The 57671-nt window shown below is 50.5% G+C and carries 53 protein-coding genes and 2 pseudogenes (1 of these 55 cut by a window edge); 28 read left to right on the top strand and 27 right to left on the bottom strand.

The features are described from left to right. Together AC0VZ8_RS02270 and AC0VZ8_RS02265 are read left to right on the top strand one after the other, a co-directional pair. Window positions 1–804 carry the 3' portion of an ABC transporter ATP-binding protein gene (locus AC0VZ8_RS02270; RefSeq protein WP_475485923.1) on the top strand. The gene continues 210 nt to the left of window position 1, outside the view, so only the last 804 of its 1014 coding nucleotides appear in the window; the start codon falls outside the window, past its left edge; it ends in the stop codon at window positions 802–804. After that, window positions 801–1805, top strand: a pseudogene (locus AC0VZ8_RS02265) (ABC transporter ATP-binding protein). Before AC0VZ8_RS02270 ends, AC0VZ8_RS02265 begins: the two are co-directional and overlap by 4 nt. A gap of 128 nt (window positions 1806–1933) precedes the next feature. Here the strand turns inward: AC0VZ8_RS02265 and AC0VZ8_RS02260 are convergent. From AC0VZ8_RS02260 to AC0VZ8_RS02245, 4 genes are all read right to left on the bottom strand, one after another. Next, window positions 1934–3253 (bottom strand): FtsW/RodA/SpoVE family cell cycle protein, encoded by a 1320-nt coding sequence (locus AC0VZ8_RS02260; RefSeq protein WP_475485922.1) that lies wholly within the window; start codon window positions 3251–3253, stop codon window positions 1934–1936. 319 nt (window positions 3254–3572) lie between these two features. After that, window positions 3573–4895: an FtsW/RodA/SpoVE family cell cycle protein gene (locus tag AC0VZ8_RS02255; protein ID WP_475485921.1), complete on the bottom strand. Its 1323-nt coding sequence runs from the start codon at window positions 4893–4895 to the stop codon at window positions 3573–3575. 1 nt (window position 4896) lies between these two features. Beyond that, window positions 4897–5226, bottom strand: coding sequence for a PadR family transcriptional regulator (locus tag AC0VZ8_RS02250; protein WP_475485920.1), 330 nt, complete (start codon window positions 5224–5226; stop codon window positions 4897–4899). Between the two features lie 466 nt (window positions 5227–5692). Continuing rightward, window positions 5693–6229 (bottom strand): NAD(P)H-dependent oxidoreductase, encoded by a 537-nt coding sequence (locus AC0VZ8_RS02245; protein ID WP_475485919.1) that lies wholly within the window; start codon window positions 6227–6229, stop codon window positions 5693–5695. A gap of 162 nt (window positions 6230–6391) precedes the next feature. Between AC0VZ8_RS02245 and AC0VZ8_RS02240 the strand changes: the two genes are divergently transcribed. From AC0VZ8_RS02240 to AC0VZ8_RS02210, 7 genes are all read left to right on the top strand, one after another. Then, entirely contained in the window at window positions 6392–7093 is a 702-nt protein-coding gene (locus AC0VZ8_RS02240; protein ID WP_260066709.1) for a dihydroorotate dehydrogenase electron transfer subunit, read from the top strand. Continuing rightward, window positions 7074–8006: a dihydroorotate dehydrogenase gene (locus AC0VZ8_RS02235; protein ID WP_475485918.1), complete on the top strand. Its 933-nt coding sequence runs from the start codon at window positions 7074–7076 to the stop codon at window positions 8004–8006. Before AC0VZ8_RS02240 ends, AC0VZ8_RS02235 begins: the two co-directional genes overlap by 20 nt. A gap of 159 nt (window positions 8007–8165) precedes the next feature. After that, a complete protein-coding gene (locus AC0VZ8_RS02230; protein WP_475485917.1) occupies window positions 8166–9074 on the top strand; it encodes an FMN-binding protein in 909 nt (302 codons plus the stop codon). Between the two features lie 49 nt (window positions 9075–9123). Then, window positions 9124–10998, top strand: coding sequence for an FAD-dependent oxidoreductase (locus AC0VZ8_RS02225; RefSeq protein ID WP_475485916.1), 1875 nt, complete (start codon window positions 9124–9126; stop codon window positions 10996–10998). 125 nt (window positions 10999–11123) lie between these two features. Further along, window positions 11124–11561: a hypothetical protein gene (locus AC0VZ8_RS02220; protein ID WP_475485915.1), complete on the top strand. Its 438-nt coding sequence runs from the start codon at window positions 11124–11126 to the stop codon at window positions 11559–11561. A 32-nt stretch (window positions 11562–11593) separates the two neighbouring features. Continuing rightward, on the top strand, window positions 11594–12598 hold the full coding sequence (locus AC0VZ8_RS02215; protein ID WP_475485914.1) for a polyprenyl synthetase family protein: 1005 nt from the start codon (window positions 11594–11596) through the stop codon (window positions 12596–12598). A 91-nt stretch (window positions 12599–12689) separates the two neighbouring features. After that, complete coding sequence (locus AC0VZ8_RS02210) at window positions 12690–13871, top strand: PCYCGC motif-containing (lipo)protein (RefSeq protein ID WP_475485913.1); 1182 nt, start codon at window positions 12690–12692, stop codon at window positions 13869–13871. A gap of 213 nt (window positions 13872–14084) precedes the next feature. Here AC0VZ8_RS02210 and AC0VZ8_RS02205 read toward each other — a convergent pair whose 3' ends face one another. Continuing rightward, window positions 14085–14354, bottom strand: coding sequence for a hypothetical protein (locus AC0VZ8_RS02205; RefSeq protein WP_475485912.1), 270 nt, complete (start codon window positions 14352–14354; stop codon window positions 14085–14087). 383 nt (window positions 14355–14737) lie between these two features. On the opposite strand from AC0VZ8_RS02205, the gene AC0VZ8_RS02200 reads away from it, so the two are divergent. Beyond that, window positions 14738–15913: an epoxide hydrolase family protein gene (locus AC0VZ8_RS02200; protein WP_475485911.1), complete on the top strand. Its 1176-nt coding sequence runs from the start codon at window positions 14738–14740 to the stop codon at window positions 15911–15913. 50 nt (window positions 15914–15963) lie between these two features. Further along, window positions 15964–17064, top strand: coding sequence for a winged helix DNA-binding domain-containing protein (locus AC0VZ8_RS02195; RefSeq protein WP_475485910.1), 1101 nt, complete (start codon window positions 15964–15966; stop codon window positions 17062–17064). Window positions 17065–17173: 109 nt separating this feature from the next. Here AC0VZ8_RS02195 and AC0VZ8_RS02190 read toward each other — a convergent pair whose 3' ends face one another. From AC0VZ8_RS02190 to AC0VZ8_RS02170, 5 genes are read right to left on the bottom strand one after another with little or no spacing between them, the layout of a single operon-like run. After that, complete coding sequence (locus AC0VZ8_RS02190; protein ID WP_475485909.1) at window positions 17174–17965, bottom strand: energy-coupling factor transporter transmembrane component T family protein; 792 nt, start codon at window positions 17963–17965, stop codon at window positions 17174–17176. Between the two features lie 36 nt (window positions 17966–18001). Further along, the gene (locus AC0VZ8_RS02185) at window positions 18002–18859 is read right to left on the bottom strand and encodes an ATP-binding cassette domain-containing protein (protein ID WP_475485908.1); all 858 of its coding nucleotides are present in this window, start codon (window positions 18857–18859) and stop codon (window positions 18002–18004) included. After that, window positions 18808–19680, bottom strand: a complete 873-nt coding sequence (locus AC0VZ8_RS02180) for an energy-coupling factor transporter ATPase (RefSeq protein ID WP_475485907.1) — start codon at window positions 19678–19680, stop codon at window positions 18808–18810. Before AC0VZ8_RS02180 ends, AC0VZ8_RS02185 begins: the two co-directional genes overlap by 52 nt. 16 nt (window positions 19681–19696) lie before the next feature. Next, on the bottom strand, window positions 19697–20242 hold the full coding sequence (locus AC0VZ8_RS02175; RefSeq protein WP_071219165.1) for a Gx transporter family protein: 546 nt from the start codon (window positions 20240–20242) through the stop codon (window positions 19697–19699). Continuing rightward, window positions 20226–20606, bottom strand: a complete 381-nt coding sequence (locus AC0VZ8_RS02170; RefSeq protein ID WP_475485906.1) for a NusG domain II-containing protein — start codon at window positions 20604–20606, stop codon at window positions 20226–20228. The genes AC0VZ8_RS02175 and AC0VZ8_RS02170 overlap by 17 nt, the downstream gene beginning before the upstream one ends. 159 nt (window positions 20607–20765) lie before the next feature. On the opposite strand from AC0VZ8_RS02170, the gene AC0VZ8_RS02165 reads away from it, so the two are divergent. Further along, window positions 20766–21830, top strand: a complete 1065-nt coding sequence (locus tag AC0VZ8_RS02165) for an FAD:protein FMN transferase (protein ID WP_475485905.1) — start codon at window positions 20766–20768, stop codon at window positions 21828–21830. 22 nt (window positions 21831–21852) lie between these two features. Beyond that, window positions 21853–22602, top strand: coding sequence for a Crp/Fnr family transcriptional regulator (locus tag AC0VZ8_RS02160; protein WP_475485904.1), 750 nt, complete (start codon window positions 21853–21855; stop codon window positions 22600–22602). Window positions 22603–22715: 113 nt separating this feature from the next. On the opposite strand, the gene AC0VZ8_RS02155 is transcribed toward AC0VZ8_RS02160, so the two are convergent. Beyond that, complete coding sequence (locus AC0VZ8_RS02155; protein WP_475485903.1) at window positions 22716–23189, bottom strand: hypothetical protein; 474 nt, start codon at window positions 23187–23189, stop codon at window positions 22716–22718. Between AC0VZ8_RS02155 and AC0VZ8_RS02150 the strand changes: the two genes are divergently transcribed. The 4 genes from AC0VZ8_RS02150 to AC0VZ8_RS02135 all read left to right on the top strand — a co-directional run bounded on the left by AC0VZ8_RS02150 (window position 23188) and on the right by AC0VZ8_RS02135 (window position 29110). Next, entirely contained in the window at window positions 23188–25992 is a 2805-nt protein-coding gene (locus AC0VZ8_RS02150) for a glycoside hydrolase family 3 protein (protein WP_475485902.1), read from the top strand. The two genes, AC0VZ8_RS02155 and AC0VZ8_RS02150, sit on opposite strands and share 2 nt — an antisense overlap. Before the next feature lie 288 nt (window positions 25993–26280). After that, entirely contained in the window at window positions 26281–26814 is a 534-nt protein-coding gene (locus AC0VZ8_RS02145) for an RNA polymerase sigma factor (protein WP_071219171.1), read from the top strand. Next, window positions 26801–28450 (top strand): DUF4179 domain-containing protein, encoded by a 1650-nt coding sequence (locus AC0VZ8_RS02140; protein WP_475485901.1) that lies wholly within the window; start codon window positions 26801–26803, stop codon window positions 28448–28450. The genes AC0VZ8_RS02145 and AC0VZ8_RS02140 overlap by 14 nt, the downstream gene beginning before the upstream one ends. A 213-nt stretch (window positions 28451–28663) precedes the next feature. Next, window positions 28664–29110: a carboxymuconolactone decarboxylase family protein gene (locus AC0VZ8_RS02135; protein WP_475485900.1), complete on the top strand. Its 447-nt coding sequence runs from the start codon at window positions 28664–28666 to the stop codon at window positions 29108–29110. Here AC0VZ8_RS02135 and AC0VZ8_RS02130 read toward each other — a convergent pair. Further along, on the bottom strand, window positions 29079–29978 hold the full coding sequence (locus tag AC0VZ8_RS02130; protein WP_475485899.1) for a sigma-70 family RNA polymerase sigma factor: 900 nt from the start codon (window positions 29976–29978) through the stop codon (window positions 29079–29081). The genes AC0VZ8_RS02135 and AC0VZ8_RS02130 overlap by 32 nt on opposite strands. A gap of 392 nt (window positions 29979–30370) precedes the next feature. On the opposite strand from AC0VZ8_RS02130, the gene AC0VZ8_RS02125 reads away from it, so the two are divergent. From AC0VZ8_RS02125 to AC0VZ8_RS02115, 3 genes are read left to right on the top strand one after another with little or no spacing between them, the layout of a single operon-like run. Further along, window positions 30371–31246 (top strand): GGDEF domain-containing protein, encoded by an 876-nt coding sequence (locus AC0VZ8_RS02125; protein WP_475485898.1) that lies wholly within the window; start codon window positions 30371–30373, stop codon window positions 31244–31246. A gap of 44 nt (window positions 31247–31290) precedes the next feature. Next, window positions 31291–31434: a hypothetical protein gene (locus AC0VZ8_RS02120; RefSeq protein WP_201259361.1), complete on the top strand. Its 144-nt coding sequence runs from the start codon at window positions 31291–31293 to the stop codon at window positions 31432–31434. Continuing rightward, the gene (locus tag AC0VZ8_RS02115) at window positions 31427–32722 is read left to right on the top strand and encodes a glycosyltransferase family 2 protein (RefSeq protein ID WP_475485897.1); all 1296 of its coding nucleotides are present in this window, start codon (window positions 31427–31429) and stop codon (window positions 32720–32722) included. The genes AC0VZ8_RS02120 and AC0VZ8_RS02115 overlap by 8 nt, the downstream gene beginning before the upstream one ends. A gap of 119 nt (window positions 32723–32841) precedes the next feature. On the opposite strand, the gene AC0VZ8_RS02110 is transcribed toward AC0VZ8_RS02115, so the two are convergent. After that, window positions 32842–33069 carry a DUF896 domain-containing protein gene (locus AC0VZ8_RS02110; protein ID WP_427492560.1) on the bottom strand — a complete coding sequence of 76 codons (228 nt, stop codon included), beginning with the start codon at window positions 33067–33069 and terminating at the stop codon, window positions 32842–32844. Between the two features lie 330 nt (window positions 33070–33399). On the opposite strand from AC0VZ8_RS02110, the gene AC0VZ8_RS02105 reads away from it, so the two are divergent. Beyond that, a complete protein-coding gene (locus tag AC0VZ8_RS02105) occupies window positions 33400–34755 on the top strand; it encodes a sodium-dependent transporter (RefSeq protein ID WP_475485896.1) in 1356 nt (451 codons plus the stop codon). A 152-nt stretch (window positions 34756–34907) separates the two neighbouring features. Beyond that, on the top strand, window positions 34908–36155 hold the full coding sequence (locus AC0VZ8_RS02100) for a glycosyltransferase family 2 protein (protein ID WP_475485895.1): 1248 nt from the start codon (window positions 34908–34910) through the stop codon (window positions 36153–36155). Between the two features lie 205 nt (window positions 36156–36360). Here AC0VZ8_RS02100 and AC0VZ8_RS02095 read toward each other — a convergent pair whose 3' ends face one another. The 6 genes from AC0VZ8_RS02095 to AC0VZ8_RS02070 form a co-directional block, all read right to left on the bottom strand. Next, window positions 36361–37524 (bottom strand): GntR family transcriptional regulator, encoded by a 1164-nt coding sequence (locus AC0VZ8_RS02095; protein ID WP_475485894.1) that lies wholly within the window; start codon window positions 37522–37524, stop codon window positions 36361–36363. Window positions 37525–37753: 229 nt separating this feature from the next. Continuing rightward, entirely contained in the window at window positions 37754–38641 is an 888-nt protein-coding gene (locus AC0VZ8_RS02090; RefSeq protein WP_475485893.1) for a carbohydrate ABC transporter permease, read from the bottom strand. 10 nt (window positions 38642–38651) lie between these two features. Beyond that, window positions 38652–39602 carry an ABC transporter permease gene (locus tag AC0VZ8_RS02085; protein ID WP_475485892.1) on the bottom strand — a complete coding sequence of 317 codons (951 nt, stop codon included), beginning with the start codon at window positions 39600–39602 and terminating at the stop codon, window positions 38652–38654. A gap of 105 nt (window positions 39603–39707) precedes the next feature. Then, window positions 39708–41345 (bottom strand): extracellular solute-binding protein, encoded by a 1638-nt coding sequence (locus AC0VZ8_RS02080; RefSeq protein WP_475485891.1) that lies wholly within the window; start codon window positions 41343–41345, stop codon window positions 39708–39710. A 204-nt stretch (window positions 41346–41549) separates the two neighbouring features. Continuing rightward, entirely contained in the window at window positions 41550–43199 is a 1650-nt protein-coding gene (locus AC0VZ8_RS02075) for a sensor histidine kinase (RefSeq protein WP_475485890.1), read from the bottom strand. Beyond that, on the bottom strand, window positions 43168–43920 hold the full coding sequence (locus tag AC0VZ8_RS02070) for a response regulator transcription factor (protein ID WP_194540549.1): 753 nt from the start codon (window positions 43918–43920) through the stop codon (window positions 43168–43170). The genes AC0VZ8_RS02075 and AC0VZ8_RS02070 overlap by 32 nt, the downstream gene beginning before the upstream one ends. A gap of 173 nt (window positions 43921–44093) precedes the next feature. Between AC0VZ8_RS02070 and AC0VZ8_RS02065 the strand changes: the two are divergent. Further along, window positions 44094–44528: pseudogene (locus tag AC0VZ8_RS02065) on the top strand (spore photoproduct lyase family protein); the annotation flags it as partial. 102 nt (window positions 44529–44630) lie between these two features. Here the strand turns inward: AC0VZ8_RS02065 and AC0VZ8_RS02060 are convergent. Then, on the bottom strand, window positions 44631–46649 hold the full coding sequence (locus AC0VZ8_RS02060; RefSeq protein ID WP_475485889.1) for a bifunctional diguanylate cyclase/phosphodiesterase: 2019 nt from the start codon (window positions 46647–46649) through the stop codon (window positions 44631–44633). Between the two features lie 436 nt (window positions 46650–47085). Between AC0VZ8_RS02060 and AC0VZ8_RS02055 the strand changes: the two genes are divergently transcribed. After that, window positions 47086–48236, top strand: a protein-coding gene (locus AC0VZ8_RS02055; protein WP_475485888.1) for an IS3 family transposase whose coding sequence is annotated in 2 segments (ribosomal slippage) — window positions 47086–47347 and window positions 47347–48236 — 1152 coding nt in all. Because the reading frame shifts where the segments join, the coding sequence is not laid out codon by codon here. Between the two features lie 72 nt (window positions 48237–48308). Here AC0VZ8_RS02055 and AC0VZ8_RS02050 read toward each other — a convergent pair. Then, window positions 48309–48647, bottom strand: a complete 339-nt coding sequence (locus tag AC0VZ8_RS02050; RefSeq protein WP_216532872.1) for a winged helix-turn-helix transcriptional regulator — start codon at window positions 48645–48647, stop codon at window positions 48309–48311. 179 nt (window positions 48648–48826) lie between these two features. On the opposite strand from AC0VZ8_RS02050, the gene AC0VZ8_RS02045 reads away from it, so the two are divergent. Together AC0VZ8_RS02045 and AC0VZ8_RS02040 are read left to right on the top strand one after the other, a co-directional pair. Continuing rightward, a complete protein-coding gene (locus tag AC0VZ8_RS02045; protein WP_475485887.1) occupies window positions 48827–49831 on the top strand; it encodes a Rossmann-fold NAD(P)-binding domain-containing protein in 1005 nt (334 codons plus the stop codon). Next, window positions 49828–50421, top strand: a complete 594-nt coding sequence (locus AC0VZ8_RS02040) for an NAD(P)H oxidoreductase (protein ID WP_475485886.1) — start codon at window positions 49828–49830, stop codon at window positions 50419–50421. The genes AC0VZ8_RS02045 and AC0VZ8_RS02040 overlap by 4 nt, the downstream gene beginning before the upstream one ends. Window positions 50422–50590: 169 nt before the next feature. Here AC0VZ8_RS02040 and AC0VZ8_RS02035 read toward each other — a convergent pair whose 3' ends face one another. Together AC0VZ8_RS02035 and AC0VZ8_RS02030 are read right to left on the bottom strand one after the other, a co-directional pair. After that, window positions 50591–50725, bottom strand: coding sequence for a hypothetical protein (locus AC0VZ8_RS02035; RefSeq protein WP_260066772.1), 135 nt, complete (start codon window positions 50723–50725; stop codon window positions 50591–50593). A gap of 113 nt (window positions 50726–50838) precedes the next feature. Further along, a complete protein-coding gene (locus AC0VZ8_RS02030; RefSeq protein WP_475485885.1) occupies window positions 50839–51786 on the bottom strand; it encodes a phosphotransferase enzyme family protein in 948 nt (315 codons plus the stop codon). Between the two features lie 175 nt (window positions 51787–51961). On the opposite strand from AC0VZ8_RS02030, the gene AC0VZ8_RS02025 reads away from it, so the two are divergent. Together AC0VZ8_RS02025 and AC0VZ8_RS02020 are read left to right on the top strand one after the other, a co-directional pair. After that, window positions 51962–52225 (top strand): AbrB/MazE/SpoVT family DNA-binding domain-containing protein, encoded by a 264-nt coding sequence (locus AC0VZ8_RS02025; RefSeq protein WP_098741518.1) that lies wholly within the window; start codon window positions 51962–51964, stop codon window positions 52223–52225. Beyond that, window positions 52222–52617, top strand: a complete 396-nt coding sequence (locus tag AC0VZ8_RS02020; protein WP_475485884.1) for a type II toxin-antitoxin system death-on-curing family toxin — start codon at window positions 52222–52224, stop codon at window positions 52615–52617. The genes AC0VZ8_RS02025 and AC0VZ8_RS02020 overlap by 4 nt, the downstream gene beginning before the upstream one ends. 136 nt (window positions 52618–52753) lie before the next feature. On the opposite strand, the gene AC0VZ8_RS02015 is transcribed toward AC0VZ8_RS02020, so the two are convergent. The 4 genes from AC0VZ8_RS02015 to AC0VZ8_RS02000 form a co-directional block, all read right to left on the bottom strand. Continuing rightward, entirely contained in the window at window positions 52754–53893 is a 1140-nt protein-coding gene (locus tag AC0VZ8_RS02015) for a toxic anion resistance protein (protein WP_071219191.1), read from the bottom strand. Between the two features lie 52 nt (window positions 53894–53945). Then, window positions 53946–55634 carry a vWA domain-containing protein gene (locus tag AC0VZ8_RS02010; RefSeq protein ID WP_475485883.1) on the bottom strand — a complete coding sequence of 563 codons (1689 nt, stop codon included), beginning with the start codon at window positions 55632–55634 and terminating at the stop codon, window positions 53946–53948. A gap of 15 nt (window positions 55635–55649) precedes the next feature. Then, on the bottom strand, window positions 55650–56393 hold the full coding sequence (locus tag AC0VZ8_RS02005) for a hypothetical protein (RefSeq protein WP_260066780.1): 744 nt from the start codon (window positions 56391–56393) through the stop codon (window positions 55650–55652). Window positions 56394–56812: 419 nt separating this feature from the next. Then, window positions 56813–57655, bottom strand: a complete 843-nt coding sequence (locus AC0VZ8_RS02000) for a MurR/RpiR family transcriptional regulator (protein ID WP_071219194.1) — start codon at window positions 57653–57655, stop codon at window positions 56813–56815. Window positions 57656–57671 lie beyond the last annotated feature (16 nt).

Here is a 57671-nt window from a genome sequence, read left to right as displayed (position 1 = left end):
GGCCAAATTCTATATAACGGTGTGAATCTGCTCGAACAATCCGAGCGGCAGATGCGCAAAATAAGGGGCAATCAGATCTCGATGATCTTCCAGGAGCCGATGACATCGCTCAACCCGGTCTTCACCGTCGGTGATCAGATCGCGGAGGCCTACCAGATCCATGAGAATCTGAGCAAGAAACAAGCGATGGACAAAGCCGTTGAGATGTTGAAACTGGTCGGCATTCCCTCTCCGGAAAAAAGAGTCCGGCAATACCCCTTCCAGTTATCCGGCGGTATGCGCCAACGTGTCATGATTGCCATGGCGCTGGCATGCAATCCAGATCTGCTTATTGCAGACGAGCCGACCACGGCGCTTGACGTGACCATTCAGGCTCAAATTCTGGAGCTGATGAAGGAGCTGCAGCGGAAGCTGCAGATGTCGATTATTTTTATCACGCATGATCTGGGCATCGTCGCGGAAACCTGCGATGAAGTAGCCGTCATGTACTGCGGAAAAGTCGTGGAATATACCGATGTACGGACCCTCTTCAAACATCCGAAGCACCCCTACACCATTGGCCTGATGAACTCACTGCCACGGCATGATATCGATAAGGAAACGCTGGAGCCGATTAAAGGCTCGGTTCCAAGTCCCTATGACCCACAGGAAGGCTGCCGCTTTGCCCCCCGCTGTCCCCATGCAGCCAAGCTGTGCTATGACAAACTGCCGGAGCTTCAGGCGCTGGAGGATAACCAGCAGGTCAGGTGTTGGAAATATACCGATCAATGGGAGCCGGAAAGCGAGGTGAACGTTCTGCCATGAGCAAAGAGCTGTTAACGGTAAAAAATCTTAAGCAGTACTTTCCGATCAAGGGCGGCATCCTGGGCCGTACCGTCAACGTCGTAAAAGCCGTTGATGATATTTCGTTCTCCGTACGTGAGGGGGAAACTGTCAGTATCGTGGGCGAATCCGGCTGCGGCAAATCAACCACGGGCCGGGCTATCCTGAGACTGGACGAACCGACCTCCGGCGAGGTGCTGTTCGAAGGAACCGATCTGCTCTCCCTGAATAAAGCCCAGATGAATTGAAGGCGTAAAGACTTGCAAATGATTTTTCAGGACCCCTATGCTTCGCTGAATCCCAGGAAAACAGCGCTGCAAGTGCTGGAAGAAGCGATGGACATTCAGAATGTTGTTCCAAAGAAGGACCGGCGGGGACGGGCCATCGAGCTTCTCGAAACGGTCGGCCTGGCCGCCTATCAAGCCAATCGGTACCCGCATGAATTCAGCGGCGGACAACGGCAGCGAATTGGGATCGCCCGCGCCTTATCCGTGAATCCCAAGCTGATCATCAGCGATGAAGCGGTCTCTGCGCTTGACGTGTCCATCCAGGCACAGGTGCTCAATCTGATGAAGTCGCTGCAAACCGAATTCAAGCTGACCTATCTGTTTATCTCTCATGATCTCGGGGTCGTCCGGCATATTTCAGACCGGATTATTGTGATGTATCTAGGGAAAATCGTGGAAATCGCGGATAAGCACTCCCTCTTCCGGCGCCCGCAGCATCCTTACACCCGCGCCCTGCTGTCAGCCATCCCGACGCTGGATCCCGAGCGCAAGAAGGAACGCATCATTCTCAAGGGGGATGTTCCGTCCCCGATCAACCCGCCTTCCGGCTGCCGGTTTCATACCCGCTGCATGTATGCCACGGATCGCTGCCGATCCGAGGCGCCATTGCTTCGAGAAGTCGATGAGCGCGGAGGCCATCAGGCGGCCTGCCATTATATCCAAGAGATCGCAGCCGGTGCGCTGGAAAAGGTGTAGCTTATACGCCCCGAACGGATAACGGCACCTCTCTATAAAAGAGAAAAAAGCGAGAGCCAAGATCTCGCTTTTTCTTTTGCAAAAGTTTAGCCTGCTAACGGAAATCGAAGGATGATCTCCAACCTCCACTAAACCACTTTCATCGTGGCAGCTTCTCCCACCTCGCTTGGGATCATGTTTTTACGTCTGTAAATGGAGAGGAGCAGGCCGACGGCCGCCATGTCCAGGATTTGGTTCATCCCGCTGTAAGAAAAGAAGGGTGGATCCAATGTAACCCTTGGAAGAATGCCGAGCCCCATGAGGAGCGGCCATAGCAGTCGAAATCCAAAGACAACGATGAGTAATACAGCGATATGCTTCGCATAAGAATCCTTGTGAACCGTAGAAATATTCCATAGTCTAGCGAGGAACAGCAGAATCAGTACGCCAACCACACCCCCGAACAACCAGCCGAAGCAATAGATGAGGTATGGAAATACGTTATCATATAGGACATATGGAATCTTCGGTGTGGCTTGACCAAAACCTTGTCCAAACCAACCCGCTGCTTGGATAGCATCTGCGTTATTCCCCATATACCACATTTCTTTGGCTGAAGGGTTCATAAATTCCCTCCACCGTAACAGTAAATGATCTGTCCGGGTGCAGAGGAAAATAACTAATCCTGCAAATGGCAGCGCGGCGATCATAACGAATTGTTTCATGCTTATACTTGTTCTCCATGTCAAAATTAGGAACCCGATTACATAGATATACGTGTAGATAATAGAGCTGCTCATGCTATACAAAACTACAGGGAATACTCCTCGATAGAGAATGTTCAATACCGTCTCCCACCGTCCCCACTGACTAACAGGCTTCATCCCTGCCAAAGCGAGCAGAAGCGGTATCAAGGAGAACGTGATGATATTGACTCCAATGGGACCTATGCTGAGATAGTCAGCGCTCATATCGTGCAGTTCTCCATATACCAATGAAATGACCATTAGAATAACAATAAGGAAAAACACAGGGGCCGAGTATTTTTTCAGCTTCCGATAATCCAGAAAATAAAAAACTATCAGCAATAAAACTCCGATTCCGAAGTAAAACAACTTCCTCTCGACTAGGCTAACGGAATACCTTTCATCCGCGTAATAAACACTCAACATACCAACCAGTCCAATGATTAAGAACAGGGCCAGCATAACGAGCAGCTTCCAATCCAACTGTGGCCGATGAGCTAAATGCAGGCTTTTGCCGATATCCCCCGGATCCCCCATTTGTTTCACCGCTTCCTGTACAGCGAACTCTTCCGGGTGCCCCTCCAGCATCAACAGTTCGGCCCGATCCTCAATATGACCCAACAGTTCCTCTCGAATCTCGGGATGCATTTGCCTCGTGCGCACTTGCTTGCACACATGGTCCAAAAATTGCCGGACAACCATGTTTTCCTCCATTTGCCGCATGTTATTCCTCCTTGACCAGAATGTAAATTATCGTCTGAACTCCATAAGTTTGATGGCATAGCCTTGAATATAGATAGGGGGTATTAGTTAAAAAGTGAAAATTTTTACAGTCTAATATGATAAAAAAAGATAACTCTCCTCAAGATGGATGCGGTGCTCAATCATACCTCGGATGAACATCCGTGATGTATTGAATCCATTCCTCCCGAGCTAATCGGAAGAGAGTTATCTGGTCATCTATGTGTGTTAAAAACAGCAGGTGTTGTACCGATAAGTCTGTCCCATTAAAATATAGGCTGCCTAGATATAGACCATTCAACTAAGCTACCTTCATGGGAGCCGTTTCTCCCACCTCGCTTGGGATCATGTTTTTGCGTCTGTAAATGGAGAGGAGCAGGCCGACGATGGAAAAATCCAGCATGTTGTTGACGCCGCCATACGAGATAAAAGGGAAATCCAGGCTCACAATGGGTACCACTCCCAGTCCCATCAGGATCGGCATAAGCAGGCGCAGCCCCATGACCACAAAGACACCGGTCACGATATTTTTCCCGTAGGAATCATGAAGTACATTGGATATGCTCCACATTCTGGCGAGGAACAAGAGCACGACCATTCCGACTACAATGCCAAACAACCAGCCGAAGCAATAAATCAGATAGGGGTATATGGAGTCGCTATACACGTACGGGATCCCCGGATTCGGCGCAGCAAAGCCTTGCCCGAACCAGCCGGCAGAAGAAACGGCATCCGCGATGACCCGCATGAAATAACCGCCGTCTCCCTCACGGTCTGCAAGGCCCTCCAGTCTCCACATGAGGTATACTCTTTTTGTAAACAAGATATAGGCTAACCCAATGAACGGCAGCAGCGTTAGCACCGCAAATTGTTTAATGTTCCTTTTTGTCGTCCAGATCAGTACCAGGAATCCTAGCAAATAGATGAACATATATACCATCGATCCACTCATGCTGTATAGTACGATCGGCAGCGCACCTCGATACAAGATGTGAAATCCAGTCTCCCATGGCCCCCACTGACTAGCAGGCTTCATGCCTGCCAAGGCTATAAGGAGAAAAAAAACAGATGCTACACCGAGCATGGGGACTGCTATTGGACCGAAATCCAAGAAAATCGTTAGTCCATTGACGTTAACACCCCGAATCAACGTAAGTGCCATCAGGCATAGCGTGATAAAAAACAAAACCCCGGAGTATTTCTTAAGCTTTCTGTAGTCCAAGAAATAAAAACCGATAAGAAGGACCAAGCCGATTCCGAAGAACCAAGCTTTCCTTTCAAAAAAGTCAGACACGAATTCCGTACCTGAATAATCCACACTCAATGCCCCGAACAACCCAATTATCGAAAGCAAAGCCAGCAAGACAAGCAGCTTCCACTCCATCTGGGGCCGGTGTGCCAGATGCAGGCTTTTGCCGATATCCCCCGGATCCCCCATTTGCTTCACCGCTTCCTGCACCGCAGGCTCCTCCGCATTGCCCTCCAGCATCAGAAGCTCCGTCCGCTCCTCGATATGGCCGAGCAGCTCTTCGCGAATTTCCGGATGCATGGCTCTTGCGCGTACCTGCTTGCACACCCGGTCCAGGAATTCTTGGACAACCTTGTATTGTTCAACCGGTCGCACGCTAGCTTCCCTCCCCGATGACCGTATCCACCGCCGTGCGGAATTTGATCCATTCCTTGGTCTTCTCACGGAGCTGCTCCCTGCCTCGCTCGGTAATCCGGTAATATTTCCGTTTGCGCCCATCATGCTGGCTCCAGGAGGAATCCAGCCAACCTTCCGCCTCCAGCGTGTGCAGAATCGGGTATAACGTACCTTCCTTCATCAGGAACACCCCGTCCGAACTTTGCTCGATCTCCTTGATCAGCTCGTACCCGTACATTTCCCGCTTGTTCAATACGGTAAGCAATAAAATGACGGTGCTGCCTTTCAGCAGCTCTTTGTTAATGCCCATTCCCCTATCACTCCAATACCTAGATAATCTATGTATCGTAAATCTATGTATATGAGTATAAAATACGCATCTCCACAATGCAATGAATATTTTCCAATTATCGGGCGATTCGTCGGATCTGCCTTCTAATCACAAATCGTGACGCTCGTCGCACCTACCTTCCAATCAACAAATCGTGACGCTCGTTGCATCTACCTTTCTACAAGAACAGCCAGCAGTCCCAGAAGAATCTCCCCTGATCGCTCGGGATATGCCAGAATGTACATAAATTTTTCAGTACCACCAAAAAGCCCGGCAGCTTCTGCCGACAGGCTATTCATCAGCTATTCAGTTCTTCACTTTTCAACGGGCTACCGCCTCCACATTCACTATTTGGAGTTAGGAGCTTACAACCTGTCGTTTTGCCCACCCGCCAACCATAAATCGAACCAACATTGATAGGGAGCTCGCGCCTTAATAGCTACCTTTACCTGGTTCTAACCGCTCCTGTAACGTACCTGGCAAAATCCTCCGCATGACGCCGCAGCTTTTCATCCGTCAGTTGCATGGCATTATGAACGGTAAATACCGGCAAGTAAATCGCGCCCACCAGGCTCGCCGTCACTTCATAGGGCCGGGTTAGCTCTTCTACCGTGTAGCGGTTGTATCCTTCGCTGCCATAGGCTTCCGCGGCTCCGCCGGTCGTAACGGCTATGCCCCACTCTTTTCCATGGAGCTTGCCCCCGCCGGGACCATACGCCCATCCTAAGGTCAGCACCTCGTCGAACCAATGCTTCAGAAGGGGCGGAGAGCTGTACCACCAAAAAGGGAATTGAAACACGAGGCGGTCATGCTGGAGCAGCAATTGATGTTCGGCCTCGATATCGATGTGTCCATCCGGATACCGATGATATAGGTCATGCACCGTCACCTCATGATGATGTCTCACCGTTTCGATTAGTTCGCGATTAATCCTTGATCCCTCATACAGACCCGGATGTGCAACGATTACCAGTGTTCTCATGTATGGTCCCACCTTTTTTTGTCTCGTATATGTATACAAAAGGTATCAAGCCCAGATAGCGCCCGAATATGAGAAAAGTCACAGGTAGCGTTATCGGTCTGTGATACTGTAGCAAGGAACATAGCGGGCGGAAAAAGTACGCCAAGGGAGGAGAATGAGGACGTGGCCCTTGTTATTCAAAATGTCAGACTGGCCCATCGCATCTATCGACTTACCGTTCAAGGCAGCTATTCGGCACGAATGGGACAGTTCTTCATGCTTCGCTGCTGGGATGCCTATCCCGTGCTGTCACGACCGATCAGCATCCATAATCTGACGGAGGACTCCGTTTCCTTCTTATATCGCGTGCATGGAACTGGCACATGGCTGCTGTCAGCGCTTCAAGCGGGTGACAAGATTCAGCTGGAGGGGCCCTTCGGGCAAGGATTCCCCGAACCCCAAGGCCGGACGGCACTGGTAGGAGGCGGCATTGGAGCAGCCCCGCTGCTGCTGGCAGCGAAGGAAATTCCTGAATCCAGCGTCTATCTGGGATATACCGGGGTGCCCTTCGCGGTCAACGGATTTCACGAAATCAGCCGCAATGTCACCGTCAAATCCGGCGGCACCATTGTAGATGCCGTGGACCCGAGCCGCTATGACACGATATTCGCATGCGGACCGGTTGCCATGATGTACAGTCTGGCCCAAAAAGCGGAAGGTACCAATGCCAAACTCTACGTCTCCATCGAGAAGCGAATGGGCTGCGGCATCGGGGCTTGCAACAGCTGCACGTTAACCTCCGCTGGCTCAAGCCGCAAGGTATGCACCGATGGCCCCGTATTTCCGGCGAAGGAGGTGAACTGGAATGATCTCCATCGATTGTGAACTGGCGGGCGTACCGCTGGCGAACCCGATTTTGGCGGCATCGGGTACGTTCGGATTCGGCAAACCGTATTCGGATCTGTATCCGCTTCGCAAGCTTGGAGGTATAATCTCCAAGGGATTGACCCTGACTCCACGATTCGGGAATTCAGGAACACGGCTTTATGAAACGCCATCCGGCATCATGAACAGCATTGGCCTTGAGAATCCGGGCATCCACGCTTTTCTGGAGCATGAATTATCCGAGATGACCTCGCACGGGACGGCAGTCATCGTCAATCTTGGCGGCGGCACCATACGGGAATACACGGAGGGCGCCGAGCTGCTCACCGAAGCCAGCCTCAAGTTACGGTCATCCGGCAAACGAGCCGTCGACATGATTGAGCTCAACATCTCCTGCCCCAACATCAAGGAAGGCGGGCTGGCCTTCGGCGTTGAGAATGAGCAGGCTCAAGAGGTGGTTCGCGCAGTCCGGAAAGCGACCACGCTGCCGCTGTTCGTCAAGCTCTCTCCCGGTGCAAGGGATTTGAAGGAAATGGCACGCATGTGTGAAACCGAAGGCGCTGATGGTCTTTCGCTCATCAATACGATCCAAGCGATGGCGATTGATATTCGGGAACGTCGCAGCGTTTTTGACAGAGCCTACGCCGGATTGTCGGGACCGGCAATTAAGCCGATAGCGCTCCGCATGGTCCATCAGGTGGCACGGTCGGTATCCATCCCGGTTGTTGGAATCGGCGGAATCAGCAGCGCCGAGGACATCCTCGAATTCATCATGGCAGGTGCGGCAGCCGTACAGATCGGAACCTACAACTTCATCAACCTGCGCGCAGGCGATACCCTGGCCGAAGAACTGATGGAATTGATGGAAAGCGAAGGCATCCATTCGCTGGATGACATTCGAGGCATTATCTGACCCATGGTGCTTCATGTGCAATCGACGGGAATCAACTCGAACATGAAGCACCGACACTGTTTGTGATTTTTTTCACCGATAACTATTCCTTTTAAGAATAAAATGAACTCAAGAACAATATTTGTGAAGAAATTCACAAAATTATAGGAGGAAACCAGAATGAAAAGGACACTCTCTCTATCCCTCTCTGTCATGTTGATGTTTGCGCTGCTCGTAGGCTGCGGAGGCAACGGAGACAAAGAGCCTGTCACTACGGACAAACCGGCAGAAAGCCAAAACACGGATACCACAACTAATGCGGAACAGCCTGCACAAGAAGGAAACCTGCAGGACGGCTTATATTACGCTGAAGGCGAGTTTGCCGAAGACTCCGGCTGGAAGGAACTTGTTGCCATTAAGGTCGAAGGCGGCAAGATCGTCAGCGCCAACTGGAACGGACTTCATAAGGACGGCGGCTTGGACAAAAAGACATTTTCCGAAAAAGGCTTCTACGGCATGAAGGAAAAAGGCGGCGCTCAAGCGGAATGGCATGAGCAGGCAGCCAAAATGGAGGAATACCTCGTGGCTCAGCAGTCGGTTGAAGGCTTGACCTTAAACGACGAAGGCCGCACGGATGCCGTATCCGGGGTATCGATCCATGTCAACGGATTTACACAACTGGCAGCAAAAGCGCTGGCGGCGGGACCTGTTGAAGCAGGACCGTACAAAGACGGCAGCTATCACGCAGAAGGGGCTGATTTTGACGCTAAGTCCGGCTGGAAGGAAACCGTCGACGTTACCGTTATTAACGGCAAGATCGCCGCTGTCAGCTGGAACGGCATCCATAAAGACGGCGGTACCGATAAAGTTACCCGTTCCAAATCCGGTGAATACGGCATGAAGAACGGCGGAGCTCAATCCGAATGGCATGAACAGGCTTATCAAGCCGAGCAGTATTTGATTGAAAAACAAGATCCGCAAGCCATCGTAACGGCGGAAGACGGCAAAACCGATGCCATCTCCGGTGTGTCGATCCATGTCAACGGATTTGTAGAGCTGGCAACGAAAGCACTCGAAGGCGCCAAATAAGCACAAGAGTGATAGATAGAAGACAACTATTCCTTGAGGGGAGATTCGCATGAAACAGATTATCGTGCTGGGCGGCGGATATGGCGGTATACTTACCGCCAAGAAGCTGGCTAAACGACTGCGCAAACAGAAGGATTTGCGGATAACACTCATCGACCGCAAGCCGTATCATACACTGCTAACCGAGCTGCATGAAGTAGCCGCGAACCGGGTTGAGGAGGATTCCATCAAAATCGACCTAAAAAAAGTGTTCTCCGGGTTCCGCAATGTAGACGTAGTGCTGGATGAAATCGACGGCATCGACTTTGACGGCCAAACACTCCGTGGAGAGAAACAAACCTATTCCTACGATTATCTGGTCATCGGAACAGGCAGCAAACCAACCTTCTTCGGCATACCGGGCGCAGATCAACACGCCTTTACCTTATGGTCGTATGACGATGCGGTCCGTCTGAAAGAACACACCCTGAATATGTTCCGAAAAGCCGTGCTGGAGCGCGACCCGCAGGTCCGCAAAGAAATGCTGACCTTCGTCGTGGTCGGCGGCGGATTCACCGGGGTTGAAATGATCGGCGAGTTGGCCGAGTTCACGCAACAATTATGTAAGGAATTCTACGTGGATCCAAGCGAGGTTACGCTGCACGTTGCCGACATGGTCGACAAGATCCTGCCGATCCTGCCCGAGCCATTGATCCGCAAAGCCGAGAAACGGCTGCGCAAAATGAACGTCAACATCATCACAGGCTCCAAAATTACGGAAGTGAAACCGGACGGCGTTACCGTCGGCGGCAGCGACATCAAATCCCGTACCGTGATCTGGACCGCAGGGGTGGAAGGCTCCGATGTGGTCGGCAATATGGATGTCGAGCAAAAAGGCCGCAAGCGTATTTTGACCAACGACAAGCTTCAAGTTCCCGCCCATCCGAACGTTTATGTCGTCGGGGACAATATTTTCTACATTCCTGAGGGTACGGCTGCACCCGTGCCCCAAATGGTAGAAAATGCGGAACTCGCAGCTCCGGTCATTGCGCATAACATCGTGGCTGAATTATTAAACAAACCGATGAAATCCTACAAACCGACGTTCCACGGCACGATGGTCTGTATCGGCAGCCGCTACGGAGTAGCTAACGTGGGGGTTCCGGGCCATATGTTCAGGCTCAGCGGCTTCCCGGCCATGCTGGTCAAACATCTGATCAACATGCTCTATCTGTTCCAGGTTTGCGGCTTCAACAAGGTATACCATTATATGCTGCATGAGTTCTTCCATGTCCGGAACAAACGCAGCTTCGTGGGCGGGCATTTTGCCAAGCGCTCGCCGAATTTCTGGCTCGTTCCGCTGCGGATTTTTGCCGGATGGATGTGGCTCTCACAGGGATGGGATAAAATCCACAAGATTATCGATGATCCGGATAAAGTGTTCCTCATTCCTGCCAAAGCAGCCGACGGCGTAAGCGCAGCTTCCGCTGCAGGTGCCGATGCTGCCGGGGCTGGAGCAACAGACGCAGTGTCCGCCGCCTCCGCTTATACTGCCGAAGCGGTATCCGCCCTCCCGGTTCCGGATTTTATGAAATCCATTGTCGATTGGTCGATGGACCTGATGTTCTATACCGGCGACGGCGGCTATACTTCGCTTGCCTATGTATTTCAGACCTCGATGGTATTGGCTGAGCTGATCGTCGGCATTCTGCTGATCGTCGGATTGTTCACGGCACCTGCAGCCGTAGCCAGCATCGCCATGGGCGCGATGGTATGGGTATCGGGGATGGCACCAAACGAAATGCTGTGGTACCTGGCAGCAGGGATCGCCTTAATCGGCGGATCAGGCAGCACGTTCGGACTGGACTACTATGTATACCCTTGGCTGAAGAAGGTATGGAAACGAATACCGATCGTAAGGCGCTGGTACGTGTATACGGACTAATTCTTCTCTATTCAATAGAACGGGCTGATCGTATCGCGGTTTGCCGTATCAAGCTCAAGCCCTAACCGTTCTGCCGGCACTCACACTCTTAATCAACACGAACCTTCCGGAAGGAGTCAATAACGATGGATATGAAGCTATTACAGGATACGATCGACCTGCTTCGGTCGCATATCGATTCCGGAACGGATATCGATTGGATGGAGATGGATAACAGACCGGTGAGGGACATCGCCGATATGCTCAACGCTTATGAACTTGCCTATTCACGCAAAATGACGGTGCTGGCTTGCTGCATCCTGATTCATACTGCGCTAAACAAGCATGGCAAGCTGCAAGCGAAGGATAACGAGAGACTGACGCGTTTGCTGCTGGACGGCGATTATTTGACCGGACTCATGTACCGTATTGCCGTCAAACGGAAGGAATGGAAGCTGCTGTCCCGACTTCTCCCCCTCCATAAGCGCATGCAGCTGAAACTAATGAAGAACGTCTCACCCGAACTCCTGCTTAAAGAGCTGAAGCGTGAAATCCGCAGCTATCTGGAGCAGCGGAGCGCGTAAGGGGCTAGCTGGGGAAAGGAGCGCTGATAATAATGAACATTCATAACCAAATTGGAGTGGATCTCGCTTCCTTCGACCGCCTGCTCCGGGAGGTGGTCACCTCAGACCGTGACCTCACTCCTCCCTCCGTTGTGCTGAGCAGCGTCATGGATCTCATTAACGCTGGCGGCAAGCGGCTGCGCCCGCTTATGGTCGTGCTCGGCAGCCGTTTCGGAAAAAGCGGTCATGAGCCGGCCGTCATGAAAACCGCCGTACTGCTTGAATACTTACACATGGCCTCGCTGGTGCACGATGACATTATCGATCAATCCGATATGCGGCGCGGCATGCCGACCCTGCACGAGACGACCGATGTCCAGACGGCCGTGCACATCGGCAACTACATGATTGCCCGCGCCATCGAATGGGCCGCGGGTCATCCGAATGACGAGTCCGACAAGAGCAGTGAAGACATCTCCGAAGACGAGGCCTACCGATTAGCCGAGCTTGCGGCGTTGGTGACCGAGCTCTGCATGGGAGAATACGATCAGCTGTATCACCGCTTCGACTTCGGACTGACGATGGAGCAGTATTTGGAGAAAACACGCTGCAAAACCGCCCTGCTGATGGCCCACTGCCTGAAAGCGGGCGCGGAAGCAGCCCATGCGGAGGCCGGAACCGCTGAGCTGCTCTTTCAATTCGGAGAGTCGCTCGGCATGGCATTTCAAATCCGGGATGACCTGCTCGATTTCACGAAGCCCAAAGAGGCCATCGGCAAGCCGGCTGGCGCAGACCTGCGAAACGGTAACATTACGCTGCCAGTGCTATACGCCCTCAACGATCCAGCCCTTGCACCTGGAATCAAGCAGCTTGGCCCCCACTCTGCGGAGGCTGACATGGACGAGGTCATCCAGCGCATCGCCGCAAGCGGCGCCATTAAGCAAACCGAGGAGCTTGCCCGATCGTATGCGGAACAGGCTCAGCGGATGATCGGCAACTTCGCGGATCACCCTGCTCAGCGTGATTTGCAGGCATTGCTCCATTATTTCCTGCCCTAAAGACAGACATGAAGCCATATACTCCAAACGAACAGGGATACGTCCATCATGGATGCATCCCTGTTCAGTTATGAAAGGATGTTTTATAGACATGAATCGCACACGAATCTGGCGGTGGCGAATTGCATTGGCGGCCTTCCTGCTCCTGCTTGCTGCTGGGGGCTTCATGCTGTTCAAGACGTCTCCACTCGAAGAACAGAGGACTGGTGACACACAAGTGAGCTCCATCGCCATCTTTTCGCTCAAGGGCTGCGGCAGCTGCTCCAAAGCGCTGGGTGTCGTGGAACAGATGGAAGAAGCCTCGCCGGACTACCGTTACCAGTATTTCAGCATTTCGGAGGATACGGAAGCCGTTAACCGGTATGGCATTACGGAGCACCCGACCATCCTGTTCCTGAACGCTCAGGAGGAAGAACTCGGGAGACTGACCGAGGACATATCAAGCGACAGGATCTTGCTCGAACTGGAGGATATCGCTGCGAACGGTGCACGTCCGCCCAAGGGGACAATTCTTTCCGCCATCCCCAGCACGATGCCCAGCGTAACCCTCCATGCCTATGACCCGCATTCCGGTTTATTTACGCCCGTATCCCAGTACGTGCAGACAGATACCTCCGTCCGCTATCCCAAGGTCAGTGCCATGACGATGCTGACCCAGCTGGGAGATCTGTTACCACCTGAACTGGAAAGCGCCATCCCTGATGGCGTAACCTTCGTGGAAATCCGAACCGAGCACGGGATGACCGTGGTAGAGCTGTCCCCATCGTTTCGTGCCTTTACCGGCTCTAAGCAGGGAGAACGGGCGGAAGAAGCCATCGCGCTTACGCTGCAAACCTTTGAAGGCGTGAACGGCGTTCAAGTAGTAAGCGGCGCGTATCGCAGCGACATCCTCTATGCGGAAGCTCTTGCTGGCCGTTCCGACGGAAAAACCGGCTTCCTGCTGAATCCCGATACGTCTCTTCCGCATATGTCCAGCGTGAAGGAATACAATGCAGCCATCCTCCATGCCAGCCACTTGGCCTCCATGCCCTGCTTCTGCGGATGCGGCGATGCTGGCCATAGCAGCAACCTCAATTGCTACTATGCTCAAGAGGAAGACGGCAGACTCACGCCAACCACGCACGCGAAATTCTGCCAAACCTGCCTGGATATCACGAACATGTACCTGGACGGCAGGCAGCAGGGGCTGAGCCTAAAGGAAATCCGGCAGTCCGTGGACCGGGCCTACGAGGGGATCGAGCCGACGGATACGCCCATGCCAATGAATGAATAGGTATGACAAAAACACCGTTTCGTAGAGGATCGGTGTTTTTTATATAGTTGTGTTCTCTACAAGCTGTGTTATAAATACTCACAAAAAAGAAGGGTCAATTACCCAGTTCAATGATGTATTTTCCATATTATAACTTTACGGCATGTATGATCTGCCGGGCCACCGTTATTACAATATCGAATCGGTACAGAGTATTCGATGCAAATAATAGGATCAATACATTTGCAATTGGGCTACCGTGTTGACGATCTCCCGCCCGGAGTCTGGAGTTACCCTGAAATATTTGTTCATATCCGGCTGGGTTATCACGACACAGCCCTTTCTGCAGGACCTCATACACTTTCCAAGACCAATCTCGATTTGCTGCTGTATGCCTAATTGATCGATTTCATTACGAATGGTGACCGCAACGGCCTCAATTGCTTCTTCACCATTAAGTTTCACACACATCTTACCCGCACATACCATAATTTTATTGTTCATTTGAAGAGCCTCCTCGGTTAATGGATCATTGATATACGCAAGGATAGAGGTAAAATTATGACAGCATGATGTCGGTGTTTGAAGCCAGGATTGGCCTTTCACAGCATGTCGTCTATCTTCGATGATAAACGGGCGATGGATACGGCCCGTAAACTATAAACGATCCTGAAAAATGATTAATGCCTAAACTTGTTTATTGAGACAAAAAAAGCCCCACAGGGGGGTCTCGTAAATAATGTCGAAACGGTATCTTTAAGTATGACACGCTGCTGTCATACTTTTTTTAATATCCTGATATCAGAAAGCTAAATGCTGCGCGTTATCAGTAGGAACACAGCATTCGCTAGCCATACATTCTAGTAAACGATCAGGAGGAAATTACAATGAATAACTACAACGTACGAGTAGAAGAAAGAAATCATACGGAGAACTTGGGGGAGGCGATTCGCCCATTCCGGATCGAGATCCCGCAAGCGGAATTGGACGATTTGGAGCGCCGCCTTGTCCACACACGTTGGCCGGATGAACTCCCTGGGGTCGAGTGGTCATACGGAACGCCGCTTCAAGTGGTAAAGGAAATGGCCGACTATTGGCTAAACGACTTCGACTGGCGTAAATATGAAGAAAAGTTCAATCAATATCCGCAGTATATGACGGAGATTGATGGAGCCAATATCCACTTCATTCATGTCCGTTCAGAAGAACCGAACGCAATGCCACTAATTCTGACACACGGATGGCCGGGTTCATTCGCCGAGTTTATCGATATGATCGATCTCTTAACAGATCCACGCAAGCATGGCGGCGATGCAGCAGATGCCTTCCATGTCGTTATTCCTTCTGTACCCGGGTATACCTTCTCAGGCCCGACCCGCGATAAAGGGTGGAGCTCTCACCGCATTGCCCGCGCATGGGCAACACTCATGAGCCGCTTGGGATACGAGCAATATGCCGCTCATGGCGGCGACGGGGGGTCATTGATTACCCGCGCATTGGGAATGGTGGATCCGGAGCATGTTGTCGGTGTGCATGTGCTGCAGTTGTTTTCGTTTCCATCGGGGGATCCGGCAGAAATGGCAGATTTAAGCGAGGAGGAGATGCGGCGGCTTCAAGTCCTGTCGAACTTCAGCGAGAAGGCAGGATTTTCAGCCATCCAATCCACCAGGCCGCAAACCTTGGCGTATGCCTTGACGGATTCGCCAGTCGGCCAGCTTGCTTGGAATGAGCTGCTGATGGGAATGGGAGAAAGCAATTTGCTTACGCAAGATCAAATCTTGACACAAGTGATGATGTATTGGCTGACAGGTACGGCAGGATCCTCCGCGCGTCAGTATTATGAAGACGCCCACTCCGGGGTACAGCATGAAGTAAGCCACGCACCGACAGGGATCGCGGTATTTGCGAACGATTTTCAATCGATCCGGCGTTTTGCCGAACGGGATAATACCAACATCGTTCACTGGTGCGAATATGAACGCGGCGGACATTTTGCAGCCATGGAAGTACCGGATATCCTTACAGAAGATTTGCGGAAGTTCTTCCGTCAGTTCCGAGGATAATGCCATTACCTGGGCGCTCACGAAATATGGGCTTATTGAGCAGGCGTGCCTTGAACCGAAGTTTACTCGATCGGCAGCTGCTGCTTCGCCGATCGAGTCTCACGGTTACTCAGACGCTGGAGCACTTGGTCGGGATGCAGGCGCAAGTCCCGGAAGCTGCATATATTGGTCTTTGGACGAGGCTTGAGAACTTTATGCATGACGATTTGGCACAAATGCTCCTGGATCGACGGGCAGTTCGCATGGCTTTAATGCGGTCAACCATCCATCTGACCACGGAACAAGATGCTTTGAGATTGCGTCCTCTGGTTCAGCCTGCACTTGATCGTGACCTGTATAAGAACAGTACGCATGCCAAAGGGATCACAGGATTAGATATGGGAGATGTTGTTGCCTATGGACGGGCGCTTCTGGAGGAAGCCCCCCGTACCATCAAAGAGATGGGAGAGCTTATGAATCATCAGTGGCCGGAGCATCCCGCTTCATCGCTGGCCTATTCACTGCGAAACCTATTGCCGCTCGTTCAAGTTCCGCCTCGGGGAATATGGGGAGTTGGCGGACAAACCAGATGCACGACGGCAACACATTGGATAGGACGTTCGCTGAACGACAATACAACGCTCGGGGAAATGATCATGCGGTATCTGGAGGCGTTCGGTCCTGCCACTACCCAAGACATGCAGACTTGGTCCGGGCTTACCAAGCTTAAGGAAGTCGTCGAGGGTCTTCGGCCGAACCTGTTAGTCTATCGGGATGAAGATGGTCAAGAGCTATTCGACGTCCCGGATGCCCCTCAACCAGATTCTGATACACCTGCCCTGCCGCGCTTTCTGCCGAAGTACGACAACGTGCTTGCTTCACATGCGAATCGTACTCGCATTATTGCGGATGAGCATCGTAAGCTAGTTATGATGAAGAACGGTATGAAAGCTACCTTCCTCCTGGATGGTTTCGTTTGCGGCACGTGGAGAATTGTCCCCGGACGCAGCTCAGCCACATTGGTTGTTGAACCTTTTGGAAAGCTAACCTTGGAGGAAAAAACCGCTCTGACGGAGGAGGGAATGAAGCTTCTTCAGTTTGCAGCTGTGGAAGCATCGGTGCACGACATACTATTCGCCGGTGAAACCGAGGGACGGCAAACAACAGCTTAATTGGGAAGAGACGCAGCTGATCACCATGATCTGCTGCTTTTTGTAACGTGCAAAGGCTGTTACACCGCAGTCTGAAGGACTGCGGTTTTCATTTCCTTCATGCCACAAACTACAGCAGCGCGGCAGCGGCCACGGGCAGCAGGAACAATGCGACAAACAGCGTGTCCGCCCGCTTCCATACAAAGGCCCTGAACCTGCTTCGCCGAGCACCCAGCCGGTAGCCTCTGGCTTCCATGGAATCGGCAAGTCCGATGGCGCGCCGGAACGCACCTGTCGTTACTGGCACCAGCAGGGCAATGATCAGCCGCGCCTTCTCCTTCAGCGGCCGCGATGACAGGTCAAGTCCCCTGGACTGCTGTGCCTTCCACAGCCGCTCCGCTTCCTCGAAGATGGTCGGAATGAACCGGAGGGCAATGCCGAGCATCAGCACCAGCCGATCGGTCGGCACGCCGATATAGGTCAGGGGCCGCAAGAGGCTGCCCAGACCCTGGGCCAGCTGCTCCGGCTGGGTCGTGAAGGTCAGCACCGCCGCCAACATGATGAAGAGCGCCATCCGGGAGGCGGACACGATACCTTTTTCCAATCCGCCTGCATACACCTTGAACGCGCCCATATCCAGCAGCTTCCCGCCTCCCGCATCATACACAATGTGAAATACCAGGATAAACAACAGCAGGAACATCAGTGGCTTCATGGCTCGGATAAAATAGCGGTACGGGATACCCGTAGCCCGGATCACCGCCGCAGTGAACAGCAGCAGCGCGAGCACCCCCATATATCCGTCTACCAGGAACACGGCCACCATAAAGAGCGGCATGGCAGCCGTTTTGGCACGCGGATCAAGACGGTGAACCCATGAATCGCCTTCCATATATCGGCCCAGGATGATTTTTCGTTTCATCCATGCTTCCTCCTTTCGCCTCTGCTTCGCTCTGCCCTACATTTCAAGCTGCCCTGCGTACCAGTCCGCCAGTGCAGCCGCATCCGGTGGCATCTCCGGAGGCTGTACTCCAAGCTGCGCTGCCAGCTTGCCCGCCATCCGCACAGACGACGGCGCCATCAATCCCGCCTGCTCCAGCACCTCCTGCCGGTGTACCAGTTCCTTGGCCGTCCCTTGAAATACGACTCGGCCATCTTTAATTACAACGAACTCGTCCGCATAGGCCGCGACTTCCTCTAACCGATGGGAGACGATGAGAACCGTCTTGCCCTGGGTCCTCGTTAATCCATGCAGCCGTTCCAGCAAATCCTCGCGGCTGGCAGGATCAAGGGAGGCGGTAGGCTCATCCAAAGCCAAAATGTCGGGGTCAGCCGCCAGTACGGCAGCTACGGCCGCTTTTCGCATCTGACCCGAGCTTAACTTGAAGGGACTCTGTGCCAGCAGCTCCTCGTCCAATCCGACGAAGGATGCCGCTCTGCGGACCGCCTCGGCGGCTTCGGCTGGGCTCTTCCCGAAATTAAGCGGCCCGAACAGCAAATCCTTCTCCACCGTCTCTTCAAACAGCTGCTGTTCCGGGTATTGAAAAACAAGGCCGACGCGCTGCCGCAGACCGGCAGGGACTTTCTTGCTGTCACCCGGTTCAAGGCGGAAATCCAATATGCTAATCAAGCCCTCATCAGCCCGTATCAATCCGTTCATATGCTGGAGAAGCGTTGATTTTCCCGAACCCGGCGCACCGAGAACGGCAATCATTCTGCCTTCCTCCAGCTCCAGATGAAGGCCGTCGAGTCCAAGAATCGGGCTCATCCCCCGGTCCCGGTAGCGGTAAGAAACCTCTTCGAATGATATGACCATAACGCCTCCAGCACCTCCCTCTCCCTAACCAGCTCGCCGATATCGATCCCCCGCGCTTTGAGCTCCCTGCACAGCTGGAGGGCAAAAGGCGCCTTTAGCCTGCAACGCTGGAGCAGCTCTTCCTGCAGCAGCAGCTCCCTTGGACTTCCGTCCGCCGTCACCATTCCGCCATCCAGCACGATCATTCGGTCTGCTTCGGCCATCTCCTCTACGTCATGGGTGATGGAGATGATGGTGTATCGGCCTTCGGCATGCATGGTTCGCATGAAATCCAGCAGCTCATGCTTAGCCTTCTCATCCAGCATGGAAGCTGCCTCGTCCAAGACAATGATAGAAGGCTCCATGGCCAGCACGGCAGCAATAGCAGCGCGCTGCTTCTGTCCGCCGGACAGGGTTGCCGGATGCCGGTCTAACAGATGGACAATGTCCAGCCGCTCCGCGTATACCCGAATCCGCCGCAGCATCTCTTCCCGGCTCAAGCACAGATTCTCCAAACCGAACGCAATGTCATCCTCTACGGTCAGGCCGACAAACTGATCATCGGGATTGGCAAACACCATGCCAATATGCCGGCGAATCTCACCCAGCGTACAGCCGTTCTGCTCTATGCCATCGATAAGGATGCGCCCCCGGCTCATGAGGAGCAAACCGTTTAACAGCCGAATCAGTGTAGACTTGCCTGCCCCGTTCTTTCCGGCGATGCATACCCACTGCCCATGGGGAATCGTCAGTGAGACGTCCTTGAGCACGTTCGTGCAGCCCTGGCCGTAATATACATGCTTGAGCTTTACTGCATGCTCCGACTTATCCATTGTGCCCATGCCTAACGCCTCCTCCTTAGGTTTCCGTATGAAACATACCAAACGGATCGATACGTCGCAGGGATTCGATCAGATGTTTTGCAGCCCATCCCACAAAGATCCCTGTCACGACCCCCGCCCCGAGCAGAAAGGGCAGGTAATAGTAAATTTTGGTTGTTCCCAATACCAGTGAGGCTGCCGTTAATTGCCCAACATTATGAGCGATGCCGCCTGCGATACTCACGCCCGTTAAGCTGAAATTATGGCCTCCGAGCCTAAGCATGACATACATCACCAGATAACTTGCCAGCGCCCCGAACATACTGAACAGGAAGGTCGAGAAGCTTCCGAGTATAAAGGCTGTCAGCAGTGTCTTTAATACAATAAGCCACAGGGCATCCCTCCCCCCCAGGCAAACTAAACAGGTCAGCACCAAAATATTGCCAAGCCCCAGCTTGGCACCGGGTATCGTGACCGCGAATGGAATCAGGGCTTCCACAATGCCAAGCACCACCGATAAGGAGGCGCAGATGGCAATCACGACCAGCTTGCGCAGAGCATAGGGATCAGGAGACAACGGCATCCGGCTCACTTCCTTCAACTTGATCTCCGGTCACTTCGACGAACACGCGATTAGGCAAACATACGATGGTGTCATGAATGTCGTGAACGTGACCGAACCCTACGCAGAGCTGATCCGGACAATCCGACTTCACCATCTCGATACCCTCGCGGGAGACCCGCAAGAGGTTATATCCCCGCTCTGTCCGGATTTCGATATCTCTTGGCTCTTCCGTAAGCGCCACCGTATCATAATGCTTTCCATTCACCTCGATCATGGCATAGGTTCCCTCCGCCGCTCCGTCTTCTCCCATAAACTTGGATATTCCAAACCAGGCGATAACCACAATCAGCACGAGCGCTATTCCAATATCTCCGCGTTTCATCAGCATCTCTCCACTTCGCTTTGCTTATCTTCATTATCAGGGCTGCACCAAGTGCCAGAAATGATTTTTCTCACATTCAGCAAGGTGCGGGTCTGATACGCTGGGATCATCGGAAGTCGATTTAGAACAGCACCAGAACTGAAAAGAGGAGGCACTGTCATGTATAGGAAGCTTCTTTCGTGCAGCAGCCTGTTGATCATGCTCACCCTGTTGATGACGGGATCGATTGGCTGCACAACTACAGCAGATCAGAAGGTAGCCGCCAGTAACGAGCCGGCAACCGAACGTTACTTTATATTCGATACCATTGTAAGTCTCCGCGTTTACGATGAACGGATGACGTCCCAGCATTTCGATGAGGTAGGCGCACTGCTGGAGCGTATCGACCAACGCATGAACCGGCAGCTGGCGGGCAGCGAGATCGATCGGGTCAATCAAGCGGCGGGCCAATCCGAAGTGAGCGTATCCGAGGAAACCTTCAAGGTTGTCCAAACCGCCATCGATTACGCAGCGGCTTCAGGTGGACATTTCGAACCGACCATCGGTCCGCTTGTAGACCTCTGGGGCATTGGCAGTGAACACCCCGCTGTGCCGGAAGAGGATGAACTGGACGATGCCATGCAGCGATTGAACTATAAGGATGTCATTTTGAATCCGGCATCCCATGCCATCCTGCTGAAGAAAGAAGGCATGTCGCTGGATCTGGGGGCCATCGCCAAAGGGTATGCGGCGGACGTCATCGCAGATTATTTGCAGCAGCAGGATTTCCATTCGGCCATCATCGACCTTGGGGGCAACATCCTTGCCATGGGATCGAAACCGAACGGTTCGCCGTGGAATATCGGCATCCAGGATCCCGGTAAAGATCGCGGGCAATCCCTGGGTACGCTTGAAGTCATCAATAAGACCATCGTGACCTCCGGCGTGTACGAGCGTTTCTTTGAAGCAGAGGGAAAAGTGTATCATCATATCCTGAGCCCTTTCACCGGTTATCCGGTCGATAATGACCTGCTCAGCGTTACCATAGTGACCGACACATCCATGGACGCTGACGCCATGTCGACCTCCGTCTTCTCGCTTGGACTAACGGAAGGGCGGAAACTGGTGGAGAGCCGCGGTGATGCCGAGGCTATTTTCGTCACCACCGATCATCAAATCTATCTCACCTCAGGTCTGACCCAAACATTTAAACTGACCAATGGCGATTACCAGCTTGCCGAATAACCTTATGGAAGGAGAAGATGGTATGAAACAGAGTCGTGCTGTAAGATCCGATGCATGGGATGGAGGGCTGTTTCCAGCAGGCACTTCCTCCGTCTATTCACAGCCGCATCTCGCTCTGATCCGGGAATTGGCCGAGCCTGTCCGTTTGTTTGCAGGTGATTATCTATACCAGGAGAATGATCCCGCAGACCGGCTGTACTTTGTAAACCGTGGAAGCCTGAAGGTATCCAAGCTGCTGGAAGGCGGATCGTCGGCCACCTTATCGCTTCACATTTCCGGCGATCTGTTCGGTGAACCTGATCCGTTCGGACGAGCCGTTCATCAATTCGAAGCCAAGGCCTTGGAGGATAGTGAAGTCGGAATTGTGCCGCAGGCCGAACTGGATAAAGTCATCCGCACCAACGGTGACTTTGCCGTGGAATATATGGGCTGGATGGCCCTCATGCAGCGCACCGCGCAAAGCAAATTACGCGACCTGCTGCTGCATGGTAAATCCGGCGCCCTGTGCTCTCTGCTGCTGCGACTGTACAATATGTACGGGACGAGCGGGACAAACAAGGAACCACGAGCCATCATCGGCAAGCGGATTACGAATCTGGAAATGGCCGAGATGATTGGTTCCACCCGTGAAAGCGTTAACCGGATATTGAACGAGCTTAAGGATCTTGGCGTGATTTCTACCGAACGGGGACGCATCGTTCTCAATGATCCCGACTATTTAAGGAATATTTGCCACTGTGAGGACTGTCCCCGAGCGATTTGCCGAATGTAACTGACAAATGATAAGAAACCTCTCACGAAGAAACGAAAGGCGCTTAAGCATCCCTTTTCATCGGAGAGGTTTCATATTTCCGGGTTCATTCCGCGGTTCATTTTTTTCAGCTTCTAGGTAACAGGCATTCTAACAGCTTTTTCAAAAAGCCATGTAGATAGCTGATCAAAAACCTCCTTTTCCCTATCAACCATTTTATACATTTTCTTTCCTCCCCTTAAAACATAGCCCCCTTGATTCATATCCAAAAAATAATCATTCATTTCTCCGTCACGATCACGGTAAAAAATAATGAATGCAAACGTAGGACCCCCATCATTTCTTATGTTTCTGCTGAAAAACGATCGCGGCGATCTCGTATACGAAACGGAATCTAAAATGCTCATTAATTGGTCGAGCTCTTCATTTTTGTCTTCGAATTCGAAATTTTCACATGAAAACTGCGCTAATTCTCGGTGTATTACAACTCCGCTGTGCGCGCTATGATGATATTGGACTAACCGAAATAAGAGAAGCATGAATTTATCGCATGTATAACTGAGAGCGTTTCCATTCCAACTATGCATAGAAATGAGGTTTTGCTCCATGAAATATCCATTCCAGAATCCGGATCTTCCGCTGGAAGAACGGGTTAACGATCTTGTATCCCGATTTACCTTGGACGAGAAAATCGAATTAATGTGCCAATACCAGGCGGAAATCCCCCGTCTCGGCATGCAAAAATATAAACATGGCACCGAAGGCGCTCACGGCGTGGCATGGCTTGGCGAAGCAACCGTGTTCCCGCAAAATACCGGGCTTGCGTGCACCTGGAATCCCGAGCTAATGCGGGAGATCGGATCCGTCATCGCGGAGGAAGCCCGCGTCTATTACCAGCGCGACCGGGCCATCAACGGATTGACCATCTGGGCGCCCACGGTAGATCTGGAACGCGACCCTCGCTGGGGACGCACGGAAGAAGCCTACGGGGAAGACCCGCATCTGACCGGGGAACTCGCCACCCAGCTTGTGAAGGGCATGCAGGGAGACCATCCCTTCTACTATAAAACCGTAGCTACGCTGAAACACTTCTACGGCAATAACAACGAAGTTGACCGCGGCAGCGCCTCGGTAAGCATCGATCCGAGAAACAAGCGCGAGTATTATCTGAAGGCTTTCGAGGCACCGTTCCGGGAAGGGAAAGCCGGTTCCATGATGACCGCGTATAACGGCATCAACGGCACGCCGTGCAACCTGAACCATGAAGTAAACGATATCGTCAAACAGGAATGGGGCATGGACGGATTCGTGGTTGGAGACGCGGGTGACGTTCTGGGCACCGTTATGGACCATCATTATGTCTCTTCCTATGCAGAGGCCGTTGCCGGCTCCGTTAAAGCCGGAATCGACAGCATCACCGACGACCAGGACATCTCCTTCCGCGCGCTCCGTGACGCATTGGAGCAAGGGTTATTGGAAGAGCAGGATCTCGATCACGCCATCCGCAATTCTTTCCGTGTCCGGTTCCGTCTCGGCGAGTTCGATCCGGAAGAACGGAATCCTTACAGCCATGTTCCGGAGGCAAAGCTCTGCGCGTCCGAGCATGCCGAACTATCTCTGCGGGCCGCCCGGGAATCGATCGTGCTGCTGAAAAACGACGGATTACTGCCCCTTCAGCGCGATCAGTTGAAATCCGCTGCTGTCATCGGGCCCCTGGCTAACGAAGCATTTACGGATTGGTACAGCGGCACGCCTCCATACCGGATTACGCCGCTTCAGGGCGTGCAGGAGAAACTGCAGGACCGCAGCGTCCATTTTCATACGGGATTAGATCAAGTGCGTCTTCGTTCTGCTGTTAGCGGCCAATATGTCGCCCTATCTTCGGAAGAGAATGGCCGGCTGCTTGCAAACACGGCTGAATCTACCAATGCAGCGGTGTTCGAGCGGAACGACTGGGGCTGGGGCTCCGTCACGCTCCGACTTGTCAGCAGCGGAAAATTCGTAACCGAAACCGAAACGGGACTGCACGCAACGGCTGACGAGGCTCGCGGCTGGTTCGTGAAAGAGGCATTCAGCTTTGAAGCATTACCGGATGGAAGCTTTATGTTGAAGAATTGGGAAGGCAAACCGATCCTGTTGGATGAGCATGGACGGCTTGTCGTTGGCGGCACCGAGAATACGGGAACGCCATTTGCCATCGAGACGGTTCAGGACGGCATCGCTGAAGCCGTCGCAGCGGCAGCATCGGCTGAAACCGCCCTGGTCTTTGTGGGGAACAGTCCGTTCATTAACGGCAAGGAAACGATCGACCGTCCCGACATTACGCTCCCGCCCGCCCAGCAAGCCTTAATTCAGGCGGTGTTTGAAGCCAATCCCAATACGGTCGTTGTCATCGTAGGCGGGTATCCGTTCGCCGTGAACTGGGAACAGGAGCATGTGCCATCCATCCTCTTCACATCTCACGCCGGGCAGGAGCTGGGCCATGCGGTTGCCGACGTTCTGTACGGAGATTACAATCCGGGCGGCCGCTTAAACATGACGTGGTACAAGTCGACCGAACAGCTTCCGGACCTCATGGATTACGACATCATCAAAGGGAAGCGGACCTATCAATATTTCGACGGGGAGGTGCTGTATCCGTTCGGTCATGGTCTCAGCTATGCCCGCTTCCATTACAGCGATCTGTCGCTAAGCCAGTCGGAAATCACGGCGGAAGGCAGCGTAACCGTCACCGTTGCCGTGAGAAATGAGAGCCAGCTGGCCGGGGATGAGGTGGTTCAGCTGTATGTGAAGGTTGGTTCCTCCCGCGTCGTCCGTCCTCTCAAAACGTTGAAAGGCTTCCGCCGCATCCACCTGGCCCCAGGCGCTTCGGAAACGGTTAGCTTTGAGCTCAAAGCGGAGGATCTGGCCTTCTGGGATGTCACCCGGGATCGCTATTGCGTTGAAAAAGGTAGTTATACGATCATGGCCGGACCGTCCTCCAGCGAATTGCCGGAAACCGCAGTCCTTCAGGTCGAAGGGGAGACGATCCCTCCACGCACGCTGCGCGAGCCTGTTCGAGCGGTGAATTATGATGATTACCAGGGTGTCTTCCTGGATGAATGCCGTGAAGGCGGCGAGAGCATCCGCTTAACCGGCGAAACGGGCTGGATCGCTTTCCATGACGTGGATCTCGGCGAATCCTCGGTAACGTTCCAAGCTAGGGTGAGCGGACATATCAAGGGCGGCGAAATCGTCATTACGACCGGCAGCCCGGATGGTCCTGCGGCTGGAAGCTGCAAGGTTCTGCCGACCGGAGGGCGCCAAGCCTGGACGACAGTCCAGGCCGAACTGACGGGATTAACAGGACGGTCTGACGTCTTTCTTACCATGAAAGGCGAAGTACAGATTAGCTGGTTCCGCATAGCTTAGCGATAGCTCATATCTTAGCGATGACTCATATATAAGTTTGCTTAGTCGCGAGATTCCATTGCGCCTATCTGTCAGCGTCTTCTAAACTTACCGATGTTCCATAGAGCATCTGCCCTTCCTTTTATACCGGGGCAGATGCTCTTTTTTTGTTAGAATAAAATCAATTAAATCATGAACCGTTACAGAGAAGGACTCAGGCCTTCTTTGCTTACGAGAACAAAAAAAGATGAACCCTTTCCAAGGGTCATTTGTTTATTAGACATAACAAGAAGAAAGGAGTGCCTTGGATTGACGGAACGCGAGTTATTCGATTCTTATAACAAGGATGTGTACCGCACCTGCTACTACATGCTGCGGAACGCCCAAGATGCTGAAGATCTCTGCCACGACGTATTTGTCACCGTATTTCGTCAGGATTGGAGAAGCGTTGAACATACACGCGCCTGGATCATGCGCATCGCGATGAATCATTGTTTGAACCTGCTTAGAAGGAATCAGACCCAGCGAGACAAGCAAAGCCAGGTCGAGCGGCTCCACGAGCAGACCACGGCATCGGTTAAATCCGTAGATACCATCGTGTTGGAAAAAGCAGCGGCGGCGGAATGGGAGAAACTGCTGCGGCAGCTTCCGGACAAGCTGATGGCCGTTGTCACGCTCCGCTATATCGGTGAGCTGTCGTTGGCGGAAATCGCCGAAACGCTGAAGATTCCCGTCGGGACGGTTAAATCAAGGCTTCACAAAGCATTGAAAATCATGCGCAAAAAGCTTGAACACCATAACGGCTTCTGGCTGAAGGGAGAGAACCAATTTGGAACGTTTTGAGGACAATTTGAATAACCAGATGAAAACGGCGAACAACGTGTCTTATCCTGATTTTGACCGGATGTGGAGCAGTATCCAGCAGAATGAACTGAAGGTGGCCGGAGGTGAATCAGTTCCGCTTCGTCCGCGCAGACGAAAACGGATTGCAATCATCACCGGGATATCCGTCGCCTTGATGGCAACGCCGGTCTATGCAGCCCTGAACTATGATTGGTCCAATCTTCTGTCTTACAGGGCCGGTATCCAGACTGCATTGGAGCAGGGGCTTGGCCAAACAATTGAGCAATCCGTTACAAAGGATGGCATAACCTTAACGGTGCACACAGCGTTTATCGATGAGAACCGAACGTTCCTGCTCTACAGTCTGGATCCAGGCTCATCACGAGCTGGCGAACAAGTAGCCTTTGATCATATTGGACTTAAAGATAAGGAAGGGAACTCTATCGAGGGCCATTATTCCCATCAGTGGAATGAGGATGCAGGCGTATTCCAGGGGTATTTTGAGACCGATTGGGTGGCTGACGGCCAAACGGCGGATATTGAGTTTGCCATGGAGAATATCCACTTTACCGGCGATGGAATACAGTCGATCAACTACGACCCACAAGACCCGAATATGCAGGCATTCCCCATTCAGAAGGATGGCATTGACAGCGTGACCCTGCAGTCTTTCGAGCAAGCCGAAGGCGAGGTACTGCTCCGATCGGCCATTACGTTTACGGATCCTGAGGTGAAGAGCAGAAGCTGGGTGCGAATTCATGTGACCGATTCCAAGAAAAAGATGATCAAGGAGGTTGGAACGCCTTCTTTTGGAACCCCAGGTGCCTCTGGGGAATACCTGAGCCAGCAAGTATTCAAGTCTGACTCCTTGCGTGCTGAAGGTACCCAGTTCCAGCTTGCTTACGATCGCACGCTTGAAACCGCAGAGGGTACTTGGAGCTTAATTATGGCCTTGTCCAAGAAGCAAATGGACAACGGCACATTTAAAGAAGCTCTGAATATCCCTGTTGATCAAGTTCCTGGAGGAACAAAAATCCATGAAATGATTGTTACGCCAACCCAAGTAAGGCTGATCCTGACCCATGAAGAAAAGTATACCCGTGTTCCTTACATGGATTATCAACTGGATGTAGGCGGGACGCTGTTAAGCGGAAGCATCTGGCATGTTCCCAATCAATCCGGCAAGACGGAGCTGCGATTTGAGATGGCCGGACTGAATGCGGCCTCCCTGGCGAACCAGCCGGTGTCCCTGATCGCCAAGCACCGCGTTGATGAACATGCCGGAGACAAGAATCCAATCCGCTTGACCGGCATCTCGGCTGAGCATCAAAGCTTAACGTCCAGCATTGCAGGTTATCCGATCACATGGACCTATTACATGAAGGACAATAATCTATATGTGGAATCCTTCAGCTCCGACCCGACGTTCGGCGGCGTCAACCAAACCTATTATCTTGACGGCGAAGACCGAAATTATGGCATGCCGGCCATGATCGGCCTGCTCGGTGATGACAGCAATAAACATATGGACGTGTATAAGAATTTCGACAAGACCGAGCTCGAGGTTTATATTTGGAACTATACCACCCATAAGCGGGACGATGTCTTGCGCATTCCGCTTAAGGCCGGAAAATAACATATACGGAATAAACGATAAAGAAACCCTCTGGATGGACATAAACAGTACCCGGAACGGCGCTTCTGCCAAGAAGCGCTGTTCCTTTTTCGGTCTTTCGTTCTCCACCTTTTGAGGGTTTCTTTCTTTTTTCCGTTTGAACATGTCACAATTCTGCACGGCTAACTGTCATATGGGTGAACATCCAAAATCATGCGTAAAGGGGAACTGAACATGGAACTGCGAATGAATTACCGATCAGCCAATCCTGAAGCCTTCAAAACCCTGCTTGCCCTGGAGCAAGCGGCCCAAAAATGCGGACTCGATCACAAGCTGTACGAAATCATTAAGCTCAGGGCATCCCAGATCAACGGCTGCTCCTTCTGCGTGGATATGCATTCCAAGGATCTGCTCTCCATGGGCGAAAGCGTGGACCGCCTCCTCCTTCTGCCCATGTGGCGCGAAGTTCCGATATATTCCGACGAGGAACGGGCCGTCATCGAATTGACAGAGTGCGTCACCAAGCTGTCCGAGGCCGGCGTTCCTGCAGAGGTATACGAACGCGTCCGCAAGCATTTTGACGAGAAACAATTCGTCGATCTGGTCATGGCGATTACAACGATCAATGCCTGGAACCGGATCGGTGTCGCTACAGGACTGTTCCCGGGCTGTTTTGATTAAACAGCTGCAATTTATCCGGATTCACCACCAGAAAAATCTGGCTGATGCGGGATAAGTCGGGTTCCCACTCTACCGTCAGCACCATGGAGACCCTGCCGTCCCGCTTCAGCAATAACCCGGGCTCTCCGTTTACGGAGACGGGTTCAAACCCTTCCCGAAACGAGCCTTTGGCAGATAACCCCTCGAAAAATGCTCGTACCCGCTCCACGCCCAGTATCGGATTAATGGCAGCCTTCGCTTTGCCGCCGCCATCCGATAGCAGCGTAACCTCTTCCTTCAGGAAAGACAGCAGTGGCTTAAAATTCCCCATATCGGATGCCCGCAGGAATGCTTCAACGAAGCGTTCCTGTGTTTCCGTCCGGGCGGTTTCTCCATTAGGCCTTTCCGTCGCCTGCCCCATTTTCAGCTTGGCACGGCTGAAGGTTTTGCGGCAGCTGATCTCCGTCTTTCCAAGCATCTCCGCTATGATCGGGTATTCAAGACCCAGCGTATCCTTGGCGATATAAATGGCACGCTCCAGCGGCGTTAACCGCTGAAGCAGCACCAGGTAGGCGTAACCAATCGTTTCGCGGCGTTCCGCAGGATCGGACCGCGTCAGCATGTCATAATCCGGCATCGGCTCCGGGAGCCAGGGACCGGTATACGTTTCGCGCTGGCGTCTGGACGATTTCAACAGGTTGATGCAGCGGTTCGTTGTCATTTTGGCCAAATACGCTTTCTCGTTCAGCACTTCTCCCCGATCCATCTGCACGAATTGGGAAAAAACGTCCTGCACGATGTCCTCCGCATCCGCCGCGCTCCCCAGCATCCGATAAGCCAGGCCGAACATCATCGGCTTGTATTCGGTATAGATTTGATCCAATAGCATCGGACACACCTTCTTACTCAGTATATTTTCGGCATGAAAGCTACACCACTTATAAGACAAATGAGCGATACCGCCTGTGACGTCAGGACGCATTATAGGGCTTATCACCAGAATCCGTTCTAGATTCATAACAAGTGGTATGATTAGAGGAGAACTCTTTTCTAACTAGTGTACCAAAGCCCTCCTTCTACTCTATCCTATATATCCTGATTCCTGGAAGGGTCAGTTGAACAGGAGAATTCCAGGGTCAATGGACACTACATCCGTTATCCAATTTGAACAATATGATAACGTTCGATAAATCTATCGACATTTGGGTATTTTTTAAATAACATATGGAATGGCCTAACTACAGCGATAAAAGGTTGAAGAGTTTAGAAAGTAGGTAAAACATGAAAAAATCCACTCCTTTACGTCGCGTCGAATTCGGATATTTTCTGCTGATTGCTCTCGCCGTGGTCCAGCAGTTGTTCATATTCTGGAACATCTATGTAAACCAAAGTTTTACTTTCACGGAATTCCTGTTCAGCGTTGGTACACTGGCCGCCTTATTGATCGGCTTCTTTCTTCCGGTAGGCGTGTCGACGGTGGCGGCTTTTGTGTATCTGGTCACTTATTTCGTATGGTTGTCCACGCTGGCCCCGGTCAATGCGCTCACGCTGTCCTGGATTCTGCTGCTGCCCGCCAATACTGCCGTTGCCATCTTCATCAAACTGGCTCTGGTGCGAAGCCGCAGGTTTATCCGACGTCTCGAGCAATTAAGAAAAACAAATCCGGATATTGATATCGACACCTCTCTTGGCAGCAAGGATGCCTTCGCAGATACGCTGGTGAAACAAGCCAATCTGGCCAATCGGTATTCGGATCAGTACAGCTTCTGCATCATGATGTTTAAGCTCGATTTTCTCCCCCTGACCAGGGAGTCTGTCGGATCCCACCGTTTTGCCAAGCTGATTATGGAACTTTCGAGCACAATTCAGAAGCAGATTCGTTACGAGGACTATAAATTCTCTATTGGAGAAGGACGCTTTATCATTCTGTGCCCGCTCACCAAGCCGGAGCACCTCAAAAGCCTCATGGACCGCATCAAAGTCGCCATGATGAACGTACCCTTCCGTGACAAGAAAGGCATGTCCCTCAAGCTTGTAGTCCGCGCCGGCGGCCTTGTGTTCCAGAAGGAGCAATTCAGCCGATACGAAAATATCGATGACGTCATCTCTGCATTAGAACGGAATACCGAAACCGACCTCATCGGGGAATATATTTAATCAAGTTAAGTTGCCACCATCAATCAAAAGGAGGCTTGCAGCCGATGTCGTATACCAACTGGTTTATCCCTCTGTGCATCGGGGTCAGCATCGTGTTCTCCATAGCCATCATCATTCTGACGATTTCCACCTTAAGCTTCCGTTCGAAAGTCAAACGAAAATACGATCGGGGGAAGTTCAGTGACTGACTTTTTCCTGGTCATCTCCATTATCAGTATATGGATTGCCGTGCTGGAATCGATCATTATCATGGCCGGGGCCATCGTGTTCATTCATAAACAAAACCGGCAGAAGCTGGTGAATCCGAGCAATCTGGAGGATTTCCCCACCGTGACGGTCATGGTGCCCGCGCATAACGAGGAATTGGTCATCCAGGCAACGGTAGAGCACATTCTGCAGATGAATTACCCGCATCACAAAATGCAGGTGATTGTCATCGCCGACAATTGCAAGGATCATACGGTCGAGCGCTTAATGGCGCTGAAAGCCAATGAACGCTACCGAGACCGCGACTTTCTTATTCTGGAGAGAACCGGAACCGGCGGCAAATCAGGCGCCCTGAACGATGCGCTCAAGCAGGCAACAGGCGAATGGATCTGCGTCTACGACGCGGATGCCGCACCCGAGAAAAATGCGCTGTTATTCCTGACGCAGAAAGCGATGGAGCAGCCCGAACGCTATGGGGCCGTCTTCGGCCGCAACAAGGCCCGGAACCGCGGACAGAATTTTCTGTCCCGCTGTATCAATCTGGAGCTGGTGACCATTCAGCGCGTGCATCATACCGGGTTATGCCAGCTGTTTAAGCTGGGTACCATTCCCGGCACGAACTTTATCGTGAAAACCGCGCTCATTCAGGACATCGGCGGATGGGATGAGCATGCGATCACCGAAGATACCGCGATTTCGTTCGAGATTCTGACAAGAGGGCAGCTGATTGCGCTGGCACCCCAAGCCGAAGCTTATCAGCAAGAGCCCGAGGACCTGAAAGTGTACATGAAGCAGCGTGAACGCTGGGCCAAAGGCAACTACAGCGTCGTCACGGATAACATTCATCATCTGTTCGATCGGACAAGCTGGCGGATTAAGCTGCATGTGCTGTATTACGCGGCCAGTTATTTCTGGTTTATGATTGCCATCATCATCTCGGATATTATTTTTGTGACCAATATTGTGTATCAGATCATCGCGCTGTTTAATCCGGCCGTCGTCTCTCCCTTCAGGTTTGAGGGCGATGTCTACATGTATCTCATTATTGCCTGGGCCTTAATGTATTACATCTACGTCCTGCAGATTAACCTGGCGCTCGCAACGGACATCGGCCAGAGCAACACACGCAACTTCATTCTATCCTGCGTGTCGTACTTCACCTACGCTCAACTGTTCCTCATCATATCTGTTAAGGCCTTCTACTCCATGATCGTGGATAAAATCACGGGCAGGGAGTCCAAGTGGTACAAGACCGAGCGGTTTGGATAGAGAAGTCCCCACGTATCTATGTTTAAAATAAAAGAAGGGATTACCATGATACATGGCGATCCCTTTCTTCTTCTTTCATTATGTTTATTGTGTAAGGGCGTTACACAGTCACCGAAACTTTAATTTTCTCTCAGCTTCTTCTGCTCATTACGAAGTTTCTCAGGTGTCACGTCATTTCCGGCGGGATCCACGATGCTTAATCCCGAGAAGGTGCTTAGCACCTGTCCGCGAATTTCACGCAGATAGTCCGTGCGCAAAACTTGCTGTTCGGCTCTTTCCGCGGCAGTGAGCACGCCCTCCCGCTGTTTTTTAGCCAATTCATTAATCCGGGTTAAGCTTTGAATCATGATATCCCTCTTTTCCGTATGATTTTGATTCGTTAATTATCTTAATATAAAGATATAATAATCTAAGATATTTGTCAAGCCCTGCCAACTTTCATTATCAACAGGGGTATTTGTGATTTTTCCCCTACCCAAAGTCTCTTCACTTCCTTAAACTTGGTGTTTAAGGTTTATTTATTTACAAATCGTGGTTAATGTTAGTATTGAAAACTTTGCGTTCGCAGCATAATAAAAATACGGGTTCTGATTCCTTAGGAAAAATTACTTATGCCTTTCTGGCAGAACATGAAATATAATAGAGGAACTTAACTTTAATCAACTGGGGGAACATCTATGAAATCTCAGCTCAACAACCCAGCTACAACAGGAAAAAGTGATCGTTTTTCCTCTGCTGGATTTATTCTGGCCGCGATCGGGAGCTCTGTCGGCCTCGGAAACATGTGGAAGTTCCCTTACATTACGGGAGAACATGGCGGCGCAGCATTCTTCCTGCTCTTTATCGTCTGCCTCATCGTGATCGGTTTACCTGTCCTGCTGGCGGAGCTCGCCATTGGACGAGCTGGCCGCGGGAGTGCCGCAACTTCCTTCGTTAAAGCGGGCGGACCGAAAGTCTTCGGGCAGCTTGGATTGCTCCAGGTTATTGCACCGTTTCTCATTCTGACCTTCTATGTCATTGTGGCAGGCTGGACGCTTCATTATGCCGTTATGTCGTTTAGCGGCAATCTTTACAACAATACTGATTTCGGTGGTCAATTTACTACGTTTACGGAAGGCTACATGCCGATCATATGGCAAATCGTCGCTATTGCGATCACAGGATGGGTAGTGGCTAAAGGCATCTCCGGCGGAATCGAAAAATTCAACAAGATTCTGATTCCGGGACTGATCATTCTGTTAATTGTGTTAATGATCCGTGCGGTAACCTTGCCAGGGGCCGGAGCAGGCGTATCCTTCTTCTTGAATCCTGACTTCTCGAAGCTGAGCCCGGAAGCGGCGCTGGTCGCCCTTGGACATGCCTTCTTCTCCCTCTCGCTGGGGATGGGGATTCTGTTGACCTACGGCGCTTACGTGGATAAGCGGCAATCTCTGGGTCCGGCAACCCTTGCCATCGGCGCCGGAGACCTGATTTATGCGTTTATTGCCGGGCTCATTATATTCCCGACAACCGCTTCCTTCGGAATTGAGCCGAATGCTGGACCTTCACTTGTCTTCATTGCCTTGCCGGCTGCCTTCTCGGCCATGCCGCTGGGTTCTTTTTTCGGGGGATTGTTCTTCATACTTCTAGCCATCGCCGCCTTAACCTCTTCCGTCTCATTGCTGGAGGTCCCAACCTCTTATGTCATGGACCGCTGGAATTGGGGACGTACCAAAGCCGTAGTTGTCATTAGCGCGCTGGTTATGCTGATCGGTCTACCCTCCGCGTTGTCATTCGGCATCGTACCTGGGCTTACCGATATCGGCGGAAAAAACTTCTTTGACTGGCTGGATTTCGTCACATCGAACATCCTGCTTCCGCTCGGGGGTCTGATCACCACGATCTTTGCAGGGTACTTCTGGAAGAGAGCGGCAGATGCGGCCGGCCTTAAAGCCGGCTGGTTCCGGGTATGGCTGTTCATGCTCCGTTATATCGCACCAGTACTCGTATTTTTGGTGCTGCTTCATACCACGGGATTGATCAAGTTCGATTAATTGGCAGCCAAGGCAATCTCATCGCCACATGGGGCGAATGGGGTTGCCTTTTTCTATACCCTTGCCCATTCATATTCATCTTCTGTACTACATTCGATTATTCTATCGATATCAATCCAGCAAGGAAATTGTAAAAAGGGTGGAGCTAGCTAATGAATTTTGAGTATGCATTTGGTGTTGGATTAACCTTTATTCAATACCTCTTACTGTTCTTCTGGGCATATTGGATGCTGATCAGTCTCTTCGGCTTTGGAAAACCCAAGAGACTGAAAGAACATAAGCCATTGAAAAGATTTCTTCTGATGATTCCTGCACACAACGAAGAAGCGGTTATCGGACATCTTGTAGAGAATCTTCATAACATGGACTACCCGAAGGAGCTCTATGAAGTGTGCGTTATTGCTGATGGATGTAAGGATACAACAAGTGAAATCGCTGGAAAACTTGGTGCTACCGTTATTGAACATACATACCTGCCAGGAGAGCAAAAGGGGAAACCTTATGGAATCAAATACGCAATTGAGCAGTATGGCGACAGGTTAATCGATGATTTTGACGGTATCGCCTTCTTCGATGCCGACAACCTGGTTTCGTTGAACTACTTAAGGGAAATGAATAACCACTTGTTGAACGGGGATCAATTAATACAATGTTACCTGGATTCCAAGAATCCAGATGACAACTGGGTGACCATAGGTTACTCCGTAAGCTACATTTTCATGAACCGCTCTTGGCAGCTTGCCAAGTCCAGATTGGGTTTAGGAAACGCGATCGGTGGAACCGGGTTCTGCGTAGACACAACTCTATTCAAAACCATCGGTTGGACCGCTCGTTCCTTAACGGAAGACCTGGAGTTTACTATGCAGTGTTTGCTTGAAGGTGTACCAGCTAAATGGTGTCACTTTGCGCGCGTGTACGATGAAAAGCCGGAAAGCTTCAAATCTTCCTGCATTCAACGTCTCCGATGGGCAAGAGGGCATTGGGATGTCTGCTTCAAATACGCTTACAAATTAATTTGGAGATTCATTAGCAAGCTGGACTTCAAAGCTTTTGATGGTTTTATGTACCTTATTAATCCTGGCAAAATTGTTTTGAGTGCAGCAACAGGTCTCCTTGTTCTCATGTCTATGGCTACCGACTTTTTAGATGCTCATCATTTGATTCCTTGGCAAGTTTGGATGATGTGCTTGTTATTCCAATTCATTTACGTAGGATACGCACAGCTTCTCGACTCAAAAAATAAAGTAAGCCTCTTTCGGAGCTATGCATACCTGTACTTCTTCAATCTAACTTACGTCCCGCTGTTCCTTTGGTCACTCATTACGATGAAGAACGTGAATTGGAATCCTACAAAGCATACAAGAGCTATTCATTTGAGTGATATTGAAATAGAAAAGTAAACGTGAAGCGAATGGCAAACAAACACTACTTTGAGTAAATATATAAAACAACGAAATGTTATATCAGATTAACTGCAATCTCCACTTGAATATCAAATCCGTCATCCCCTCAGAAGAAAAACAACAAACCATGCGCTCGCACTTACGCGAGCGCATGGTTTGTTCATGTATATCTATAGCGGACAATAATACAAATATATCGACTTCACTGACTCTTTACAGGACCGGTAGATGCTCCAACCACCAATTCCGCAGGCAATCGCTTCTCGACTGCTACATCATCGTGATTCATGATGCCAAGTACCGTCTCAATCGCCAGCCTCCCCATTTCTTCCTCGTTCTGCCGCATATGAGTAAACAAATAGCCCTCACCGATATTTAGCTGCGGACTGTCAAAGCATACGATGGATAAATCCTCCGGTACCCGCAAACCAAGGCGCTCTGCCGCGACCTTGGCCAGCAAAGCAATGTTATATTCGATCGCAAAAAAAGCAGTAATTGCCGGGTGATCCTGCAAGTGCTGCACGATCCGCTGGATTTCCCGTTCAATATTGCTCTCGTGGAAGGCATTAGGCAAAGTAGCCGTCACGTCGCTAATCCAGATCTCCTTATCAAACGCGATGCCCCGAGCGGCATGAGCCTGCACGAACCCTTCAATCCGCTCTTCAACCGCTGTCGTGTCCCTCGGCGGAGGAGACAGCAGGGATATGTAACGGTGTCCCAAATCAAATAAATGCTCCACTGCCTGAACGGCTGCTCCCAGATTATCTGTACTGATGGAAGCCGCTGCGACTCCCTTCAGCTTACGATCAATCAGGACAAGCGGAAAACGGGCAATGACCAGCTTCAATATTTCGGCATTGAAATATTCCCCCTGAGCGGGAAAAACGATGAGACCGTTCACGCCGAGATTGCGCAGCTTCTGAATGGATAATTCCTCATTATCCTGGTCTCCAAACGTTCTGCGCAGTACCAGAAAACAGTCATTCTCCCTTGAATACTGCTCCATGCTGTAGACAAGACGTGTTCCGTAGCTTGAAGAAAAGTCTGTAATGACAAGACCGATCATCTTCTCTTGGCTAGCTGCTCTGACAACTCCACCTTCTGAGGAATATGTTTCCCTCTGTGCCACGGGCTCATCCGGGTCAGCTACGAAGGATCCCTTGCCCGGTTTACGCACAATCACGCCTTCAGCCGCCAGCATATCTAATGCCTTCTTGCTTGTAATTCGACTAACTCCGTATTCGTCCGCGAGTTCCTTCTCCGAAGGGACTTTATCGCCAATGCGGAAAATATGTGTGGAGATCTTTCGCTTCATCTCGTTAAAAATCTGTTCATACATCGGCTTTGCGGAAGCTGCGTCTTTCAAATTGATATCCCTCCAACGGTACTCCAAAACATGCTAATTCATATAACAATATAACATGATATATTTAATTTGTCCATGTTGCGCGGATATCCACTTAGAAAAATAATCATATCATCATTCCCCTCTAAACAATCCCATTCATGACAAAACAGCGCCGCATGATCTTTCGCTCCGAAAGATTCATGCAGAAGCGCTGTTCCCCTGTCGACTACCTACTCCGTGTATTGAACTATTCCTTCACGGCCCCCAGGACGATTCCGTGGATTAAATAACGCTGCAAAAATGGATAGATGAGCAGAATCGGAACCATAGAGACCAGAATTTTGGCAGAGTTCAGGGTCGTGTTGGAGATTTTATTGAACTGCTGAAGCTGTTCGACCGAGAGATTCTGCATCTGGTCGCGCGTCAGGCTGAGCTGCTGCAGATAAGTCTGAAGCGGTATTTTCTCGCTGTCATTGATCAGGATGATCCCGTCAAAGAAATTGTTCCAGTGACCGACGATGACAAACAGCGTAATGGTCGCCAGACTGGGCATGGAGATCGGGATGAAGATCTTGAGCAGGATTTTCAGCGGACCGGCACCGTCAATGAATGCGGCCTCCTCCAGCTCCTTCGGAATTCCCTTGAAGAAGTTCATCAGGAGAATCACGTTGAAGACTGGAACCGCACCCGGCAGAACCAACGCCCAGATGCTGTTGATCAACCCCAGCTTGCTGATCACCATATACCAGGGGACGATTCCTCCACTGAAGAGCATTGTAAACACGATAATCCACATGTATTTGTTTCTCGATCGGAACTGCGTGACGCTCCGTGACAATGGGTAAGCCATAAGGATGGTTAAGATCATGTTGATCGCTCCCCCAAGCAGCACCCGTTCCACGGATATGAGGAACGCCTTCCAAAACTTCGTGTCATTCAGGATCTGCCCGTAGGAAGAGAAGTTCAGCTCCACCGGGAAGAAATAGACGCGTCCTGCATTAACGGCCGTACTGCTGCTGACGGACACCATGATCGTGTTGACGATGGGGGCCAGCGACACAAACGTAATGAGCACCAAAGCGAACATAATCATCAGGCGGGATAGCCTGGATCCTAATGTTTTCGATTGAATCATGCTAACCCTCCTAGAAAATTCTGTACCCCGCATACCTCGATGCCAGCCTGTAGGAAATCACGATCAGTACAAAGCTGATGACCGACTTCATCAGTCCAATTGCCGTTGCGAACGAATACTGCATATTGATCAAACCCATGCGGTACACAAACGTATCGATAATATCGCCCGTCTCGTAGACCAGCGGATTATACAGGTTGAACACCTGGTCAAATCCCGCATTGAGCACATTGCCGAGACTCAGCGTGCCCAGCAGGATGATCGTCGGAAACATGCCCGGCAGCGTGATATTCAGGGTCTGCTTCCAGCGGCTTGCGCCGTCCATTGCGGCGGATTCATACAAAGCCGGATTAATCGCCGTCAATGCAGCCAAATAGACAATCGTCCCGTAACCGAATTCCTTCCAGGTATCCGTCACGATGAGCAGCGGCCTGAACCAGTCGTTGCTTGCCAGAAACATGATCCGCTCCAGCCCCAGAAACTCAAGGAAATTGTTAATCATGCCGTCAAAGGAAAAGATCATGGTCAGCATCGTGCCCAGGACCACCCATGACATAAAATGCGGCAAATACACAATGGTTTGAATCGTGCTTTTGAAAAGCTTCAGACGCACCTCATTAAGCAGCAAGGCGAATACAATCGGCACAATCAATCCGAGAACAATCTTCCCGACCGCGATGACCAGCGTATTGACGAAGATCTGCTTGGCATCCGGCAATTGAAACATATACGCGAAATTGTCGAGACCTGCCCATGCGGAACCGAGTATTCCTTTTGCGGGGATGAACTTCTGAAAAGCCATGACCACCCCGAACATCGGCACAATCGAGAAAATGAACAGCATGGCCATGCCAGGCAGCAGCATCGCATGATAGGTCATTTCGTCAAAGGTTTTACGTTTCTTTTTCCTCCGGTATCGTACTTCCGGCTCTTGATTGACGGTTGTTTCCACTTGCGCCATCGTCCGCTTCACCTCCATCATGTCCCTGTCAGGACAAGTCTTATCGAATAAAAAAGCCCGCGCGGCTGACCACCATAGCCCTCCGCGCCAAGGCCCATGCTATCTTTATCTACTGCTCATCTCGTTGACCTCTTCCGTAATCTCATCCCCTCCGGTACGCTTCCAGGTGTCCACGAACTTATCGAATTCATCAACGGGAGCTTGTCCCATAATAATTTTCAATATGGTCTCCTCTTCGAGCTTTTGGAGGTTGGCCCACTTCAGCTTCATCGTCTCGGTGGTTCCATAGAAGCCGGCAGGAATCACTTCCAGATTCGGATTATTCGCTTCGCGCTGGCCTTCAATGCGGGAGAGGTATTCGCCGTATGTGTTCACGTCGATGGCATTTCCTTTTTCCTTGAATTCCTGATACGCCTTGAAGGACACCACCCGATCTTCCTGCACGGAGGAAGCATCACCGGATTCATCCGCCTTCATCAGATCCTCGTAATAACGTTTCAACACATCGTCATAATCCACTTGCATCGGAATTTGTGTCGGATCATTATTCCAGCGGCTTGCGTCTGTCAGCATCTCATCGGGGTGCTCTTTCTTATAATTGACCGCATCATTGGTTAAGGAGTACAGGAAATCCGTTGTTAGATTGACCGATTTCATGATCGCTTCGGGATGGGCGAAATCCTTCTTGACTACGACGATACCGCCGCCCACCGGATCCTGACGGATGGTCTTGAACTTGCCGTTCTCATCCATGGGTGCCGATACAGCAACCCAGACAGCATCGGGATCCTGCTTGATGGAATCCTTGTAGTTGGTGTAGCCGATCCACCATGGGTTAAACAGTATCCCTGCCTGCCCGTTGATCACAAGCGCTTCCTTCTCTTCATTCGTTCGGACGGCGAACTGTTTATCAATCAGACCTTCTTTGTACATGGCGCTCAGCTCCGCCAACGCTTGCTTCATCTCGGGCTGAACCGATCCATACACAACCTGGCCATCCTTCTCGATCCAATTCATTGGAAAAGCACCGCGTGCAGCAAAAACGGGTGTAAAGTTCATGGCATTGGCATCCATCACCATCCCAACCGTTTTGCCTGTTCCCGAGGCGTCCTTCTCTACGAACGTTCTGGCGAGATTCCATACATCCTCAACGGATTCCGGCATCTGTGCGCCGACTTTATCCACCCAGTCCTTCCGTACCCACAGCAGTTGGTGCTGGTTTCCGATATTCGTCATCGGAAGGCCCATGATTTTACCGTCCACCTTGACTTGGTCCAGCAGCAAGTCGCCATAAGAAGCGTAGATATTCTTGACGCCGTCGGATGCGGTCTTCTCGTACACCTCCGTCATATCGGCAATCAGGTCGTTATCCACCAGCTGGTTGAAGATATCGCGGCTGACCAGCATAACATCCGGCAGATCGCCCGTTGTCATCGACAGCGACAGCTTCTGATCCATATCGTCCGTCTCCCAAGCCACCTTAGCTTTTACGTTCACCCGGTCTTCCACATAGCGGGTAGCCAAATTGTCCTCAATCGTATCGCCGGGAGGCAGGTTGTTCACATGATTGGTATTCCGGCCGATCGTAAATTCCACCGGCGTTTCGTATTTCCCGTAAGGCTCAAAGTCCTGTTCTGAAATTTGCGGCTGTGCGCTGTCCCCAGCGCTCCCGCCGCAGCCGCTGAATACAGTCAGCATCATGCACCCGAGCAGTAGCGAAGCCATCTTTTTACGCTTGTTCATCCTGTCATCCCCTTTTCTCTCGTTTTGTTGATAACCAAATTGTATGCGGTTTCATAATTGGCGTATATGCAACATTTTTTGGATATGTATCACTTTTTTCATGACCTTCCTTGTTCTCAACTTCAAACCCCAAAAAAGCGGCTGCCTCAGCACACCGCTTTCATTATCAACACGATGGATAGTGGATGGAATAACGCTCGCTGTTCAGCAGGCCGGAATAACCATGGATACTTCCGTTCCGCTGCCTGGTTCGCTATGAATATCGAGTCCGTACTCCAGTCCGTAATACAGCTTGATCCGGTCGTTCACGTTCCGAACGCCGCAGCCGCCGCTCTCCCCGGCCAGCAGCCTCGCCGCCTGCGCGGGAGTCATGCCCACCCCGTTATCGCTGACGATAAGTTTCATGCCCCCTTCGACCCGGCTAACCCCAATATGAATGTGGTAATCTGCCCCTCCAGCCTCCACAAAACCGTGCTTGATGGCATTCTCCACGATCGGCTGCAGAATAAAATGAATGATCTCGGTATCTAATACTTCTTCATCGATATGGTAATCCACGTCAAATCGGCCATCGTTCATGATAAGCTGCAAATCCAGATAAGCCTTGATGTGCTGCACCTCATCCTTGATCGTAGCCAACTGTCTCCCCTGATTCAGCGTCGTTCTATAGAACCGGGCCAATGCCGATACCATATAACTCGTTTCGATATCCGCTTTCTTCTCGGCCCTCCACCGAATAAAGGAGAGGGTGTTGTATAGGAAGTGCGGATTAATCTGATTAATCAGCTTGTTATATTCGCTTTCCCTCTTGGCGATTTCCGCTTGATACACCTGGGAGATTAGACTGTTAATCCGTTTCAGCATTTTGCCGATGCCATTGGTCAACTCGCCGAACTCGTCCCGAGATGAGCTCTGGATAATCACCTCGAGGTTATTCTGCTCCACCTTGTCTACCTTGTTCTTGATATGGATAATTCGGCGCGTAAAGTTGTTGGAGATCACATAAATGAGCAGAAATGTAATGATCAAGCTGAGGATCATGACAAACAACGTAATTTGAAAAATACCCAGTGCATTTGCATATGCATTCGTATTCAGCAGATTATAGTGAATCGTCCATCCATTATTGGCGAGCGACCGGCTTAGGTTCAGACCGCCCGTCTCCCCACTCTCCAAATCGGCTGAAGCATCGGACTCCTTCCTTTCCTTGAAAATCACACGCTGCTCAGCATCCTCGATATGAACCGCTACATGCTCCGACAGTTTGTCCATATCCGCAAAGATGCTGTCATGCTGAATGGAAATCACCATGAAATTGCTGTCCTTGGGATTGCTGATCAATTCCTGGACGAGATACAACTTCTCCCCGTCCACAATCCAGCGCCTTCCGCGAAATCCATCGTACCAAGACTTGCTCTTGAGTTCCTCGATGGGCAAAATATTATCGCGAATTCCGAGCAGTTCTCCGGATGTATAAAAGGTAATGGCCTCAATATCATCATCCATTAGCCGAATGTTCGAGATCAATGGCTCCAGAATGTCCCGGATATCCAGGTACATGTTAAAATAGTTCTCTTCGTAGTCCTTAATGAAAATTTGCGATAACTCCCGGTTCAGTACCATGAACTCGCTCAGCGTATTGTACCGGTTGATCTTATAATCCATTATGTTGGCCACCTGTTCCAGGCTGGCTTCCGCTTCGCTCCGTAATTCCTTCATCTGAATGCGGTAGGACTGGATAAAGGAGAGCAGTCCTAGCAATAGAATCGGAATGAGTGCAATGATGAGATGGGACAACAGCAGCTTGTTGCGGAACCGGATATCATTGAACTTGCTCTTTATCCATCCGATCATGGAGCACCCCGCACTCTCTGTATTGTAATGGACTTACGCCGAACTTGCTCTTGAACAGCTTAGCAAAATAAGAGTGGTTGTCGATACCCACCGCTCCTGCAATATCATTGACTTTCATATTTGAGTGTTTCAGTAGATAGCTTGCCCTCCGCAGGCGGTAGTCGGTCAAATACTTCGAGAAGTTCTCCCCGGTTTCTTTTTTAAATAAAATGCTCAAATACCCCGGAGACAGGTACACATCCTCGGCGGCATCCGACAACGAAATATCCCGCTGGTGATGATCCTTCACATAGTCTTTAACCTGACGGATGACCTTCGATTCGATCGTAACCTGTTCAAGCTCCCCGCCATAAGGACTGATCTGTGTAATATCCTCCATCACCTGCAGAAACTCTTCCCTGACAAGCGGTTTGAGCAAGTAATTTACCACGCCCAATCGGATAGCGCTGCGGGCATACTCAAATTCGTCATACCCGCTGCAGATGACAATTTTTAAATCCTGCTGGGTCTTTCGGGCTTGCTTGCTCAGTTCCAGTCCGTCCATAAGAGGCATTCTGACGTCGGTGATCAGGATGTCAATCGCGTTTTGCAGCAGAATTCGCTTTGCACTCATTCCGTTCTCGGCTTCCAATACCTGAAAGGGGAAGCGGTACTGAAAGATCAAATCCTTAATGCCTTCTCTTTGAATGGACTCATCGTCAACAATAAGAACATTAAACATCAGACAATCTCCTTTGCTGGTGAAAGTATGGGGCTGATATAGGGAAATATAGGTTGTTATAATGGTATACCTGTTTTGTCGTAGTATATCACAGTTTCAGGAAAGGGCTTTCAAAATCATGTTTAAGACCGTGCAGCCGTCAAGCCTTTTGCTTACTTCGACAATGCATGATTGCCGACTACGTGACCCGTTATTTTGAACCGGGTACCTCTTCCTTCGATGAACGAATTGAAGCAGCGGGCAAAATTGCCGAAGCCGGGTATCCGTTAGGTTTCATCATTGCCCCAATCGTCAAATATGACGGATGGCAAGAGGGATACTGGCATTTGTTACAGAAGCCTCATGCGCGATTGAGCCATGTGGAGGTCAACGATCTGACGTTCGAGCTCATTCAGCACCGCTTTACCAAAACGGCCAAAAACACGATTTTAAAGCGTTACCCCAAAACCAAACTGAATATGGACGAGGAAGATCGGCAGTTAAAATGGGGGAGATACGGGAAATTCAAATATGTTTATAAGGCCGAAACTGTGGGGGTTTTCTAGCAGTTGTTCGAGAGGGGGATCAGAGAATATTTTTCTTTTGCGAAAATTGCCTATTTTGTTTAATGGCAGAAACTTGAGGGGCCCGAGGCAGGGTTTATTATGTTCCTTCAACAACATAACGGACACCTCACGGTGCCCGTTATTCGTATGATCTGTATCTATTTTTCATCCCAGGGTCACGATCTCTTCGTTCTTGTGATCTTGCTCGTACATCCAAACCTTAATCTCATTGATATCCATCGGCTTTCCGTAATAATAACCCTGCATGACATGGCAGCCAAGTCCGGTCAAAAAGTCGATATGCTCCTTGTTCTCTACACCTTCCGCAATGACATCCAGATTCAAATTCTCTGCCATAAGAACGATGGCGTTAACGATGGCACGCTTGCTGGGCGTGTCCAAATCATTGGTAAACTGTCGGTCCAGCTTTAAAGCATCAATTGGAATCCGGTCCAGGAGCCCAATCGAGGAATAGCCGGTTCCGAAATCATCCATGGAGACCTTAACCCCCAGGGACCTGATATTCCCAAGCTGGCGGATAATATCATTGACATCGTGCAGCACCATGGACTCCGCTATCTCAAGCTCTAATAAGCGAGGTTCCAGATTCGCCTTATCCAGCACGTTCTGAATAAGCTCCAGCAGATTGTCGCCATGGAATAAACGAACCGATAAATTCACCGAGACCGGCTGGACAATCCCTCTCTCCTGCCAAATTCTGCACTGTTTGCACGCTTCCTCAAGCGTCCATCGGGTCATCGGTATAATGAGCCCCGTCTCTTCGGCAATCGGAATGAATTCAAGCGGGGATATCACGCCTAAGCGGGGGTGCTTCCAGCGGAGCAGCGCCTCGAATCCGACCAAGCGATCACTTTGCACATTCCATTTGGGCTGATACACAATGAAGAACTCCTTCAGTTCAAGCGCTCGTTGCAGGTCCTTCTCCAATTCCATTTTGCGAACCTCTTGAAGACCCATCGCCTCGTCATAGAGGCACTGTTGATTCTTGCCGAGTCCCTTCGCTTTATACATGGCGGTATCTGCATTCTTGAGCAGCGTCGTACGGTCAGAGCTATGGACGGAGCCGATGCTGATTCCGATACTCACCGTCACATACAACTCGTTACCGTCAATATAGTACACGTTTTTTATTTGTTGGAGTATATCGTCAGCTAAATGCTGGGCGTATACGGGGTCGCTTTGCTTCAGAATAATCAGAAATTCGTCCCCGCCGATCCGGAATACCTGCTGGCCGTTTCCAATGAATTGACGCAGTCGCTTACCTACTTCCTGGACCAGCAAATCCCCAACATTGTGACCCAGCGTATCGTTGATCGCCTTAAATTGGTCCAAATCCAGAAACAGAATCGTAATCTGCTCTGTCTCGGAATTCGTCTCGAAGAATCGATTCATTTCATTGCGATTAGGCAATCCCGTGATCGTATCCTGATAGGCCAGCTTTTCCAGCACATGCCGATCAAAGAACATCGCCCCCCAGGAGATCAGCAGGATGGCAAAAATCGCGACCGTTACACCATACAGAAGCAGAAAATCCACAGACTGCGGCTGCTGCGTAAGCATACCGGTATGAGCCTCAAACTGTGCAGCTTTCATTCCTGTATAATGCATTCCGCATACGGCGAAGCCCATGACAACCGCCGAACCCCACTTGAGAATGCTGGATTTGGGATGGTTCCGAAAACGGAGAAACAATAATAAAGCCGCATAGGAGGCTACCAATGCAATGATGGCGGACAGTACCCAAATGCCGGGATCATAACTAATTTCGGCATGTATGACCATGGCCTCCATTCCCATGTAATGCATGGCAACGATGCCGCTTCCCATAATGAAGCCGCCAATGGCGATTTTGAACCAGTTTATATTTCTGGGCATCGTAATATAAAACGCGATGAAGGAGGAAACCACGCTGACGAGCATCGACATGATGGTCAGAAAGACATCGTATCTCACATTCATATTCATGTGCATCGCCAGCATGCCGACAAAATGCATGGACCAAATGCCGCTTCCCATGACCATGGCCCCGCCGAAAAGCCAAAAAAACTTGGATTTGCCGTTCGCATCCGAAATTTTCGACGTAATATTTAAAGCCGAGTATGAAGCAAGTATAGCAATCGCAATTGAGAGCCCAACAATATAATAGTTATAATTGCCGTCCATCTGAGCTGTACACACCCCTTTTGTGAGTAATTCTTAAGTCCTATGAAGATCATACGTTTCCTAGCGGATAACGTTTCTATTAATTCACGGTGACTCGCCCCGGTGCATATCAGAAAAAAACAATGTTTATTTCCGCGGCTTCCCAGCCCTGCACCATATCCATATTATATCTTTAGTAACTATTCAATTTCTCGACAAACAGAGAAATGTTCGAACGCTCCCGAATCGAGATGAGTCTAAAGAACTAAATTATTCTGCGGGTATCTCGACTTATCCTCTGCCCTATGAGAAATGATGAGCGACAACACTCTATTTGGAAAATAAAAAAAGCTGCAGGGCCTTTATTAGGTTGGTATTATCCCCTGATGGTAGACAGTGAAAAAAGAGGACATGTTACAATGAACTCAAACACTGGATACCGGAGGGGATTTTTGTTATGCCAGCGAAGAAAGGTCAAACTTTTAATCGATATAGTGAAGAAACGAAGAAAGAGGCCGTTCGTTTGCGAGTGGAAGAAGGTTGGGCGTACAGCCGGATTATGGAGAAGTTTGGAATTAAAAGTGAGAGCCAGATTATCACATGGGTACGTAAAAGCCAGGACGGAGAGAGTTTTGAGGATTACCGGGGACGCTGGACGAAGAAGCATTTTAGCAGTGCAGAAGAAGAAAATGCTTATCTGAAAGCGCAGGTAGAATATCTAAAAAAGCTCAATCCGAACTTACACGGGGAGGGAAGCTGGATTTCGAAGCCCGGTGCCAGTCCATTCAAGAAATAAGCAAATGGGCTCCCGTGGTTTGGCTGTGTAGGATCGCTGAAATTTCACGTGCAGGTTACTACAAATGGAAAAAGAACGCTATCCTTAGAGAGAAACGAGCAGACCGGGATGCGGATCTGAAAGCACACATTTTGGGCATTCATCGGCTTCGTCCTTATTTCGGTTACAAACGTATGCGAACTGCTTTAGGAAAAGAAGGCTTGGTGGTGAATCACAAAAAGGTGCGTCGCTTGATGAGAGAACTTCATATTCGCTCCGTGATTCGCAAGAAGCGTCCCTTTGCTGGCCGGAAACCGTCAGTCCTGTTTCGTAATGTCTTGAATCGAGAATTTAGGGCTACGGCTCCTGAGCAGAAGCTGGTGACGGATATTACGTATGTCCGGATTGGACATGAGTTTGCTTATCTCTCGGTGGTGATGGATCTGTATAACAACGAGATTGTGGCCTGGGAACTCTCCGAACGAAATGACTTAAAACTCGTTACAGACACGGTGAAGAAACTGAAATGTGGACCTACCTTGCTCCATTCGGACCAAGGGTTTCAATATACAACACAAAGCTATGCCCAGTTGCTTGAAGAGAAGAAGCTAACAGGAAGCCATTCCAGGCGTGGGAACTGCTATGACAATGCTTGTATTGAGTCGTTCTTCTCCCACTTAAAGACGGAGAAGTTGTATTTGGAGAAGCCTCAGAATCTGGAGCAAGCCAGGAGCCAAATCACGGAGTACATTTTGTTTTACAACAAGGAACGTTTCCAAAACAAACTGGGCGACCTCTCCCCAATTGAGTTTCGGGAGAAAGACGCCGCTTAATAAAATTTCTCTTTTTTTATTGTCTACTTGACGGGGCTATGACCAGGTCAGCAGCTTTTATTTTGTCTGTCCTCAAGGTGTAACTACCTTCGCTTTCCCATTCAAGTACATCTCGCCCCATTCACAGATTTGATCAAGGATCGGTTGCAGCGAAACGCCCATTTCACTCAGCTCGTACACGACCTTAGGCGGCACTTGATTAAAGACCGTTCGCGTGATAATCCCGTCCTCCTCCAGCTCCCGCAGCGTCTGGGTTAACATTTTCTGCGTAATATCCGGCATCTGCTTCTTAATTTCACTCGTTCGCTTGGGGCCATAACTTAAGTGACACAGCACAATGACCTTCCACTTGCCGCCGATGACGTCCATGGTCGCCTCAGACGGAATATTGTATTGTCGCTCCCCATTCATAAGAACTTCTCTCCTTTTTGAACGTAAGTGGCATATCTCTGACAACAGGCACTTTAGGGTACTAATGATACTTTTAGGTGCTTATAGAACAATTAAGTGCGTACTTCCTTTCCGTCATTATATGTTACATAATCCCCTTATACCAGTACTGCATCATAAAAACATGGGGGTGAAATAACATGCAGCGTATTTACATTGCCAGAGGTTATGGCGTAATCGGGAGTGCCGTTGCCCGGCGTATCCGAACGATCAATCAAGAAACCGAGATTATTCTCGCCGGAAGGAATCCCGAGAAGGGGAGCTTATTGGTACAGGAGCTAGGAAACGCCCGCACCGCTTTTTTAGATATCCGCCAGGGTCTGGCTCCAGGGGAGCTGGATCAAGCCGACCTCATCGTTTCTACGATTCAGGATCCGGCCGACTTCCTCATTCAAGCAGCCCTTGCAAAAGGAATTGCACATATCGGAATCACGAAGCTTGCCGACGAGCTGACACCTATGCTATTCGCCATGCAAAGTCATCCCCCTCAAGCACCCATTGTCCCTCTGGGACATTCGCAAGCAGGGATTCCGACCTTGGTCGTATATCAGGAGGCGAAGTCTTTCCAAAGCGTCCAATCGATCGGCTTGGCTGGTCATTATGATGAACGCGATCCGATGGGCCCTATGACGCTGGAAGATACCGAAGGGTTTATCAACCGTGCCCTTATCCGGGAAAACGGGAAATGGAAATGGGTTGAGGCTGCAAGGTATCCGAGAAGCATAAGTCTTTCTAATGGTTCCCGGGTAGAAGGCCATCCCATGAGTTTATTGGATGTTCCAAGCCTCGCGGCTGTTACGGGAGCGCCTAATATTCGATTCGACTTTGCCATCCATGACTCCATAGGAACACGGGCTGGAGGCAGAGCCTCCCAAGACCTCTACATTGACCTTGAAGGCGTACTTCTTGACGGCCGTTACGCGAAACGGAGAATCACGTTGACCGATCCGAAGGGACAGGCGCATTTTACGGCCCTCGGTATTCTCCTGTCTATTGAGCGCATTCTGGGCTGGGATGGCTCGCCTCCTGCTCCCGGAGGCTTCTATCTACCGGAAACGCTGGTTTCTCTTGAAACTGCAATGGCACGTATTGAACAATTTGGCATTCAAATTCGAAGAGAAGAAAGAGAAGGTGAACCCTCATGAAGGTATTAACAGTTGTTACACATCCACGTGAAAATTCCTTTACTTTTGCAGTTACCGATAAGTTTGTACAAGGGCTTAGGGACGCCGGGCATGAAGCGGAAATTCTGGACCTCCACCGCATCGGTTTCGATCCGGTCCTGTGGGAGGCAGACGAACCCGATTGGTCTGATCCTTCGAAGATCTATTCTCCTGAGGTTGAGGCCGAAATCGCACGGATGAAGGAGCACGACGCGCTGGCCTATATCTTCCCGGTATGGTGGTACGGAGTCCCTGCCATGCTGAAAGGGTATATCGACCGTGTCTGGAATCATGGCTTCGCTTACGGCGGCGGCTCAAAGCTTCATCACCAACAGGTGTTATGGCTTGCGTTAGCAGGGGCTTCGGAGGATCATTTTGCCAAGCGGGACTATGATCAGATGTTATCCCTTTCCCTCAATATTGGAATGGCCGACTACTCCGGAATCAAGAATTCCCGAGTGGAATTCTTCTATGATACGCTAGAGGCCAGACCGGAGCATATGGAGAGTTTGCTCGAACGAGCTTATCAGCTGGGATTGCATTATGCCGATTCTGGAGTGAGCGTGAAATGATTGCTTTATAATAGAAGCAGAGCCTAATTTAAAAATCATAAAAAAATCGACCTCAAGTGAGGTCGATTTTTTTATGTACTACTGATCGTTCGACCTCATGCCATTTTGATACGTCAGCAGAATCGGTGAAATATAGTCTGCATCAACCACTGATAAAACAACTCTACATTCAATTCTCCGAACCATAATCTACCTTGGTCATCTCGTTGCATTCTCCACTGGCAACGGCTAGTCCTTCATGCGTCTTATTTAATGCTTCTTCATAACTGAATTCCGGGCCTTTTTTAGACTGCCGATCGTGCATGCACATTGTTCCTTCTTTCAAGAGCTTCGCCTTCACGATGGAATCAACCGCGGCGGGTTTTTACACAAATTAAAAAAGCCCTGGTTCCGTCTTTCGAACCAAGGCTGCGTTTATTAAATGGCCGGAAAGCTTCGTAAAATCGTTTCCTTACGCCCTTTCATATACCACTGCCCCCACGGATGGAGTTTGTCGAATGCTCCGCCGCAGGCATGGAACAGCTTGATATACCGACCCATTTCTCTCAGCTTCATGAAATACGGGATTTCTCGAAGCCATTTCTCCTCCAGATGATGCTCCAGACGGTATCCTTCCAGGAACGGGATCAGAAACCTGTCCGGGTCCGAATCGGCTCCTTCGGTTAAACCTGAGAAAAACGCGGCCACCGCAATGTCATCCACGAACCATGAATATCGGCTCGCATCAAAATCAATCAGACACAATGAATCCTCATGCACGAAAAAATTGCCGAAATGAAAATCCGCATGGATCAGTCCATAAGCGCCCTCAGCGATCGGAAGCTCCGATATATAATGGAGCAATGCCTGATAACGAAGGGTGATCTCTTTCTCGGATGGCGGTAAATCAATACGTCGAACTTTTTCCGCCTCATCCGACCAATCGGGCCGTCTTGTAACGGGATCCAGATGGATGTACCTCTTGGCGATGTCGTGCATGCGCCCCATGAATTGGCCCATTTGCCCGTATAAGCTCTCATTGGCATCGTTCTCCCCGACCGGACGCCCCTTGGCTTCCTCATAACAGACCGCCGTATAGTCATGATCCTCCGTCCGAATCCGCTCCGCAAGATTTCCTGCCGCCGAGTGATGCGGCCTCGCAACGCAAACGCCGTTTCTCCCGAGAAACTCGACCCACTGCACCTCGCCTGAAATCTTTACATACGGTTTATGGGACTCGTCGGTCAAGCGTACATACACGGTCTCCGCACCCTTACGATAAGAACAGACAAGGCTGTGTTCGGAAAAATGCGTCTGAAGTCGATCCCGCTCCAAGAGTCCGAACCTGTTTACAGCGGCTGCCATAAGTTCCCTTCTTCGTTCCATTTGCATCGCCTCCCTTCACCATCCGGGTGATCAAGCATTCAATGACCATTGATTTCTGCATATGGATAGCCTGCTCCTGCATTTAACCGCTACTACAAGAATATTTATCTTATTTCTCAGGCGATGTATAATTGTTATAACAGTTGAATAATATAATTAAGGAGGAAAACTTTATATGAGCAGGGTGAACGAAATGGAACGGAAAGTCACTAAGTTTGGCAACAGCCTGGGAATTACAATGACGGATGCCCTCAAACAGATTGGTTTAGAACTAGGCGATACAGTACAAATAGATGTTAATCAAACCGATGGTGAGATCATCATTAAAAAAGCTAACAAAGTCTCCCTACCTGACGGCATCAGCCCTGATTTCTTAGATACTTTGTCTGAGATCATGAGCGAATACGACCAGACCCTAAAAGGGTTAAAAGATCGATGAACCCTATACGTTATCTAACCTCCCAAGAGGTTATCGCCATTAACGTCGCTATGATACAGAAATATAGTGTCGGCGAGCATATCGGTGTAAAGAGCCCGCATTTGCTTGAGTCGGCTCTCCATCGGCCTAAATCGTCAGCTTTTGGAGAGGACGCCTATTTATCTATCTGGGAAAAGTCAGCTGCATTATTTGAATCACTGGGACAAAATCACCCATTTCAAAACGCCAATAAAAGAACCGCCTTCACGGCTCTTCTCCTGTTTTTACGCTATAACGGATATCGATTTATCATGGATCAAAAACAAGCAGAGAACTTCACGGTCGATATGGTTAATCACAAATTCACCTTTCAAGAACTTACGTCCCTTATTAAAGAATATTCCATGAAATAACGTAATAAAAAGCGACCCCTGGCGATTCTCAAGCGGATCCTGCTTAATTATTTGCGAGCCTAAGACTTTATCCAAATATAAAGAGTGTGCAGTCTCGTAACCGCACACTCTTTATTTGATGATGTCCCCGCCTGCGCTACAGTCCCAGCTTCTGCCCCCGCTCCAAGCGCTGGATCTGCTGCTCGCCCGTTACCGCCAGCTCACTGAACTGGTGGATCGTCTCACGCATCCGCGGGAGAGCCTCCTGCTTATATGTGCTGATGGAATCAAGCGCTGACAGCACATCCGTGAACGCTTGCTTCAAGGTATCGACGGAAATGCTCGTTTCCAGCGATTGCTTGTGAATCGCCGCGCCCTGATCCTTCAGCATTTTGGAAGTGGCGCTGATCAGGTTGTTCGTGGTTTCGTTCAGCAGCTCGATTTTCTTCAGGACAATCTTCTGGTTGTACAGGGCACTAGCCACCGTGACCGAGATTTTCAGCGCCGTTACCGTTACGTTTCTCGCCCGATCCACGCCGCGAATTAATTCTTTGTTGTTCCGGATGACCACTTCAATAGCCATGATCCCCTGCTGGTTCACGACCAGCATCTGCTGCAGGTCCATCACGCGCTGGCGCAGCGGAAACAGCACCTCTTCAGTAATAAACCGGATTTTATCCTCCGACTCCTGCCGTATTTTAGCCGCCTCGACCTGGGATTCGATCTCTGCGTCCATGAGCATGCCCAGCTGAATTTCCTTTTGCAGCTTTTTGGTGAGCTCGCGGAGGGTTTGCTGTTCAATCTCCAGCGTGGTGTTGTCATTCTTTAGTACGGTTTTTCCTTTATCAAGAGAAATGATGATGTCCGAAATGACGGCATCCGCCTTTTGAAACTTGGCAAAATATCGGCGCAGCGGGTTAAATACCATGCCCAGAAGACCGCTTTTCGCAAAATCCACAACGCTCGGATCCAGATCCTTCAGCTGCAGCTGCAGCTCCGTTAACCCTTTAGCCACTTGACCGCCTTCATCCCCGGTTTTCGATAATCTCCCCACCTGAACCTGCAGGAGCGCATTCTTCTCCGAGGAGGATCTCATCGTGCCGATGCCAAAGCTTTCAATGGATTGCAGCACCTGTCTTCGCTTCTCGAGCGATTCAATATCCAGCTCCATGATGGCCTGCACATTGTTAGCCGCCAGCTCCTTCAGCTGCGTGACTTCTTCCGGCTCAGGCTTCACCTGCTCCTCAATCGCCGTCTTGATCTCCTCGGGACTTATGACTTCCATCGTAAATGACAATATAACCCCTCCTCCAAGTTTCTTGTTAACTCTTATATCGCTTGTATTGATGCTACATCTGCACATTCAGCAGCTGGCTGATTTTGTATACGACATCATCGGTATCGGCGTTGATGCTGGCGGCTTCATTAATGCTGGAGATACTTTGAAGCGCCTGGATGTTGGCATTATAGCCAATCGTGTACACCGGGATTTTGTAGGCCTGGATCAGTTCCCGAATATCGTCGAGAGAGTGGCCAACGTTCGTCTCTCCGTCACTCAGCACAAAAATCAGAGGTTTCACGTCCGGATTCGCCGCCATCTCGTCCTGAAGCATCTTCATCGCCACCACAATGCCGTCAAAGGTCGCGGTATTCCCGCTGGCTTCAAGGCTGTTGATCGCCCCGACAAACATCGACTGCTGATTCAAGTCGTACTTGCCGATCGGAAGATTAATCGTGACATCCGTGGAATACGATACGAAGCCGATGCTGTTGTCCCGGCCCAAATATTTCTGCCCAGTCAACAGCGATTCCTTGAGTCGGTTTAACGGCTCACCGTCCATGCTCCCCGACACATCCGCCACGAACACGGCTGCAACCGGCTTGTTGCCGTCCTTCTTCTCCTTCCACAGCTTTTGGGCGGACGGCAGCAGGCTGCTGTCAACAACTTCAAGTTCGGATTGGTAATCATTCAAACCGTTGAACCCTTTTTTGTCGGCCATCTTCTGGTATTTGTCCTGCTCGACAAACGCCGCAAATTTCTTAATGATCTCCAGCTTCTCCTGCGGCAATTTCCCGAGCGCATACAAAGGACTGTCATGCCTTACGCCAAACGGGGTAAAGACGTAACCGCTTTTCATATCCGCCGCATTGACATAGGTCTGATACTCCAGGACAAAGGCATCCAGCATGCCGGACTTCGCCGCATCGCGCATCTGGATCGTGGTCGAAGCCGTGAAAGGGACGTTCGCCTGGAATTTTTCGAAGCCCTGTACCGCTTTTTCACTAAGCAGATCCGAGCTGTCAAACGTTTCAAGGGCCGTGATCAGAAAGTTAAGACCCGTTGAGCTGGCAAAAGGATCCGTATACCCCATCGCCAACTCATTATTCGCTATCGCATCCGTCAGCGTTTTGACGTTCAAGGAGCCGTACTTCTCTACCAGCTCGTCATATTTGGCCTTTCGGGTGACAACGCCGGTCACGTTCCCCGTGAGACGCTTGGATACTAGCTCGGCTTTGACGCCATATTCCTTAACCATCTCCCCCCACAGCTCATTGGAAGGGGTAAAAGCGTCCGGCACGTACTTCCCGGATGTTATGTAATCGGTTGCGGTTCCCGAAGCAATATTGCGGATCTTCACGGATACCGGCTGGCCGTTCACTACCGGCTTGGATTTGTTGAATTCCTCTGCCACTTCATTCAGCCATCCGTCAATGCCCGGCCCTGCTTTCTCGGGAGAAGAGAAAATTTCGACGTATAAGTCCGTTGTATTCTCAACCGAGATTGGGAATTTGGATATATCAGGCAGGGAGTCTGCTACGGCCACCGGGTCCAGATCGACTTGACCTTTTATCGGGTCCGCCGTCGTGACCACAATGTCCTTGTAGATTTTGTTGATTTTCTTAGCCGCGCCTTCCGAATCGACCTCGGCTTCGCTCTTGCCCAGGTTCGAGGTTAATGTGATTCCCGCGTACACCAGAACAAACACGACCACTGCAATGGCCACTAGTACAACAAAAGCACTACCCTTGCTTCGCATAATCATCTCCCTCTCTTATTGCTTATATAATTTGGTTTGTTTGATTAACATATCGATTTCCTTCATGCAGGGCATCTCTTCCACATCCCGGTAATCGGTGCTGCCAAGCAAGGAAATCTCCAGCAGCAGTTTATCAAGCTTGAGCATGATCTCCTCATTCGCTTCCAGATAACCGGTCACGTAAGACAGATACTCTTGGTATAACGCCGTTTTTTTCTGCGCCACCTTGCCGGATAGCTGGGAGGCTTTGGGCTGATCACCCATGCGGTTGAAATCAGATGCGGCGAAGACACCCAGCTTGTTCAGAATTCCTCGGATATTGAGATAAAACAGCTTCTCCACCTCATCGATAACCGCCATGAATTTCTTGTAACTGAGCTCTGTTTGTTCAAAACGCTGACCCAGGACATTCAGCAGCGCATTCCTCTTTTTCTCGATTCGCTCCAATTGGTCCAGGGCAAGGGCGATATCATTCTTCAGCACTTTCACATTGCGATAATGGTGAAGCGCGTCTATGTAATCCTCACGGGTCTGAATCGTTTGGATCGCCTTCGCAGCCGGAGGCTTGAATAACAAGACATAACTGCCATAAAAGAGTGCAAGAACACTGACAACCCATACGGTGATGACCAATGCCGACTGGAAGGCGCTGTCGCCGCCGATCTGAAATCCGAGGAACCCGGGTGAAACCAGGACAATATTCACGATCGCGATAACCGCCATAAGCAGGAGCAGCTTCACGGATTTCGAGCCATTCAAGAATTAACACCTCCCCTACTCCTATAGAGCGATGACTGATTCGACCTATAACCGCCTTTTGAAACATCCGTAAAACATAGATACATAAGGATATAACACATACTACGTCTCAATTCGAAGTTAGATGCATTTTCCTCGCGCAATAGGCCAGCCGATTCACAATTCACTCCATTTTTGTATCAGATCCTCGCCTGGTCAAGATGACGTTCACATTTTCGTCCTGTGCCTTGAACGCCAGGTGCAGACGCAGAGAGTTGCAGGAAGAACAGGAGGTCGAGCTGAGGCAAGCTAGATCAGGGTAACTATAACAAAATCACATAAATAATCCAATGGTTCTGCGACAAAAGGCACAAAAAAAGTCCTTCAGGGATTACCTGAAAGACTTCTGCTATTAATAGAAGGGCACCTTCGAGCAGACTTTAAGCTTTGCCTCGCGGCAGCTTATCCGCATACCTAGTCCGCAGTTCACCTAAATAATCCAGCTTGCGCAGCACCTTCTCCTTATTCAGCATGCCGATGCTCAGAATGAGCTGCTCGATCAGCAATAGCGGCGTCACCATGGAATGAAACTCGCCCATATCCCCCCGACTGGCATAGAACGAGATTCGCGCCGGTGTTCCATAACGAAAGTCCTCCCGGTCAGTGATCATGATCGCCGCATTCTGCACGCGGCTTACGCAGTCCAGAATGACCTCCGTTTCCGGGAGCATCCGGGTGAAGCTGAAGATCAGTACGACATCCTCGCTTTCCATGTGTGCCAGCGATTCCAGCAGTTCATGGCCGCTCCCGGCCATGATCCGCACCGACATGCCGAACCGGGATAAACGGTACGATAACAGCTCGCCCAGCGACAGGGATGGACCTGGTGCATAGATATAGACGCGTCTTGCCGAAGCCATCAGCCCGGCTGCTTCCTCCAGCTCATCGGGATGGATCCGCTCTATCGTATCCTGCAGATGTTGCTTCGCCTGCTCCAGCATTTTCACCGGCAAACTGGACGCGTCCAGCCGGGATATCGTCTTTTCCAGTTTCACCGCAGGCGTCGAATCCGAGGACTCCCGCAGCTTGAGCTTAAACGCCTTGGCATTGTCGTAACCGACGGCACGCCAAAACCGGGATACGGTCGCGATGCTGGTGCCAAGCCGATCGGCGATTTCCTGCTCGGTCATGAACAGCATCTCCTCAGGATAACGTTCGATAAAATCGGCAATTTTGAGCTGACTCGGCGAAAATCCGGATTTATCGGGAAACCAATTTTTCATTGCTGCAACACTCCTT

Source organism: Paenibacillus sp. QJM3NY_38 (genome assembly GCF_056173265.1).
The sequence above is the reverse complement of the archived record's forward strand: the minus strand, read 5'-3'. Positions and strand labels throughout refer to the sequence as shown.

Coding starts and splice junctions, on each gene's coding strand:
- AC0VZ8_RS02030 (WP_475485885.1), bottom strand. CDS start 51,786: ATGGAACGAAGAAGGGAACTTATGGCAGCCGCTGTAAACAGGTTCGGA.
- AC0VZ8_RS02185 (WP_475485908.1), bottom strand. CDS start 18,859: ATGGTCATATCATTCGAAGAGGTTTCTTACCGCTACCGGGACCGGGGG.
- AC0VZ8_RS02245 (WP_475485919.1), bottom strand. CDS start 6,229: ATGAGAACACTGGTAATCGTTGCACATCCGGGTCTGTATGAGGGATCA.
- AC0VZ8_RS02045 (WP_475485887.1), top strand. CDS start 48,827: ATGCAGCGTATTTACATTGCCAGAGGTTATGGCGTAATCGGGAGTGCC.
- AC0VZ8_RS02250 (WP_475485920.1), bottom strand. CDS start 5,226: ATGGGCATTAACAAAGAGCTGCTGAAAGGCAGCACCGTCATTTTATTG.
- AC0VZ8_RS02165 (WP_475485905.1), top strand. CDS start 20,766: ATGTATAGGAAGCTTCTTTCGTGCAGCAGCCTGTTGATCATGCTCACC.
- AC0VZ8_RS02175 (WP_071219165.1), bottom strand. CDS start 20,242: ATGCCGTTGTCTCCTGATCCCTATGCTCTGCGCAAGCTGGTCGTGATT.
- AC0VZ8_RS02160 (WP_475485904.1), top strand. CDS start 21,853: ATGAAACAGAGTCGTGCTGTAAGATCCGATGCATGGGATGGAGGGCTG.
- AC0VZ8_RS02040 (WP_475485886.1), top strand. CDS start 49,828: ATGAAGGTATTAACAGTTGTTACACATCCACGTGAAAATTCCTTTACT.
- AC0VZ8_RS02000 (WP_071219194.1), bottom strand. CDS start 57,655: ATGAAAAATTGGTTTCCCGATAAATCCGGATTTTCGCCGAGTCAGCTC.
- AC0VZ8_RS02020 (WP_475485884.1), top strand. CDS start 52,222: ATGAACCCTATACGTTATCTAACCTCCCAAGAGGTTATCGCCATTAAC.
- AC0VZ8_RS02100 (WP_475485895.1), top strand. CDS start 34,908: ATGAATTTTGAGTATGCATTTGGTGTTGGATTAACCTTTATTCAATAC.
- AC0VZ8_RS02200 (WP_475485911.1), top strand. CDS start 14,738: ATGAATAACTACAACGTACGAGTAGAAGAAAGAAATCATACGGAGAAC.
- AC0VZ8_RS02130 (WP_475485899.1), bottom strand. CDS start 29,978: ATGCTATTGGATCAAATCTATACCGAATACAAGCCGATGATGTTCGGC.
- AC0VZ8_RS02050 (WP_216532872.1), bottom strand. CDS start 48,647: ATGAATGGGGAGCGACAATACAATATTCCGTCTGAGGCGACCATGGAC.
- AC0VZ8_RS02260 (WP_475485922.1), bottom strand. CDS start 3,253: ATGCGGCAAATGGAGGAAAACATGGTTGTCCGGCAATTTTTGGACCAT.
- AC0VZ8_RS02150 (WP_475485902.1), top strand. CDS start 23,188: ATGAAATATCCATTCCAGAATCCGGATCTTCCGCTGGAAGAACGGGTT.
- AC0VZ8_RS02010 (WP_475485883.1), bottom strand. CDS start 55,634: ATGCGAAGCAAGGGTAGTGCTTTTGTTGTACTAGTGGCCATTGCAGTG.
- AC0VZ8_RS02125 (WP_475485898.1), top strand. CDS start 30,371: ATGAAAAAATCCACTCCTTTACGTCGCGTCGAATTCGGATATTTTCTG.
- AC0VZ8_RS02110 (WP_427492560.1), bottom strand. CDS start 33,069: ATGATTCAAAGCTTAACCCGGATTAATGAATTGGCTAAAAAACAGCGG.
- AC0VZ8_RS02180 (WP_475485907.1), bottom strand. CDS start 19,680: ATGGGCACAATGGATAAGTCGGAGCATGCAGTAAAGCTCAAGCATGTA.
- AC0VZ8_RS02035 (WP_260066772.1), bottom strand. CDS start 50,725: ATGCACGATCGGCAGTCTAAAAAAGGCCCGGAATTCAGTTATGAAGAA.
- AC0VZ8_RS02170 (WP_475485906.1), bottom strand. CDS start 20,606: ATGAAACGCGGAGATATTGGAATAGCGCTCGTGCTGATTGTGGTTATC.
- AC0VZ8_RS02205 (WP_475485912.1), bottom strand. CDS start 14,354: ATGAACAATAAAATTATGGTATGTGCGGGTAAGATGTGTGTGAAACTT.
- AC0VZ8_RS02225 (WP_475485916.1), top strand. CDS start 9,124: ATGAAACAGATTATCGTGCTGGGCGGCGGATATGGCGGTATACTTACC.
- AC0VZ8_RS02120 (WP_201259361.1), top strand. CDS start 31,291: ATGTCGTATACCAACTGGTTTATCCCTCTGTGCATCGGGGTCAGCATC.
- AC0VZ8_RS02230 (WP_475485917.1), top strand. CDS start 8,166: ATGAAAAGGACACTCTCTCTATCCCTCTCTGTCATGTTGATGTTTGCG.
- AC0VZ8_RS02105 (WP_475485896.1), top strand. CDS start 33,400: ATGAAATCTCAGCTCAACAACCCAGCTACAACAGGAAAAAGTGATCGT.
- AC0VZ8_RS02080 (WP_475485891.1), bottom strand. CDS start 41,345: ATGAACAAGCGTAAAAAGATGGCTTCGCTACTGCTCGGGTGCATGATG.
- AC0VZ8_RS02070 (WP_194540549.1), bottom strand. CDS start 43,920: ATGTTTAATGTTCTTATTGTTGACGATGAGTCCATTCAAAGAGAAGGC.
- AC0VZ8_RS02155 (WP_475485903.1), bottom strand. CDS start 23,189: ATGGAGCAAAACCTCATTTCTATGCATAGTTGGAATGGAAACGCTCTC.
- AC0VZ8_RS02210 (WP_475485913.1), top strand. CDS start 12,690: ATGAATCGCACACGAATCTGGCGGTGGCGAATTGCATTGGCGGCCTTC.
- AC0VZ8_RS02235 (WP_475485918.1), top strand. CDS start 7,074: ATGATCTCCATCGATTGTGAACTGGCGGGCGTACCGCTGGCGAACCCG.
- AC0VZ8_RS02135 (WP_475485900.1), top strand. CDS start 28,664: ATGGAACTGCGAATGAATTACCGATCAGCCAATCCTGAAGCCTTCAAA.
- AC0VZ8_RS02085 (WP_475485892.1), bottom strand. CDS start 39,602: ATGGCGCAAGTGGAAACAACCGTCAATCAAGAGCCGGAAGTACGATAC.
- AC0VZ8_RS02025 (WP_098741518.1), top strand. CDS start 51,962: ATGAGCAGGGTGAACGAAATGGAACGGAAAGTCACTAAGTTTGGCAAC.
- AC0VZ8_RS02090 (WP_475485893.1), bottom strand. CDS start 38,641: ATGATTCAATCGAAAACATTAGGATCCAGGCTATCCCGCCTGATGATT.
- AC0VZ8_RS02215 (WP_475485914.1), top strand. CDS start 11,594: ATGAACATTCATAACCAAATTGGAGTGGATCTCGCTTCCTTCGACCGC.
- AC0VZ8_RS02220 (WP_475485915.1), top strand. CDS start 11,124: ATGGATATGAAGCTATTACAGGATACGATCGACCTGCTTCGGTCGCAT.
- AC0VZ8_RS02060 (WP_475485889.1), bottom strand. CDS start 46,649: ATGGACGGCAATTATAACTATTATATTGTTGGGCTCTCAATTGCGATT.
- AC0VZ8_RS02190 (WP_475485909.1), bottom strand. CDS start 17,965: ATGAAACGAAAAATCATCCTGGGCCGATATATGGAAGGCGATTCATGG.
- AC0VZ8_RS02075 (WP_475485890.1), bottom strand. CDS start 43,199: ATGATCGGATGGATAAAGAGCAAGTTCAATGATATCCGGTTCCGCAAC.